The sequence below is a fragment of the Leptospira interrogans genome, from assembly GCF_900156205.1.
Taxonomy (GTDB): Bacteria; Spirochaetota; Leptospiria; order Leptospirales; family Leptospiraceae; genus Leptospira; species Leptospira interrogans.
On sequence record NZ_FTNA01000020.1, the window covers coordinates 1 to 57,671 of the forward strand.

At 34.7% G+C, this 57,671-nt stretch carries 41 protein-coding genes, 1 tRNA gene and 2 pseudogenes (1 of these 44 running past the window's edge); 20 read left to right on the forward strand and 24 right to left on the reverse strand.

Features of this window, described 5'->3' with window-relative positions:
- Positions 1-369: 369 nt before the first annotated feature.
- Positions 370-816 carry a hypothetical protein gene (locus BW942_RS15020; RefSeq protein ID WP_000570492.1) on the reverse strand — a complete coding sequence of 149 codons (447 nt, stop codon included), beginning with the start codon at positions 814-816 and terminating at the stop codon, positions 370-372.
- Positions 817-2,407: 1,591 nt separating this feature from the next.
- Positions 2,408-3,298 (reverse strand): alpha/beta fold hydrolase, encoded by an 891-nt coding sequence (locus tag BW942_RS15030; RefSeq protein ID WP_001289761.1) that lies wholly within the window; start codon positions 3,296-3,298, stop codon positions 2,408-2,410.
- Between BW942_RS15030 and BW942_RS15035 the strand changes: the two genes are divergently transcribed.
- Both BW942_RS15035 and BW942_RS15040 read left to right on the forward strand, forming a co-directional pair.
- A complete protein-coding gene (locus tag BW942_RS15035; protein WP_000856559.1) occupies positions 3,297-3,551 on the forward strand; it encodes a hypothetical protein in 255 nt (84 codons plus the stop codon). The genes BW942_RS15030 and BW942_RS15035 overlap by 2 nt on opposite strands.
- Positions 3,552-4,002: 451 nt before the next feature.
- Positions 4,003-5,346 (forward strand): glycerate kinase type-2 family protein, encoded by a 1,344-nt coding sequence (locus BW942_RS15040; protein WP_001137734.1) that lies wholly within the window; start codon positions 4,003-4,005, stop codon positions 5,344-5,346.
- A gap of 288 nt (positions 5,347-5,634) precedes the next feature.
- Here BW942_RS15040 and BW942_RS15045 read toward each other — a convergent pair whose 3' ends face one another.
- Positions 5,635-6,627, reverse strand: coding sequence for a GGDEF domain-containing response regulator (locus tag BW942_RS15045; protein ID WP_000377275.1), 993 nt, complete (start codon positions 6,625-6,627; stop codon positions 5,635-5,637).
- Between the two features lie 143 nt (positions 6,628-6,770).
- Between BW942_RS15045 and BW942_RS15050 the strand changes: the two genes are divergently transcribed.
- From BW942_RS15050 to BW942_RS15060, 3 genes are read left to right on the forward strand one after another with little or no spacing between them, the layout of a single operon-like run.
- Entirely contained in the window at positions 6,771-7,157 is a 387-nt protein-coding gene (locus BW942_RS15050; RefSeq protein ID WP_000645036.1) for a hypothetical protein, read from the forward strand.
- Positions 7,158-7,209: 52 nt separating this feature from the next.
- On the forward strand, positions 7,210-7,668 hold the full coding sequence (locus tag BW942_RS15055; protein ID WP_000957839.1) for a four-helix bundle copper-binding protein: 459 nt from the start codon (positions 7,210-7,212) through the stop codon (positions 7,666-7,668).
- Between the two features lie 14 nt (positions 7,669-7,682).
- Entirely contained in the window at positions 7,683-8,114 is a 432-nt protein-coding gene (locus BW942_RS15060) for an LIC13259 family plasminogen/vitronectin/complement-binding protein (protein ID WP_000810437.1), read from the forward strand.
- Positions 8,115-9,339: 1,225 nt separating this feature from the next.
- Here BW942_RS15060 and BW942_RS15065 read toward each other — a convergent pair.
- The 3 genes from BW942_RS15065 to BW942_RS15080 all read right to left on the reverse strand — a co-directional run bounded on the left by BW942_RS15065 (position 9,340) and on the right by BW942_RS15080 (position 14,102).
- The gene (locus BW942_RS15065; protein WP_000471762.1) at positions 9,340-10,791 is read right to left on the reverse strand and encodes a sensor histidine kinase; all 1,452 of its coding nucleotides are present in this window, start codon (positions 10,789-10,791) and stop codon (positions 9,340-9,342) included.
- A 22-nt stretch (positions 10,792-10,813) separates the two neighbouring features.
- The gene (locus BW942_RS15070) at positions 10,814-11,845 is read right to left on the reverse strand and encodes a sensor histidine kinase (RefSeq protein WP_000568675.1); all 1,032 of its coding nucleotides are present in this window, start codon (positions 11,843-11,845) and stop codon (positions 10,814-10,816) included.
- 1,798 nt (positions 11,846-13,643) lie between these two features.
- Positions 13,644-14,102, reverse strand: coding sequence for a peptidylprolyl isomerase (locus tag BW942_RS15080; protein ID WP_001141641.1), 459 nt, complete (start codon positions 14,100-14,102; stop codon positions 13,644-13,646).
- Positions 14,103-14,302: 200 nt separating this feature from the next.
- On the opposite strand from BW942_RS15080, the gene BW942_RS15085 reads away from it, so the two are divergent.
- Genes BW942_RS15085 through BW942_RS15095 form a run of 3 tightly spaced genes read left to right on the forward strand, consistent with a single transcriptional unit; the run spans position 14,303 to position 20,400 of the window.
- The gene (locus tag BW942_RS15085) at positions 14,303-17,185 is read left to right on the forward strand and encodes an adenylate/guanylate cyclase domain-containing protein (RefSeq protein WP_000889664.1); all 2,883 of its coding nucleotides are present in this window, start codon (positions 14,303-14,305) and stop codon (positions 17,183-17,185) included.
- Positions 17,169-19,286, forward strand: a complete 2,118-nt coding sequence (locus BW942_RS15090; protein WP_000876417.1) for a FecR family protein — start codon at positions 17,169-17,171, stop codon at positions 19,284-19,286. Before BW942_RS15085 ends, BW942_RS15090 begins: the two co-directional genes overlap by 17 nt.
- Positions 19,276-20,400 carry an LIC11435 family protein gene (locus BW942_RS15095; RefSeq protein WP_000267213.1) on the forward strand — a complete coding sequence of 375 codons (1,125 nt, stop codon included), beginning with the start codon at positions 19,276-19,278 and terminating at the stop codon, positions 20,398-20,400. Before BW942_RS15090 ends, BW942_RS15095 begins: the two co-directional genes overlap by 11 nt.
- Before the next feature lie 644 nt (positions 20,401-21,044).
- Here BW942_RS15095 and BW942_RS15105 read toward each other — a convergent pair.
- The gene (locus BW942_RS15105) at positions 21,045-22,916 is read right to left on the reverse strand and encodes an ABC-F family ATP-binding cassette domain-containing protein (protein ID WP_001049205.1); all 1,872 of its coding nucleotides are present in this window, start codon (positions 22,914-22,916) and stop codon (positions 21,045-21,047) included.
- A 42-nt stretch (positions 22,917-22,958) separates the two neighbouring features.
- Positions 22,959-24,383, reverse strand: coding sequence for a sensor histidine kinase (locus tag BW942_RS15110; RefSeq protein WP_000429218.1), 1,425 nt, complete (start codon positions 24,381-24,383; stop codon positions 22,959-22,961).
- A 249-nt stretch (positions 24,384-24,632) separates the two neighbouring features.
- Between BW942_RS15110 and BW942_RS15115 the strand changes: the two genes are divergently transcribed.
- Positions 24,633-27,686: a response regulator gene (locus BW942_RS15115; RefSeq protein ID WP_000202854.1), complete on the forward strand. Its 3,054-nt coding sequence runs from the start codon at positions 24,633-24,635 to the stop codon at positions 27,684-27,686.
- A gap of 75 nt (positions 27,687-27,761) precedes the next feature.
- Here the strand turns inward: BW942_RS15115 and BW942_RS15120 are convergent, their stop codons facing one another.
- Positions 27,762-28,238 (reverse strand): cyclic nucleotide-binding domain-containing protein, encoded by a 477-nt coding sequence (locus BW942_RS15120; RefSeq protein WP_001164879.1) that lies wholly within the window; start codon positions 28,236-28,238, stop codon positions 27,762-27,764.
- Positions 28,239-28,816: 578 nt separating this feature from the next.
- On the opposite strand from BW942_RS15120, the gene BW942_RS15125 reads away from it, so the two are divergent.
- Positions 28,817-29,806, forward strand: coding sequence for an alpha/beta fold hydrolase (locus BW942_RS15125; RefSeq protein WP_000787928.1), 990 nt, complete (start codon positions 28,817-28,819; stop codon positions 29,804-29,806).
- Between the two features lie 282 nt (positions 29,807-30,088).
- Here the strand turns inward: BW942_RS15125 and pgsW are convergent, their stop codons facing one another.
- The 7 genes and pseudogenes from pgsW to BW942_RS15170 all read right to left on the reverse strand — a co-directional run bounded on the left by pgsW (position 30,089) and on the right by BW942_RS15170 (position 36,184).
- Positions 30,089-31,186: a poly-gamma-glutamate system protein gene (gene pgsW / locus BW942_RS15135; protein WP_001078607.1), complete on the reverse strand. Its 1,098-nt coding sequence runs from the start codon at positions 31,184-31,186 to the stop codon at positions 30,089-30,091.
- Positions 31,183-31,643: pseudogene (gene pgsC, locus BW942_RS15140) on the reverse strand (poly-gamma-glutamate biosynthesis protein PgsC). The gene pgsW and the pseudogene pgsC overlap by 4 nt, the downstream one beginning before the upstream one ends.
- A complete protein-coding gene (pgsB, locus tag BW942_RS15150) occupies positions 31,631-32,854 on the reverse strand; it encodes a poly-gamma-glutamate synthase PgsB (RefSeq protein ID WP_000007606.1) in 1,224 nt (407 codons plus the stop codon). The pseudogene pgsC and the gene pgsB overlap by 13 nt, the downstream one beginning before the upstream one ends.
- 1 nt (position 32,855) lies before the next feature.
- Positions 32,856-34,112 carry a SpoIIE family protein phosphatase gene (locus BW942_RS15155; protein WP_000148087.1) on the reverse strand — a complete coding sequence of 419 codons (1,257 nt, stop codon included), beginning with the start codon at positions 34,110-34,112 and terminating at the stop codon, positions 32,856-32,858.
- 60 nt (positions 34,113-34,172) lie between these two features.
- Positions 34,173-35,294 (reverse strand): sensor histidine kinase, encoded by a 1,122-nt coding sequence (locus tag BW942_RS15160; protein ID WP_001146728.1) that lies wholly within the window; start codon positions 35,292-35,294, stop codon positions 34,173-34,175.
- 108 nt (positions 35,295-35,402) lie between these two features.
- Positions 35,403-35,792, reverse strand: coding sequence for an FKBP-type peptidyl-prolyl cis-trans isomerase (locus BW942_RS15165; protein ID WP_000673420.1), 390 nt, complete (start codon positions 35,790-35,792; stop codon positions 35,403-35,405).
- Complete coding sequence (locus BW942_RS15170) at positions 35,789-36,184, reverse strand: RNA recognition motif domain-containing protein (RefSeq protein WP_001165331.1); 396 nt, start codon at positions 36,182-36,184, stop codon at positions 35,789-35,791. The genes BW942_RS15165 and BW942_RS15170 overlap by 4 nt, the downstream gene beginning before the upstream one ends.
- A gap of 110 nt (positions 36,185-36,294) precedes the next feature.
- Here BW942_RS15170 and BW942_RS15175 point away from each other — a divergent pair, with 110 nt between their 5' ends.
- Positions 36,295-37,341, forward strand: coding sequence for a serine/threonine protein kinase (locus BW942_RS15175; protein WP_000753043.1), 1,047 nt, complete (start codon positions 36,295-36,297; stop codon positions 37,339-37,341).
- Positions 37,342-37,510: 169 nt separating this feature from the next.
- On the opposite strand, the gene BW942_RS22000 is transcribed toward BW942_RS15175, so the two are convergent.
- A complete protein-coding gene (locus BW942_RS22000) occupies positions 37,511-37,645 on the reverse strand; it encodes a hypothetical protein (protein WP_002079266.1) in 135 nt (44 codons plus the stop codon).
- Between BW942_RS22000 and BW942_RS15180 the strand changes: the two genes are divergently transcribed.
- The 3 genes from BW942_RS15180 (at position 37,626) to BW942_RS15190 (ending at position 41,461) form a co-directional block, all read left to right on the forward strand.
- On the forward strand, positions 37,626-39,917 hold the full coding sequence (locus BW942_RS15180; protein WP_000345313.1) for an inorganic phosphate transporter: 2,292 nt from the start codon (positions 37,626-37,628) through the stop codon (positions 39,915-39,917). The two genes, BW942_RS22000 and BW942_RS15180, sit on opposite strands and share 20 nt — an antisense overlap.
- A 483-nt stretch (positions 39,918-40,400) precedes the next feature.
- A complete protein-coding gene (locus tag BW942_RS15185) occupies positions 40,401-40,889 on the forward strand; it encodes a GNAT family N-acetyltransferase (RefSeq protein WP_000393984.1) in 489 nt (162 codons plus the stop codon).
- A 98-nt stretch (positions 40,890-40,987) separates the two neighbouring features.
- Positions 40,988-41,461, forward strand: a complete 474-nt coding sequence (locus BW942_RS15190) for a hypothetical protein (protein WP_001277632.1) — start codon at positions 40,988-40,990, stop codon at positions 41,459-41,461.
- 11 nt (positions 41,462-41,472) lie between these two features.
- On the opposite strand, the gene clpX is transcribed toward BW942_RS15190, so the two are convergent.
- The 5 genes and pseudogenes from clpX to BW942_RS15215 all read right to left on the reverse strand — a co-directional run bounded on the left by clpX (position 41,473) and on the right by BW942_RS15215 (position 45,494).
- Positions 41,473-42,735, reverse strand: a complete 1,263-nt coding sequence (gene clpX / locus BW942_RS15195; protein ID WP_001085747.1) for an ATP-dependent Clp protease ATP-binding subunit ClpX — start codon at positions 42,733-42,735, stop codon at positions 41,473-41,475.
- Between the two features lie 10 nt (positions 42,736-42,745).
- Entirely contained in the window at positions 42,746-43,342 is a 597-nt protein-coding gene (clpP, locus tag BW942_RS15200; protein ID WP_000111455.1) for an ATP-dependent Clp endopeptidase proteolytic subunit ClpP, read from the reverse strand.
- Positions 43,339-44,693, reverse strand: a pseudogene (gene tig, locus BW942_RS15205) (trigger factor). The gene clpP and the pseudogene tig overlap by 4 nt, the downstream one beginning before the upstream one ends.
- Positions 44,694-44,727: 34 nt before the next feature.
- Positions 44,728-44,799, reverse strand: a tRNA-Gly gene (locus BW942_RS15210).
- A gap of 62 nt (positions 44,800-44,861) precedes the next feature.
- Entirely contained in the window at positions 44,862-45,494 is a 633-nt protein-coding gene (locus BW942_RS15215) for an arylesterase (protein ID WP_000458621.1), read from the reverse strand.
- A 61-nt stretch (positions 45,495-45,555) separates the two neighbouring features.
- Here BW942_RS15215 and BW942_RS15220 point away from each other — a divergent pair, with 61 nt between their 5' ends.
- The 3 genes from BW942_RS15220 (at position 45,556) to BW942_RS15230 (ending at position 49,517) form a co-directional block, all read left to right on the forward strand.
- Positions 45,556-47,298, forward strand: coding sequence for a glycoside hydrolase family 3 protein (locus tag BW942_RS15220; protein WP_000621166.1), 1,743 nt, complete (start codon positions 45,556-45,558; stop codon positions 47,296-47,298).
- Positions 47,295-48,461 carry a radical SAM family heme chaperone HemW gene (hemW, locus tag BW942_RS15225; protein WP_000582255.1) on the forward strand — a complete coding sequence of 389 codons (1,167 nt, stop codon included), beginning with the start codon at positions 47,295-47,297 and terminating at the stop codon, positions 48,459-48,461. Before BW942_RS15220 ends, hemW begins: the two co-directional genes overlap by 4 nt.
- 648 nt (positions 48,462-49,109) lie before the next feature.
- On the forward strand, positions 49,110-49,517 hold the full coding sequence (locus BW942_RS15230) for an acyl-CoA thioesterase (RefSeq protein WP_000633512.1): 408 nt from the start codon (positions 49,110-49,112) through the stop codon (positions 49,515-49,517).
- A 1,138-nt stretch (positions 49,518-50,655) separates the two neighbouring features.
- On the opposite strand, the gene ilvN is transcribed toward BW942_RS15230, so the two are convergent.
- Together ilvN and ilvB are read right to left on the reverse strand one after the other, a co-directional pair.
- Positions 50,656-51,141 (reverse strand): acetolactate synthase small subunit, encoded by a 486-nt coding sequence (gene ilvN / locus BW942_RS15235; protein WP_000680555.1) that lies wholly within the window; start codon positions 51,139-51,141, stop codon positions 50,656-50,658.
- On the reverse strand, positions 51,138-52,847 hold the full coding sequence (ilvB, locus tag BW942_RS15240; protein ID WP_001272051.1) for a biosynthetic-type acetolactate synthase large subunit: 1,710 nt from the start codon (positions 52,845-52,847) through the stop codon (positions 51,138-51,140). The genes ilvN and ilvB overlap by 4 nt, the downstream gene beginning before the upstream one ends.
- 429 nt (positions 52,848-53,276) lie before the next feature.
- Here ilvB and BW942_RS15245 point away from each other — a divergent pair, with 429 nt between their 5' ends.
- From BW942_RS15245 to BW942_RS15255, 3 genes are all read left to right on the forward strand, one after another.
- A complete protein-coding gene (locus BW942_RS15245) occupies positions 53,277-54,386 on the forward strand; it encodes a tetratricopeptide repeat protein (RefSeq protein ID WP_000431183.1) in 1,110 nt (369 codons plus the stop codon).
- A 562-nt stretch (positions 54,387-54,948) separates the two neighbouring features.
- Positions 54,949-57,489 carry a methyl-accepting chemotaxis protein gene (locus tag BW942_RS15250; protein ID WP_000999372.1) on the forward strand — a complete coding sequence of 847 codons (2,541 nt, stop codon included), beginning with the start codon at positions 54,949-54,951 and terminating at the stop codon, positions 57,487-57,489.
- Positions 57,490-57,569: 80 nt separating this feature from the next.
- Positions 57,570-57,671, forward strand: the 5' portion of a protein-coding gene (locus BW942_RS15255; protein WP_000454661.1) for a hypothetical protein. It continues 168 nt past the right edge of the window; the window shows 102 of its 270 coding nt (coding positions 1-102); its start codon is at positions 57,570-57,572; the stop codon falls past the right edge of the window.

Consider the following 57,671-nt stretch of genomic DNA (forward strand, 5'->3'; position numbering starts at 1 on the left):
ATTCTATGCCTGAAAATATATTAAATCGAAAATTAACTCAATATGGTCTTATGTAAAAAAAATAACGGGAGGGCTTGACACAAGAAACATAGGAGAGAGTGTTGTGTTGAGTTTTCCCTATTTTTGGGTGGAGACGGTAAGGTTCGGAAAATTTTTCTCTATCAGAAAAACATACTTTTTGCAAGTAAAAAGACTCATTCTTGTCGGAACACTTGAAAAATGTGCCTTTTTGAGCCCAGAACGGCGATCCATAGAAAGCCCGTTCTGTTGAGTTCATTTTGATTCTAAAATCCTATTCAACTTGTGGGGTTGATTATGATTACTTATAGGTCATTCTAATTTTTTAACACGCATTTTATGATTAGGTTGTTATATGAGTTCCCACATTCTAAGATTTTTAGGAAAGTAACTAGGTAAAACTGCCTTTTTTGAAAATTCTAAAAGTTTCCATTCTTTGAGATCTAGCGGAAATTTAGGTAAGAATTTTTTAACTAATCCGATCGCATCAGATTCAAATAAAAGCACGTTATCCGTCATTCTATCTTGAGATCTAGAGCGAACTATTTTCTTTTCCGTGATAGTCCCATGAAGTAGTATCGGATCTTTCCAAAAAGGAATTTTAACTTCCAAAGTGGCTGGTTCCCCTACAGAATCCAAATTAAAACGTTCTAAATTTAGGCTCATGGAAGTACCTTCCCAACCGCCAATTTCCGCGGAATAATTTCCGGTTTTACTATGAACTTCTAAAGGAATGCGAACTGATTTTACGGATTCCTTCACTGAATCTTTGAAATCTTCGATTATTTTTTCGATCATTGTGCACCCACTTTTAAAGAGAAAAGAATAGAATTCTGTCCCATTAAATTTTCTCATATTTTGTTGTGCAATGCAACAACAAAATACTTTGGTAAATTTCGGTTTAACAATGATTCAAACAATTCAATTCTTTGTTTTTTTCAATTCATCCGCGATTTTCAAATTTATAGCCCCTTTCCTTTCTTGAAATAGCTTTTATTTAATGTGAGTTCGGCGTAAGGAAGAATTTTCTAAAAGTATGAGTTCCCGCATTTGTTCGTAAAATCGTGATTTGTGGTAGTTCCCACATTTTAGAAACCAAGGTCACAATTTTTTTTAGAAAAATGAACATGATTCCTACGCCAAACTCACATTATTTTAGAATTAGATAGATTCTTATTTGGCTTGGTTTCAATTAATCTTAGAAAATGTGGGAACTACTACTTTCAAACAAAGAACCGCAATCAATCTTAGAAAATGTAGGAACTACTACTTTCGAACAAAGAACCGCAATCAATCTTAGAAAATGTAGGAACTACTACTTTCGAACAAAGAGTTATCATTAACTTTTACTACATCCTTAGTTACAAAAAAGAAACGACTCAAATTGTTATTCGTAATAAAAAATAATTTAAATTCTATCTTAAAAACCTTACCTCTGTTACTACTCGGACACATGAAAATAATATTATATTCAGATTGTTTCAAAACTTAAAATGTAGGATCTCACACAAAAAAGCCAGCGATTTTAAGTAAGAAATAATTTTTCTAGAATTTCTGTGTCCTTGTAAAATTGCCCATTTATTTTCTGGTACTATTTTTATGCGTCCCTGAGTAGTAAGTGCTCATAAGTGTTGTGATAAAGAATCGATTAACATAAGCTCGGTATAATTTAATGTGAAAGCGAAGGAATTCAGTAGAACGCTCTCTATCATAACCAACCCCACAAATATTTGATCTCAATATAAATCTGTCGGAGTTACGACAAATCCTCTGTAAAACTTAGTTCCCACCCCACAATGCGATTCATAGAGAGTGTTGTGTTGAGTTTTCCCTATTTTTGGGTGGGGGTAGAGGTGATAAGGTTCGGAAAATTTTTCTCTATCAGAAAAACATACTTTTTGCAAGTAAAAAGACTCATTCTTATCGGAACACTTGAAAAATGTGCCTTTTTAAGCCCAGAACGGCGATCCATAGAAAGCCCGTTCTGTTGAGTTCATTTTGATTCTAAAATCCTATTCAACTTGTGGGGTTGGTTATGGCTCTCTATAGATCGCGTTCTATACCGAAACTAAAAACGATTATTGTATAACGTTTCCTGTATACGATTTATTAACCAGACCAGAGAGCCCGGTTCAACAAAATGGGATTCGCTCAAACTTTCTTACGCAAAATTTACGTTATCGAAGTTTAAAGGATTAGGTATTTTATTATATAACTCTGAGTAAAAGAAGAATAGAGTTTTGAAAAATAAATTCTCCATCTTGTTTCTGCCTCATAAAGTAATCGATTGAAGCAATTTTATTAACCGCCTCTATGAATTTTTTTCAACAATTCTAATATACTACAAATAGCTACATAAAAAACATTCATATTAAAAAATATACTAATTTTATAATTTAATAAAACGAAATATTTCTTTTGCAACCCGTTCGGGCGCTTCTAAATGTAAAAAATGTCCCGCCTTGTCAATTACTTGGAAAGAAACCCTAGAATAAAATTCCGATTCAAGACCTTTATATACCGAAGTGGAAATACATTCGTCTTTTTCTCCGGCGAGTATTAAAGTCGGAACTGAAATTTTATGAAATACTAATTCCCTACTCGAATTCCAAAGAGCAAAATTTCCAGGAGTTAATAAACCCCTATAATAACCAAGCGCTGTGATTAAATTTTCGTGAACTTTTAAATTTTCAAAAACTTCTCTAAACCGTTCTTCGGGAATTTTCCAACCAGGACTCCAATCTTCCCAAAGTCTACGTAAAAGATCATTTTTCAACAATGCCGCTTCCGGAATTCCTGCCCTAATTTGAAAAAATAAAATATACCAACTTCGAACGATTTGAGAAGGATAAACGAGTAAATTTTTTAAATACGTAGGAATGGGAGGAACGGAAAGTGCGACTAATGTATCTATTATTCCTGGCGAAAGATTAGAAAACGCATAGGACGCAATTGCTCCCCAATCGTGCCCCAATACAATGGTAGTTTCTGGATTGTACACGGACTTCAAAGATTCCACGATAAATTTTAAATCTCCTGCCAATTCGGCGATACTGACAGTACCAGAAAAAGGAACACTGGAACCGGGAGAATATCCTCTCATAAAAGGAGCGATACACGTAAAATCTTTTTTAGAAAAGATCTGCATTAGTTCTTTCATAGAACCGGCGTCATCCGGAAATCCGTGAAAGAAAAAAATAAGTTTTTTACCATTCCCTAAACTTAGATATTTATATTCTCTTTCTCCGTTTTTTAAAAAAGAGGTTTTGATTTCTGACATGAAAACTCCCGGTTATTTACCGAAAACTTGCATAATAAAATTCCTTAAATTTGAGTGCAAAAATCTTCGCTTAGAAGCGAAATTTCCGACAACTTATTATGCAATTCTCAGTAGTCTGACTTTCAAAAAGCGTTTAGTGAGAAACTACTTTGAAGTTTCAAAATCTATTGTCAAAATAAATTATAAGAATTTCTATAAAATGAATTTTGAATTGGATAAAATTTATGAAACGAGAATTCTATATAAAAATTAGTATTTCATTTTTAAGTTGGATAAATACAATTCACTGTGAGATAAAAACGTTTTTTACTGGTTCCTATATAATACTTAGAACTGAAACATGCAGCAAATTACCCAGGATTTTACGCTAAAACAAGACTTATTATAATAGAATTGTTGAAAAATTCTATAGTGGAGTTTAACAAAACTACTTCAATCGACAGTTTCCATACAACGGAAATCGATGGCGGATTAATTTTTTAACAACCTTAATAAAAATTTACGATACTCAATTTTATAGAATTAGTAATAGAGACAGTACAAACTTTTAAACTATCTCCATTTAGAAGTAGAATTTTAGACACTCTATTAATTAACCGAATAAAATAACTTTCTAAAATCCACGAAACAAGACGTCCAACTTTCATGACGATTTTAACTAAAAACGTTTCTTTTTTAAAAGGATCTTTTGTTTTTGGAATCCAATGCCACGTCTCTCTTTTTTAAACAACGAAAAAGTAGACCTTCATTCTACTCAATCCATCTTATTTCATTTAGGTGGAGTTGCAATTCGAAACTCTTTGCCCGGACCTTCCGTTCGTAAGTTTTTATTAGAACAAAAACCAAAGGGAAGAATTCTACTACTTTCTATCGGAAAAGCAGCAGAAGAAATGGCTAACGCCGCTTATGAAATCCTACAATCTCAGATTTTCGGAGGAATTATTCTCACAAAATACGGATATACTTCGGGAAAAAAATTTCCACCTTTAGAAATTTTAGAAGCGGGACATCCAATCCCAGATACAAACAGCATATTAGGTGGAAAAAAAATCCTAGAACTCTGTTCCAATTTACGAGAAGACGACATTGTTTTAATACTTCTTTCTGGAGGAGGTTCCGCTTTAATGGAAGTACCTGAATCCGGTCTAAATTTGGAAGATCTGATCGTTTGGAATTCTAAACTTATTTCCTGTGGAGCAGACATTCAAGAAATCAATTCGGTAAGAACTCTTTTATCCTCTATCAAAGGTGGTGGATTACTTACAAAAATTCTTCCTTCAAAATCGATCACCTTAATCCTATCGGACGTAATTGGAGACGACCTTTCCAAAGTAGCGTCCGGACCAACGATTCCTTCTAAAATCGAAAAAAATTCTATTTTAAGAATATTCAAACAATATAATCTACCTTTAGATCCTAAAATCGAAACTATACTACACAAAAAAACAGAACAATCCATAAAAATCTCAAATCAGAAAATCAAATCTAAAAACTTTTCAGCAGAATATAAAATCGATCCTAATAAAAATTCCGTCCATTGTATCGGAAACATAACCCAAGCACTTGACGCAGTTCAGAAAGAATGCATAAATTTGAATATTCCAGTTCTATTGCTTACTTCTTCTTTAAATTGCGAAGCAAAAGAAGCTGGCTTCTTTTTAGGAGAAATTGCAAAAGAAAATCTGAAAAATAAAAACTCTCCGCTTTTAATTCTCTGTGGAGGAGAAACCACGGTAACTCACGACGGCTCCGGAAAAGGAGGAAGAAACCAAGAATTAGCACTTGCTTTCTCAAAACGAATTTCTGGTTGTCAAGGAATCACTTTATTCTCACTCGCAACAGACGGAAGCGACGGACCTACGGACGCAGCAGGGGCAATCGTAGATGGAACCACTTGGAAAAAAATTTACAGAAACAAAGACGCAAACTTGGCTCTAAAAACGCATAACTCTTACGAAGTGTTAGCTCAGGTCAATTCCTTGGTTTTTACGGATGCGACAGGAACCAACGTAAACGACATTCAATTTTTATTGATTACTACATTTTAAAAATTTTTTCCTACTCAATCGCAGATCTTTCAATTTATTTGGTTTTTGACTCGAGTTTTTTCAATGACAAAAATTTTCTTTTAAAAACGTTAGTTTAGTATAACCAATGCGAAAGCAATTGTAGCATTATACTACGATTCATAACGAACAAAATTGAGTTTTTTATTCGTCAAAATTTTCTCATGTCGCATTCACATAAAAAAAGAAAATAAGTAATTCTGCATATTTTATTTTTTTAAAGTTTTGAGGCAAACTCTTAACTTGAGGATGAATCTATAACTAAAAAAATCAATCATTTTGAGGATAAAATCGAAGACAGTTTCTACCTTCCTCTTTTGCTAAATAAAGAGCCTTGTCAGCACGTTCGATTAACTCCGTGATGGAATTTTCAGGACTTGGGCTTAAGGTAGCCATACCAATACTGACAGTTACTATCGAATTAGTCTTCGACGCAGAATGTGGTATTCCCAGATTTTCTATATTTTCCAAAATATTTCGACTTACAACAACGGCATTCGACTCGGTCGTTTCAGGTAGTATGATCGCAAATTCTTCTCCACCATATCTCGCCGCCACGTCCCCCGCCCTTCTTGCACAATCTCGAATCGCAGAAGCCACTTGTTTTAAACATTGATCACCACCTTGATGACCATAAGTATCGTTATAAAGTTTAAAATGATCTATATCCAACATAATGAGAGCAATACTAGCTTCAGTTCTCCAGCAACGTTTCCATTCTGTAGATAAAATCTCATCAAAGTATCTACGATTGTAAAGTCCCGTCAGAGAATCCGTCCTTGAAATGGCAACTAGATAGGCGTTGACTTCTTGAAGTTGATCGGTCAGGTTTTCCAACTCCTTTTCTCTTTCCTTTCTTCGAGTCATTTCTTCAAAAAGTCGAAGAGCCGAACGAACTCTTGCCAAAAGTTCGATCGCGTCAAACGGTTTTACTACGTAATCGATTGCACCAGAATCGAAGGCCTTTTGCAAAACATCCGATTCTTTTAGAGCCGTGATCATAATCACAGGAATATCTTTCAATTCCTCCTTTTCACGGATCAATTTCAGGATTTCAAGTCCTGTAATTCCTGGAAGTAAAATATCTAAAAGAATCAAAGAACATTCTTTTTGAGGAGGTTCTTGATTTTTTAAATTCAACCAACCAATGACCTCGTCAGGGGACTGGCTTGTAAAAGTATTCTTGTATCCGGACTTTCTCAGGATGCCCTGCATCAACATACAGTTCTCCTGTGCATCGTCTAAAATAAGAATGGAATCCATTTCAAATTTTCTCCTCGGTTTTTTACAACGGGCGGTGCCAGACTAGAAAGGAATACAAATGTCCCTTTAATAATCCATGAAATCAAACGATTTTTTAAAAACTTCTTGCCTGATCCTTTGATTTCCTAAGTCTAAGAAACAAGATGAAAGCAAAAGTAAAACGTTGCGCAGCTTTTTTAGGTATGGTCGGTTTGACCGCTGCTCTAATTTGTTTTACGGTAATGCTTTCCGGAAACTCCTGTCCCACATTTTATAAGTCTACACAGACAGTTGAAAAAAACTGTCATTCATCCGAAAAAATGGATGATCAAACTTCTTCTACTTGTTCCTCTTGCAATTTACTTTTTTCTGCTGAACATTCTAAAACTCCAGAATTATACAGAAGTTATTTCTCTGTTCTTACAATTTTTCAGAACTATTTTCATTTTGCATCTTTGATTTTTCATTTTCCAAAAACGTGGAAAGATCCAAATTCAAACGCACAAAAGTTTGTCGTTCAATCCATTTCTTCCATCAGACTATTGATCTGATCCCCCTCTTCTTTTAAAATCATTTTACAACTTTAAAATTAAGGAATATTATATGTTAACTAGAAAAGAATTACTCACACAATCCGCAGCTCTACTTGCATTTGCATCCGGAGCAGATTCACTTTTGGCAAAAGGAACAGATCATAAATCCTCAAAAAAAACTGAAAAAAAATCTTACCAAAAGATAGATAAAAAAATTCTAGAGACAGCATCCAAATGCGCGTTAAATTCCGAAATCTGCCTTTCCCATTGCGAAGAAAATCTCTCAACGGGAGATACGATGCTTGCTGACTGTCTCAAAACAGTAAAGGATACTTTGACTCTTTGCAAAGCATTCGTAAGCCTAGGATCTTCTCAGTCTACTTTTGCAAAGGAAATAGCCGCAATTTGTATCAAAGCCTGCGAAGTTTGTGAAAAGGAATGTAGAGTTCACGAATCTCATCATGAAGTCTGCAAAAACTGCGCTGACAGTTGTCAAGAATGTATCTCGGAACTCAAAAAAATAGTATAAACAGGAAAAATAGAATGAAACAGAAAATTATAATATTTTACTTTTTGGGATTTGTTTTAGTAGGCTTGTCGGAGGCAAAATCGATTCTTCCCACAAAACCCGCAATTTTGTCCGAATTAAATCGGATTCACCAATCTTTTTTTAATGGTAAAGAAGTAATCGTGGAACCTCTGATCGCTTCATTACAACAGGAAACGGCGAGAGACTCTTCTCTCTCGCCTGCTCTCAAAGCGGCAGAAAAACTCAAAAATGCATCGGAAGAAAAAACCAAATTAGAAGCCTATTCCGAACTTTCAGAAGCGCTTAAAGACTATATTCAAAAAGATAAATCTACTGGATTTCATGTATTTTATTGTCCTATGGTAAAAAAGAAATGGATCGCTTCCGGGGATAAGATTCAAAATCCTTATGATCCTACTATGAAAAGTTGCGGAAAAAAAATATAAACAAATCGATTTTTAAACAAAATCTAGATCTTAATTTAAACTCGGGATCTAGATTTTGAAACGAACTACCTAGTAAATTTATATAGTAGAATTATCTAATGTTTTGCATTAAAACAAAACTTTGAGATAAAAATCCATAGTGTTCAATTTTATAAAGATTAGGAAATTTCTATAAAAAAGCTTTTTCATTTTTGTAAAGGTCGCAAAACAGCGATTTTATGCAAAAATTGGGGTTGGAAGATTGTCCTTTTTACATTTCCTAGAAATTCATTATTCAGAACTAAATAAAAAACGCGAACAGGGCAAAAGAATTTTCTAAAAGTAATAGTTCCTACATTTTAAAGATTTAACTGTAAAATTTAAGTTTGCAGTAGTTCCCACAGATTACGTCGCATTGGTCCGTATTGAATGAAGTTTAAAACAGATTTTTCATATTAATTTCATGTGGTAGTTCCCACAGATTAAAAATCGATCTGTAAATTTCAAATCTCAACTTTTTTCAGAGAAATAAATTCATTGCCCCAAATTCACGTTAATAAAGAACCCAATTCAATAGTTTACGCTTCAATCCTGTGAATCCAACGAAAGAGAATCGGGGCGAATCCGGCTTTGCCGGACCGCGCTTTCAGCTCCAGTCGATAAATTGTATGAAAAAAACGTAATTCTATAATTCTCCTTTAGTTACAATTTAATCGACTCCGCCTCAATCGCTTTCGCGTTAAATTCCATTGAACTTAGGTAAAACAGTATTTTATAATAAACATTTAGGTGCTCAATTTGATAGAATTCATTAGAACTTGTCCCAAAACCTCAAGATGTGGGAACTCACACAAAAATTTAACAATATTAGAATTGCTTGAAAGTTCGCAAATTACCAAATGTGACGGTTTTTGTAGGAACCATTGTGTTTTATTAAAAATTTCTAAAGAACTATCATGTAAATTCTTTAAGGTTTTGGGACAAGTTCTTAGTAAAATTGCCTCATTTATTAGTCGCATAAAAATGAGACTTACTACTCGGATACATAAAAAGAATACAATTTTGCACTTAGTTTCAAAAGTTAGAATATACAACTCTTTTAAAAACGGCCAACAATACCGGATTAGACGCAATTTTTGAGGACTTCCGTATTTTTGTAAAATCGATAGTTAATTTCGGGTAACATTTTCATGTGTTCAAGCAGTAATAGATCCTAAATTCCTATAATTGATAACTATTTCGAAATTTATAGTTTTCTTTGAACCGTTCCTTTTTGTTCCGGAAATCGGATTTCAAATTTAGTTCCTGGATCCAAAACCTCAAGATGTAACTTACCCTGGATTTGCTTTGTAAGAATATTAACAAGTTGTAATCCAAGGGTTTCATGATTTTTACTTATCATTTCTTTCGGAATTCCTTTTCCATTATCTTCAATGGTTACGATCGTACTTCCCAATTCACAACGAGCGAAAATTTTTAAAAGCCCTTCGTAACCGTCTGGAAACGCGTGTTTGATAGCATTTGTGACTAGCTCACAAACGATGAGCCCAAGTGAAATTGCGATGTTCATGCTTAAGACCAAACCTTGGGCTTCTACCAAATGTTTAATTTTTAAACCTACTCCGTATAAATTCCAAAGATTTTCTAAAAGCATATTCAAATAACTATGAAAATCCACATGAGAAAGATCGTTGGATTTATAAAGTTCATTATGAACCAAGGACATAGAAAAAACCCTGCTTTCAGTATCTTTTAATAAATTATAAAGTTCTTTTGCAGTGAGATTTCTAGACATAGCGTTGTCCGCTTGTAGATTTAAAAGAGAAATCATGATCTGCATGTTGTTTTTGACTCTATGATGAATTTCCTGAATCAAAGCATCTTTTTCTGCAAGAGTAGCAAGAATCGATTCTCTATTTCGAACCATCTCGGTAATATCTGTAACAACCGCTAAATCCAAAATTTGATTTTGATAACGAAACTTATAAACGGTAGTATCCGCGATCAATTTTTCTCCGTTCTTTTTTTTGTGGACAAACGAGGAAGCTTGATTGGCCCCAAACTGAAAAAAAATAATTTCCTGTTTTACTTTATCGAAATCAGACAGTTCAAAAATCTGTAGAATCGATTTACCAATCAAATCCTTCTCTTCATAACCGTATTTTTCAAGAACGGCTCGATTTATTTCTAAAATTTCCAAAGAATCATGTTCAAATAAAAAAGCAGGATGAGGATTGTATTGAAAAAATAAACGATACCTTTCTTCACTTTCTTGTTCAAAAACACTTTTCTTTTCAAGTTCCAAAGCTAAACGATTTCTTTCGTAAGCAAAAACGAGAGAACGACTTAAAGAATAAGAGTCGAACTTACCCTTATAAACGTAATCCTGGGCTCCTATCTGAAGAGCATTTACGGTAATATCTTTGTCTTCCGCTCCACTACAAATGATAACAGGAATTTGAGGGAACTTTCTTTTAATTTCGGATAACGCTTCTAAACCGGTTCGATCTGGAAGAGAAAGATCCAACATCACTAAATCAGGACTTTCATTAGTGATAAAACTAAGCCCGGCAGAAAAATCAGTGCTACGACTGATTTGAAAAGAAGGACTTTGAGATTCACCCAGATATTCCTGAATCAATCTGTAATCCGCATTTGAATCCTCGATCAAAAGAACTGAAAAAGTATCTTTAAACATAAGAATGAAACTCTCTACATATTCATCGTTCTAAAATAAATTCTCTGGGAAAACGTATGATTACACCAAAACCGGAAGTACGATCGGTTTCTATTTCCAGATTTCCTCCGTGAAGTTCCGCAATCTTTTTGCAAAAAAAAAGTCCCGTTCCAGCCCCGGAAAGTTCTTCCGATGAATGAAACGTTCTAAATAAATCTATGAAATAATTTTTTTCCAAAGAATAAACACCTATTCCGTTGTCTATAACATGAATTAGGTGAAACTGAGGTTTTGAGTCGTAAGAAATACAAACTTTACAAGCCACATTTTTATTTCTGAACCGAATAGAATTTGTAATTAGATTTAAAAAAAGTTCTTTGAGGAGAGGTCTACTTCCTAAAATATCTGGAAATTCCCCTTTGACTTCAATATGTATATTGGTATTTATTAGATTTTCATGAAGAAGTGTAATACTTTCTTCTAAAATTTTTTGAAGAGAAACAGTTTTAAATATATTTCTTTCCTTTTCAATTTTTAAAAATAGAAGTAAGCCATTGATCCGCTCCCAAAGACGCTGGGAAGATTGAATACTAAACCGCAAAAACTCTTTACCTTTTTCATTTAGAGAATTTGAATATTTTTCGTATAAAAGATTTAAAAAAGTATTCTGATTTCGTATTGGTTCTTGCAAATCATGGTACATCCTGGAAACAACAGCAGCAATTTCCATTTCCTTTGCTTTAATTTTTAAATCCGAGATTTCTAAAAAAAGAAACTCACTTTCCTCAGATTTTTGTTTAGTCATAGAACCTTGAAAATTTACTTTTTCTTTAAAAGGGTTCAAAAGTTGTTCTTCAAAAAAGATCGTTCGATTGAATTCACAATTCCTAAATCTTTCTAATAAAGATGAATTTTGAAAGGAGAGTATTTGATCTAATCTTTGATTTATTAGCTCTCGAGTTCCAGAAGAAAAGCAAACTTTTACAAAAGAGCAATTGCATTTTATAATACGCAAATTCAAATCTAAAATAGCGACTGGGGTCCTTAAATGAGACAAAACTTGGCATTCAATCATTTCCAATGATCCTCAGTATACCTTGAAAAAGTCTCATATAAGATTCTCAAAAATGAACTCTTTAAATTTCAGTAGAATAATATTTATCTAAATTTTTTAGCTTACTTTTATTATCGTAAAAAAAGTAGTTATCTCAATAAAAATGTCAATTTTGGTTTTATTTTTTTACGAATTTCAGAATATTCTTTTTTTCGAATTTATATTCCTTTAATTTTCCTTATTCCATAGCTCACTTATTTTCCATTTTCAGCAAATGCTTTTGTCCCATTTCAACATTTTGTTCTTAAAAATACTGGTAAGTCATGACAAAACGAGACGTTTGAATTTCAAAAATTCTTACATATCACAATTATCTCTTAGCAACTACTCAGAACTATATAGTAAAATACCCAATCTTTTATATTGAAATAGTGTTTTGTTGAGTTCAGGGAGTAAGACTCTTTAGTTTCACAAAAATGTAGGAACTCATACAGAGACTATAATAATAAAAGAATGTTAAAAAACTGTAAATCACACAATACGCGGTTTCTGTGGGAACTACCACATTGGATTGAAGATTCAAAAGTGATTCATCCAAGTTTTGGGGCAAATTCTTTATAGAGATTAATAATATAACGTGAATTCGACGTAAGAAAATCTGGCGAATCTAGTTTGCCTGTGGCAAACTGGACTGGGCTCTCAGCTCTGGTCAATAAATTGTATACACAAAACATTATACAATCATCGTCTTTAGTTTCAATATAGAACGCGACCTATCTCCGACTCGTCACCCGTCGGGAGCAAGAGTTGAGTTCAGAAAAAGTGTTTTACTGAGTTCAAACGCGCCCTGGAAAACTCAAAGGATCGGTGTTGAGTCTAGGAAGCGAAACCTTGAGTTATTTCGAGCGCCCATAAAGTGAGATTCTAAGTTTGAAAGAGCGTTCTGCAAAGATCCCTCGCATCGATCCTTTCGTGTTATACTGAATCCACATTAATATAAGTTTATTTTAATTTTTTATAAAAAGGGAATTCTTATGTTCTAAAAACTCATGAAAAGAATATCAAAAATGAACGTAAATTTTTACGAAAATACAGAAGTTCTTACAATTTATAGCCCTTCCAGAGTTTATATTTTTTGAAGCCCATTCCTACGTTTAACTTTTGTAATGGTTGCCAAACGGTAATTTCATACAGGAATTGAATTTTATATAGAGTACTATTATTAACTAATCAATTTAGCTTAAGAGTTTGTTCCAAACCTCAAAGGTTTTACACGATAGTTTTTTAAAAATTTTTAATAAAATGCAGTAGTTCCTACAAATTAGATTGTATTTGGCAATTTATAAATTTTCGAGTAGCTCTAATATCGTTAAATTTTCGTAATAGTTCCCACATTGGGCGGTTTTGGGACAAGTTCTAAGTTGAATGGAAGTAATTTTTCATTTTATAAGCCTTATTTTTCCCTGAAAATCAAATGTGGGAACTCCCATTACGAAAAATAAATGTTTAAAAATTCATAATGTAACTTAATTTGTGGGAACGAACATAAATTCAAATTTTACAGATAAATTTTGAACATGTAGGAACTCATACACAATTTTAAAGACAAAAAATCCATTCATGCCTCAAACGACGGAATCTGTGGGAACTACTACTTCTATCGATCTTCCTTTCAATTTTTCTTATCACTGATCCCTATAGAAATAAGTGGTATCATGTATTAGAGACAAATCCAGGTTTTAGAAACAAAATTCTAAGACATTCTGTTCTAAACAACACTCTAAGATCCTTCAAAGAAAAATTAAGTGGAGATCTAAGTTCAAGGAGAAACCGTAATTGTTTCTATAATCACTGATTTTGTAGGTTTGTCTTGAAATCCTGTTTCCGTTTCCGAAATCGTTTCTACTATATCCATTCCTTCCGTAACCCTTCCAAAGACAGCGTGTCTATTATCTAAGTAAAAATTATCTCTTACATTGATAAAAAATTGAGATCCGCCCGTGTTCGGTCCTGCATTTGCCATCGAAAGGGTAAATTTTTCGTTCTTCAGATCCTTATGAAACTCATCTTGGATTTTATAACCAGGCCCACCCGTTCCATTTCCAACAGGACAACCTCCCTGAATCATAAAATTTTTGATAACTCGATGGAATGTAAGTCCATTGTAAAATCCATCTTTAGCCAATTTGATAAAATTACCCGCGGTAATGGGAGCCTTTTCCTCATCCAAATAAACCGAAAAGTTTCCAAAATTTGTTTTAAATATCGCAGTCGGCATTCTCTCCTCTTTAACTCCTCTATTTTAAGAATTTATTTCCATTTTCCGATACTAGAGTACGATAGAAAGCGATTTCTTACAAAAAACGAACAAAAACGCTGGAATTAAGTAATTATACTATTTTAAAGGAATTCCGAAAACAAAATAGAATATTCCACTTGAAGTAAATATTTTTTTTTGGATTTTAAGAGTCTTCATTTATGCTAGAAATTCATCGTCGTTATCTTCCCTTCGGAACTTCTGGAGCCCTCATTTTCATTTCCGACTCCTATACGAACTTTTCAAACGATCTTTCCGAAGAAATTTCCAAAAAAGAAATCGGAACGGTTTGTTTTGTTTCTAGCAAGATCGATTCCAATGCGCCCGATTCGATTCCTACTTCTGTAAACGTTCTTTCGCTACTCATACCTCCTGGTCCAGAAACAAATGATTCTGTTTACAGTTCCTTTTTACAGATTCAAAAATTCTTAAAAAGAGGAAATATATTATTTTTAATTGCATCCGATTGTGAAACTAGATTTCCTTTACTTCTTTCTAAACTTTTATTAGCTAGTTCCCCTTCTCTAAGTGACTCAGAATTACAAAATCAAATTTCTCATTTGGGTTATTCTTATTCAGAACCAGACCAAGCCTCATTTCGAAAATACATTTCTAGACACAAATCTCTTCATTCTATTCCAGAAATTCCACCTGGTGAATTTTCTGTATCAATTCATATCGCTCGGGAAAGTAAACGTCCTTCCACTCTGAAATATAAAATTAAATACGAACCAGGAGCAGAAAACCTGACTCAAATCAAAGCGGTTCCATATTCAGAAGAAGAAAACAAAAAGTCCCCCTCATCTTTTCAATCTTTTCCTATCGACGCAATCGAAATCGATCATTTAGAAGATACTCAAAAACTAAAAGAGTTTTCAGTTTCCGGAGAATCAGAAGAACCAACAACTACCCCTTCTTCAGAATCGAATCATGTATCTTTATCTTCCGAATCTAAATTAGAACTTTCTACTACAGAAACAGAAATTCTTTCTACAAACTCACAAACTTCTGAAAACATTTTAACGCCCCAGATTGAATCGATTCAAACTGAAAACAAACCAGCACAAGAAATTCAATTAAAACCACAAACGGAATCGATTTCAAATACAGAGCCTATTTCTACTTCTTCTAAAATAGATAAAAACACGTTAGACGAAACAAAAACGAATTCACCTTCGTCTGCAACTACTCAAGAGCTTTCTACTTCCCAAGTAAAATCAAAGTTTCCGCTTCAAATCAAATTGATGGCGGTTATTTCCATTTTGATGACGTTTACGGTTTCCACGATCATTTTCTTTGCGTCTTCTGCATTTCGGGACGATTCCGAAGTCAGAGTTCTTCAAAACAATTTAAATTTAGTGAATATTCTAGGATTAAAAATTAAAACCGACATCAAAGAAATTCTCACTAATGGCAAACAAATGGTAGGCGCTTTAGTTCAAGGAAAACAGGGAATTTCATTTGCAGATATTTTCTTTCAAAATGATCCTGACTTTATCTATGCGGGTCTTTTCCAAATGGAAGGAAACATTCCGACCATGGTCAATGAGTTCTTCAACGAACCTTATTTAAGCGAACTCAAGGTTTCTTCGAAAGAAATTTCAGATCTCGTGAGAAATAGACCGGGACTGATTCAAAAATCCGTTCTTACCGGCGGAAGAATGGAAAATCTAAGTGCTGAGTTTAAAGAACCGATCCTTGCCATCGCAATTCCCTCTTCCGGTTCCAATTCTAAGATTTTAGTTTTGATTCTTCGATTGGAAAAATTTCTAAACGCATTCCAAAAACAAGATATTTCCGAGATCTTTCTAGTCAACGGAGAAGGAGATTTGATCGCTCATTCAGACCCTAAACTTCTACAATCGAATACAAATTTTATGAATCTTCCGATCGTAGAATCCATGGTCAAAAGTTCTGAGAATACCAAACAAATCGAATACAAAGATAAGGATGGTAACGCCTGGTTTGGTTCTTATCAAAAATTAGGTTTTGGGGGAGCTGCGGTAGTTTCTATCGTTCCAGAAAACAAAGCTTTTGAAGCAGTCTATAAGATTCAAAAAACGAATCTTCTGATCATGGGAATCGCTCTGTGTTTAGCACTTATCATAGTTTTCTTTTTTGCAAAAACAATCACCAAACCGGTGTTAAATTTATTACGAGCTACAACTGAAATCGCACAAGGTAATTTCAAAATTAAAATTAGTTCCATCACAAACGATGAAGTAGGTCTTCTTACAGATTACTTTGTGGACATGAGTAAAGGTTTGGAAGAAAGGGAAAAAGTAAAAGACGCTTTAGGAAGATTTGTGAACAAAGAAATTGCCGAAATGGTCTTAAAACACGAACTCACTCTCGGAGGGGAAAGAAAGATGTGCGCCATTTTCTTTTCCGATATTCGAAGTTTTACTTCCATTTCCGAAAAACTACAACCGGAAGAAGTTGTGGAATTTTTAAACGAGTACATGACCGAAATGGTCCACTGCGTCAACGAAACTCACGGGATCGTCGACAAATTTATCGGAGACGCAATCATGGCTACTTGGGGAGCTGCTAAAACTTCAGATAGAGACGCCGAAAACGCAGTCAATGGAGCCTTGATGATGAGAGAAGCGCTCATAAAATTCAACCAGGGCAGAGGTGGTGAAAAAAAACCAATTATCCAAATCGGTTGTGGTCTTAATTTCGGTCCGGTCATCGCCGGGCAAATCGGCTCCGAACAAAGATTGGAGTATACAGTGATTGGAGACGCTGTAAATCTCGCGTCCAGAGTAGAAGCTCTAAACAAACCTTTTGGGACAGACATTTTGATCACACAAGACCTCTTGGATCACGTCTCAGAAATCTTCAACGTAGAAAAGATGCAATCGATCAAAGTAAAAGGAAAAGAAGAACCGCAAGTAATCTATGCGGTTTTGGGCAGAAAAGACGATCCGAACTGTCCTAAAAGTTTAGAAGAACTGAGAGAAAGAGTAGGAATCGTTTGGGAACCACCTAAAAAAGGTTCCGATTCCGAAAAAGAAGTTAAGTATGAAATACTTGACTGAAGAAAAATACGTAGTCACTGTTCTTACGGGACTTATTTTATTTTTTAGTATATTATTATACTTTCATATAACTTCCGGACATAAAAAAGGTAGTAATCCAGAAATCGGAAAAATCATTTTCAAAAACAGAAAAGCTCAGAGAAAATACGACTCTGAAGTTCTTTGGGAAGAGATCGAAACCGAGATGAAAGTCAGAAACAGGGATACCGTCCGAACGGACGACGGAGCCGAAGCCGTTTTGGTTCTAAACGACGGAACTGAAATTAAACTCGATCAAAAAAGTATGATTTTCTTAGACTTTTCGGATAAAAATCTATCGATCGATTTTGCATACGGTTCCGTCTCGGCGAATAAAGAGAGTGGCACTGAACTTCAGATTAAAAGCGGCGAAACTACCGTGGAAGTTGGAAAAGGAGATCTGAAACTTTCCAAAACAGAGGATCAGGCACTCAATCTTGAAGTTTCTAAAGGAAACGCAAAAGTCAAATCCGGAAATCAAGAATCAAACGTAAGCAACAACCAAGCAATCGAACTTAAAAATGGTAAGTCCGAAATTCGTTCTTTATCAATTTCTCTAAATTCCCCCACAGAAAGAAAATTTTTTCAAACTTCTTCTAACTCGTTTCCGATTTCGTTTAGTTGGAACAAAGCAGAAAGCGCAAAGGAATATACATTAGAAATTTCGAATCATCCTAGCTTTTCCAAAAATGTGATCCGTACTAAATCAAACGGAACCTCTTTAAATAGATCTTTGGAAAAAGGAACACACTATTGGAGAGTTACCGCAATCAATCCAGGAACCGGAACTCCGGAATTCAGTGAAACCCGTTCTCTTATTGTATTAGGAGAATTGAAATCTTCTCTTTTTACTCCGGCAAAATCGGAGGAATTTAAATTCACATCCAACGTTCCAAGTATAGTTTTTCAATGGACGCCAGTAGATTTTACGAACAATTATACTTTTGAATTAGCCAAAGATAAGGAATTTAAGGAAATTCTAATCAATCAAGAAGTTCAAGGGACTCTTTATCGCTGGGACAAGACAAAGGAAGGAAAGTATTTCGCGAGAGTAACTCCAAAACCTTCCTTGAACGATTTAAAAGCAATTCCATCCGATCCAGTTTCGTTTAACGTAAGAAAGTTGGAAAAACCGGAGCCTCCCGTTTTGAAAAAACCTTCTGACCAAGAAGAAATTTCTCTTCGAAAATTTTCGAAAGAAGGAAACTTGTTCGTATGGTCAGGTTCGGCGGACTTTTCCGAATACACCCTTGAAATCGCAAACGACTCAGAATTTAAAAATATTCTATTTAACAAAAAAACCAACTCGTCTTCTTTGATTTCTTCTCCAATCTCAAACGCGGGAACATATTTCTGGAGAGTCAAAGGAACACTCAAAGAAGGAGACCCTATTTTTACAACCGTAAGACAATTTAAAGTTCAATCTTTAGAAAATTTAGAACTTTTATTTCCCGCAAACGAACAAGAATTAGGACATCCCGCCAACCATAAATTAACATTCCGCTGGCAGAGACCAGAACCTTCAGGGGTATATAAGTTAGAGGTTTCTAAAAATTCAGAATTTTCGGGAGAAGTGATTCGTGAAAATTTTCGCTCTTCTTTCGGAACCGTTTCTATTCCTTCCGCAGGAGAATATTTTTGGAAGGTGTCTCTTTTAGGTTCCAATGGCGAAAATTTAATATCGAGTAAAACTCAAAAGTTCAAAACTTCTGACAGTACTCCTTTCTTAAGTCAAAGTAGTCCTGCAACCGAAGAAACTATCGATATTTCCAATCGAGAAAGTATCGATTTTCGCTGGGAAACAGAAGGAAATACGGAATCGGTAATCTTGGAAATTTTAGAAAAAAAAGCGGGAAAAAATAAATCGATTTTTAAAAAAGAAATCAAAGGGGACTCTTACTCGTTTAAAGATTTTGGAATATTAGAAGAAGGTAAATTTACTTGGAGACTTTCCGCCAAATACAAAGACAAAACAGGAATTCAAAAATTTACGATTCCAGTTTCTAGAAATTTCGAAATTAAATTGAACAAAACGATTCGACCTCCGGAAGTTCTTTCGCCAAAGGAAATTTATGTGGAATAAAATTCTTTTATCTTTTATACTATTTTTAATTTCTTCTTTTTCTATTTTTGGAGAAGACTATTTAGAATGGAAACCAGTTCCTGAAGCAGGAGGTTACTTGGTTGAAATCAAGGATTCCGGCGGAAGAATCACCAGAGAAAAAACAAAGTCTACTCGTTTCGAAGTAAATTTACCTCCTGGAGTTTATGAACATAGGATAGGCGTTCTCAATAAATTTGGAAGGGTTTCCGTGTTTACCGATTGGATTTCCTTTGAAGTAATCCTTTCTAGAGCACCGTTTATCAATCCGGATTCTAGTGCTAAACTTTTAAAAGAAAAACTAGGATCTCACTTAACCGTCAAAGGAGATAACTTCACGGAAGCGATGAATGTTACTCTCCTTTTACCTTCGGGTGAAACAATCAAACCGGATTTCGAGTTTGTTAATTCTAAAGAAATCAAACTCAAAATCGAAAATCTAAATCTCAAAAACGGAAGTTATACACTTTCTCTGGAAAATCCTAGAAATAAAAAAACCGCTAAAAAAGGTTTTTTAATTCTTGCTGATTCCGAGGAAGAACTCGCACAAATTACGAAACGAAGTGAACAGGAAAATCAAGTTACATCTTCGGGAATTCAATGGGGTCCTGCAATTCAATCTTCTGTTTTGCCCGGTTGGGGACAATACAACCAAGATAAGAAATACAAACGTTGGATTTTTCCAATTTTAATTTTAGGAGCGATCGCTTTTTCCGCAGAACGTTTTTCGGCATACAATTCTAGTTTATCCGCCCTAAATCAGAGTAAAACCTTAAACCAAACTTTCTTTTTGATGAACGACCCTGCTCTTACCTCGTTTGCGGCCTATAACTATATACAGGGCCAATCCGATTATTCAAATTCATCTTCACTTTACAACCAGCTCAATCTTTCTTTAGAAATTATAGCGGTATTGTATCTGCTAAATATAATCGATGCCGCTTTAGTCGGATCTGCAAATTCCGAGACGTCTACTTCCGAAGGAAAAGTAATTCCATTTTTTAAAACAAGAAAATTAGAATCCATCCAAGCGGAACGTCCTTCGGGGAACTTTTTTCCAAATTCATTTGAATTCGGTATAAAAATTTTTCTATAATTTCAGTAAAACAAAATATTCTAATCTAATGTGGATAAATCAAAAGGAATCGATGCGGGGAAATCAGCAGAACACTCTTTCAAACTCAACGTACCACTCTCTGAATACCAATCTTAGAAAGGCATTCGCTGAGTTTTCTAAGTCACTTTTTAGGCGCTCGAAGTAACTCAGCGTCGGGCGCTCGACAGATCGTGTTCTATATTAACATAAATTCGGTGTAAGAAAATTTTTCTAAAAATAGTAGTTCCTACATTCATTTATGGAAATGATTGATCCTAATTTTTAAAGGCTACAAACATTAGATTTCCCATATTTCAAAGTTTTATTGTAAAATATAGATTTGTGAGAGTTCCCACAGATTAAGTCGCATAATAAATTTTTAAACATTCATTTTTTGTGATTCGAGCCAGGGAGTTCCACATTTATTTTTTACGGAAAAATCAGGTTTTTATAAAACGAATCCTTACATTAAAAGCTTGTCCCAAAACCGTCCAAGTGGGAACTATTACGAAAATTGAACGAGATTAGAACCGCTCGAAAGTTCACAAATTGCCAAATTCGGCCTAATTGTAGGAACTACTGCATTTTATTAAAAATTTCTAAAGAATTATCGCATAAAATTCTTTGAGGTTTTGGAACAAACCCTACATAAGATTTTGAAGTTCTTCCCAACGATCTAACTTCAAAGATAGTGCAGAATGAATTTCAGTTAGACGATTTCCGACATTGGCTAACTCTTCCGGTTTTGTCGCTCCAGATTGCAGAATATCCGTAAGACTACGTTCTTCTTTTTCCAACAATGAAATTTCGGACTCCAAAACTTCTAGTTCTTTTTTCTGTTGAAAACTCATTCCTTTTTTATTTTTAGAAGAATCTGCTTCCTTGGGTTTAATTTCCGATTCTTTTTTTTCTTTTTGTTTATTTAGATAATTAGTATATTCTAAATATTCGGAATAGTTTCCTGGAAATTTTTCTACAATTCCTTCTCCTTGAAAAGTAAAAAGATAATCTACTGTCCGGTCCATAAAATATCGATCATGAGAAACCACAAGAACACAACCGTCAAACTCGGCTAAAAATTCTTCTAAAACGGAAAGTGTTCTAATGTCCAAATCGTTTGTCGGTTCGTCCAAAATCAAAAAGTTAGGATTGGTCATCAAAATTGAAACGAGATAGAGTCTTCTTTTTTCTCCACCGGATAAATTTTTGATATAACCGCCTTGTAATCTAGTATCAAAAAGGAATAGTTCCAACATATCCGCAGCGCTTAAAACTCGATCGTCGTTCATTTTGATCGACATCCCGCATTCCTTTTTGATATATTCGATCACCCTCATATCACCCGAAAGTTCCTTGGAAACTTGATCGAAATAACCAAAATTCGTATTCATTCCCACACTTACGTCTCCGGAATCAGGTTTTTCCCGTCCTACGATCATATCCAGAAGTGTTGACTTTCCAGCTCCATTCGGTCCTACAATTCCAATTCGTTCCCCATTTTTAAACGTATAAGAAAAACCATATATAATCGGTTTATGATACGATTTACGAACATTTTTCAGTTCCAAAATCTTTTTTCCGAGCCTTTTACCAGAAACGGAAAAATCCAAAACAATTTCTTTTCCTGACTTTTTACGATTTAACACTTCGAGAGCGCGGTCGGTTCTGCCTTTTTGTTTGGTTCCTCTCGCCTTCGGTTGTCTACGAAGCCATTCTAATTCCTTTTTAAGAAACTGTTTTTCTTTCTGTTCCGTTTTTTCACGGATTACTTCAGCCTCTGCTTTTTTTTCTAAATAAAATCCAAAATTTCCCGGAAACGAATTTAAATTTCCACTTTCCAACTCCAAGATACGATCCGTTACTTCTTCCAAAAAATAACGATCATGAGTAACCAGTAGAATCGCTTTTTTAGTTTCAACTAGATAATCTTGAAGCCAAAGAATCGTTTCCACGTCCAAATGATTGGTTGGTTCGTCTAACACAAGAAGATTGGATTCTTCAATGAGCGTTTGAACCAAAACAACTTTTTTAAGCATTCCACCAGACAAAGAGCCCATCTTTACGTTAAGATCTAGAATCTCTAATTCTTTTAAAATAGACCGAAACCAAGACTCTAGTTCCCATGCTCCAAGTCTGTCCATTTCCTGCATCAAACGATTGTATTCTTTTTCAACTTCAGAATCGCCTGAACCTAAACGTTCACAAATTGACTCGTAAGAACGAATCGTTTTTAAAATAGGACTTTGACCGGAAAAAATATGTTCTAAGATAGTATGATTCGAATCGAAGGAAGGTGACTGAGACAAAACTGCAATCTTTAAAATTTTATTTCTTAAGATCTGTCCGTTATCAGGAACTTCTATCCCTGCAAGCATTTTCAAAAGGGTAGTCTTACCGGAACCGTTAATTCCTAAAATTCCTATTTTTTCCCCTTCGTTGATTCCAAAACTGATTTGATTAAGCAAAACCTTAGAACCGATTTCTTTGGAAATCTTATCGACGGAAATTAAATTCATAAGATGGATAATTCAAGTTTCAAAGTATAAGGACAAGTGTTTTTAACTTTTGAATATAACTTGAAATTTAGTTCCTTTTTCTTTTCCAGAAGGAAGAAGAATGAACTTACCTCTCAATTGTCTTGCAAGAATTCCTACAAGTTTCAAACCCAAAGATTCTGATTTATCCAAATCGAATTCTTCCGGCATACCGATTCCGTTGTCTTCAACTTCCAATATTGATTCCAACACGTCCAATCTAAGATGTACCGAAATCATTCCGTCCTTTCCGTTAGAAAAAGCGTATTTTAAAGAATTGGTAGCAAGTTCATTGACAATCAATCCCAATGGAATCGCTGTTTCGATAGAAACAAAATTTGGTTTGGAAGAAATTTTAAACTCTACTTTTTTTTCTTTTCCAAAAGAATGAAGAAGGCTTACTAACAAAGTATTTAGATAATCATAAAAATCGATTTTTGTAATATTCTCGGATTGATACAATTCTTTATGGATCAAAGCCATAGATTGAATTCTACGTCCACATTCCTTAAGAATATGAGAAATTCTTTCGTTCCCGTAGTGTTCCGATTGTAAACTCAAAAGACTAGTCACCACTTGTAGATTGTTCTTTACCCTGTGATGAATCTCTTTTAACATCACTTCTTTTTCTTCTAAAGTTTTTTTCAGTTTTTCTTCGCCGTGTTTTCTTTCCGTAATATCCCGAATGATCTGAGTCGCACCAATCAGATTATGAGAAGAATCTCGAATAGAACTATAACTAATTTCGAATATAGCCGAATCTTGCACTAAACCTTGCATGGTTCTTTCGGTAGTATATACTTCTCCTCGAAGTGCGCGACTCCAGTTTTCGATAACCACACTCCGTTCCACAGGATCCAAAATGAGTTCTGGAAGTAAATTTCCTTCCTCTATTTTTTTACCATAGAGTTTCCAAAAACTAAGTTCAAAGGAAGAATTAAAAGCGATCACTCTAAAATGAATATCAACGGCACAGATAGCGTCCTTGGTACCTTCAATTACCCCAAGAAGTCTTTCCTGAGTAATTTTGAGTTTAGAACGAAGCCTTTCTAGCTCTAGTTCCATTCGTTTTCTAAAATTGATATTTTTGACTACTACTTGAAAATACTGAACTTCGTTTTCAAAAAAAGCAGTGGCGGTCACTTCTACAAATAAAGTAGAGCCGTCCTTTCGAATGAATTCTTCTTCAATGGCCCCGACTACCATGCCCTCTTGGCTCATTTTCTGAATTCTTTCTTTTACAACACTTTGAGATCTTGGATGAACAAATTGAAGAACAGGTTTTCCGATCACTTCTTCGATAGAATCATAACCAAGCATCCGAATCAATGTATCGTTTGCTCTTAAAATTTTTCCTTCAGAATGAATCGCTAAACCATCCTGAGAAAGATCAAAAAAGAACTGATAATGTTTGATTGAAATCGGCTCCATAGAACCCAAGTTTTCCATCCTACAATTGGGCATGCTTAGAAATTTGGAAGGAAAGTCAATCAAAGCCGATAAACGTCCGAAATTATCAAAAGATTAAGATTTTATGTCAAAATTAATCTCTCAAGAAATAAAGGGTTTTTCAAGATTGAAAAATTCTATTTTGATTAGCATTCGATCATTTGAGAATATTCCTTTTATTTGAAACATTTTTGCTATTATTTTGCTTGTTTCCGATTTTAAAACAGAAATAATTTTCGATAATAAAAAATGACTTCTTTGCGATCTGACTCCAATTTTCTAATTCTAAATTCCTCCGGAGAAGTAATCACATGGAATTTTTACAAACCACTTCAAGAATTTGGATCAAATTTAGAGAAGGAAATCCATCCCTCCCAATGGAATTGGGCAATTTCAGATTCTTGGGCATCGGTTTGGAAAAAAGTTAAATCTCCTAGAAAAAAAACTTCATTTTTAAAGGTAGGTTATATCACTCAAAAAAAAGAACCCTTAGATTTGGAAGTTAAGATTGTATCTTTAGAGAATGATCATATTCTGCTTTTATTTTTTACGAATTTCGAATCCTATTTTTCGGAAACCCCAAGTATATTTTTACAGGATTCAGAGCTTCGTTCTACGATTTTTCAAAAATCAGCAAATGCGATCCTACTTTTAGACCCGGATAAAGATTTGATTCTTGAAATCAATCAAACCGCAAGTAGGTATTTTGAAATCCAAAATCAATCCGAAATTTTAAACCTTCCTTTTTCAAATCTGCTAGCTCAGGATTTTACTCATTTCGAATACACATCTAGAAAAAAGAAAATTTTGTCTGGAGAAACTCCTTCCTGGGATTTGGAATTTAAAACGTTTCGAGGTAAGAAGTTTTGGGGAAACACCTCTTGTAGGATGATTTCCACTCATCTCAATAAAATCATTTTAGTTCAAATCAAAGACATTACAGAGAAAGTTAATACTCGAAAATCTCTTTTAGAACAAGCGGGAACCATCGCAGAACACGAAGCAAATCTAAACGCAATCATCGAAAATTCGGAAGCAATGATATGGTCTATAGATAAAAATTATAAATTACTTATATTCAATTCTCAATTCCAAAACGTGATGCAGAATTTTTATCACTCAGAAATTTCTACCGGCTTTAACTTATTTCAAAAAGAACTTCCCCCGGAAATCGCAAAATATTGGAAAGAGTTTTATGACAGAGCATTATCCGGTGAAAAAGTAAGCGTAGCCAGAAAAAGACCAAATCAAGACGGAACCTTCATTTTTAGTGAACTTTCTTTTCAACCTATACGAAATACAGAATATGAAATTACAGGAGTGAGCGCTATTTCCGTGGATATTACGGATAAAAAATTAGCGGAAGAAAAATTCAGACTCTTGTTTGAACGTTCAAGCGAACCTCACGTCTTATATGATGATTTTGGAATTTTGGAATGTAACCCCGCAACCCTGAAGATGCTTCGATGTTCGGATAAAAAACTAGTTTTAGGAAAACATCCAATTCACTTTTCGGTAGAAACGGAAAAAGAAAAAACGAATGAACTAGAATCTATCGCTCTTGAAAAAGGTTCTTATACATTCGAATGGGTCTACAAACGTTTTAACGACGAAGAATTTTCGGTGGAAGTAACCTTGATCCCTATCATCATCCACCAAAAAAGGGTTTTTCTTTCGGTTTGGCACGAAATTACGGAACGAAAAGTATATGAAGATTCTCTAAAACGAGCCAAAGAAATAGCCGAAGCCGCTTCCAAAGCAAAAACAGACTTTTTAGCCATGATGAGTCACGAAATTAGAACACCTCTCAACGGAGTTATCGGAACCGTAAGTCTTTTAGAAGGAACTTTTTTAAATACAGAACAAAAGGAATACTTAGATATTATCAAATCAAGTGGACAGAATCTACTCATTTTGTTAAACGACATCCTAGATCTTTCTAGAATTGAATCCGGACAACTCAAACTAGAGATACAACCAGTATCCCCTGAAAAACTTACAAATGAAGTGGTAAATTTATTCCGTCCTATGGCTGAAGAGAAAGGTCTTGTGGTCGAATCTGAGGTTTCGTTCAACGTTCCTAATTGGATCATCTCCGATCCGTATAGACTGAGACAAGTACTTACCAATCTTATCGGAAACTCTATTAAGTTTACTGAAAAAGGGAAAATTCATCTGAGTGTAGAAGCAGAGAAATTTCCGAATGATAAACTCAGACTTATCTTTCATGTAAAAGATACCGGAATCGGTATTGCGGAAGAAAAGTTAGAACTTCTTTTCAGAGCTTTTAGCCAGGTAGATTCCTCCACAACTCGAAAATATGGAGGTTCTGGATTGGGTCTCACCATTAGTAAAAAATTAGCGGAATTGATGAAAGGAGAAATTACCGTAAAAAGCCAAGTAAATTCAGGTTCTGAATTTTCACTTTCCATTTTAACAGAAAAACTGGAATACGAAATTCCTGCAGGAGTTCAAGAACTACATTCTAAAAACTTAGCCACTAGCGCGGTCATTTCCATTCAAGAATTCCAATTTAAAGAACAGATCAAAAAATTCTGCGAACGAAACGGTTTTTTGGTTAAGATGGCGAGAACCGCCAAAGAAACGATCCGAATCATCGGTGAAGAAGAAAGGATCGGTGTTTTTCTTACCGATTTAAACTTTCCAGATATGAATTTATCCGAAATGTTAAACGAACTTAAAAAACAAAATCCTTCTCTAAAACTTACAGTCATTCTTTTTATGGAAAAGGAACTGAAAGACTCTTACTATCTAGTCACCAACAGTTTATTCAACCGACCTGGGTTTCAAATTTTTATGATGTTCAAACCGATTCTTTTAGAAGAACTCAGTAAAAATTTCGAAAAAGCTTTTCCAATCAAAGTTCTTAAAAAAGAAAAACAAAATGAAAATAAAAAACTTCTCTCTGAAAAAATTCCTCTTCAAATTCTTTTAGTGGAAGACAACGTAATCAATCAAAAGATCGCTCTTAGACTTCTTACAAAGTTAGGATATAACGCAGACAGCGCGTTAAATGGTTTGGAAGGAATCGAAAAGCTAAAAACAAAAAATTACGATTTGATCTTTATGGATATTCAGATGCCGGAAATAGATGGATATGAGACTACGTTTCAAATCAGAAAAGATTTTGGAAAATCGAAACCGGTGATCGTAGCAATGACAGCTAATGCTATGGAAGGAGATAGAGAAAAATGTTTAGAGGCCGGTATGAACGCATACATCTCTAAACCGATTCAGATCCAAGACATAGAATCTACAATCGTTCTTTTATTTCAGTCTTAAAAAAAATAAATTTAGGAGTTTGAATTTATATCCATCCAAACTCCTTTAAATTTTAGAAATACGGTTTTTAAAAAATCAAATCGTATATCTTTTTCTGAGTTCTCGTGCGTAGGCTAAATCATGAGTTAACATTCTCAAACGTTTCGCTAAAAAATGAGAAATCGCCTGGTAAAATTTTAAGGAAGCATTAGAATCCTTTTCAAAAACCGCTTTTAAATGATCGTAAGGAATTCTTAAAAGTTCAGATCTTTCCATCGCTTCTACAGATGCAGAACGTTTTCCAGGATCTAAAAACGGTAATTCACCAAAATGATCTCCAGTCGCAATCGTAGTTACGTTGACATCGTCCCCTTTTTCAGTAGAAGTAAGTACCTTTAGAGTTCCGTAAATCACTACAAAAAAGGCTTTCGCTTCATTTCCTTCGTGAAAAATCGAATCGCCTTGTTCGTAAACTTTATATTCCGTTTTCTCCGCAATAGAGTTTAATTCGTCTTCCGTAAAATTGGAGAAAAGATAAATCTGTTTTAAAATTTCTTCTTTCGTATGTTGCATAATATTCTCGAAATGTGAGTGTAAATCTCAGTTTAAATAAATGCAAGCAGGTTAGATGTATAGATATACAAAAATGTCCTCTGATTTTTAGACAAACCGCCCTTTCGTATTTAAATTTAAACACACCTCAATTGACTTTTATATAAATTTTGTTACCGAAGATTTGTCCAAAAACTAGAATTCTTGCTCAGAAAATAAAACCACTTTTGCTTCTAACAAGTAGAATTCAAAAATCCCTTTACTTAAATCCAAAAAATTCAATCCAAGTCGTTTAATCACTCAAATCCGTTAGGCGAAATATAAACGTATTCGATCGTATTACTTACAAAAACTTTGAAAACTAATTACAATTTTTTGCAAAAATATATAGATCACATTCATTTGAAAGTTTATGACTTTTTTGAAATAGATCTTACATTTTAAACTCTTGGATAAATTCAAAGTTCATTTTCACAAAAAAAACAAACTTATAGTTAAGAATATTATAATACAGAATGGATTTTCATTTCTTTACAATTCAATCAGGTCTAAGATAAAAAATCGTAGACACATTTCAGTTAGACCCGATATACAAAAGAATGAAAAATTTTCGTTCTGCTTCAAGTCCAAAACCAATTCAAATTCCAATCGGAAATTCTCAAGTTCTAACTGCGGAAATTTTTGGAAAATTTCCTGTTTCTAAAAACTCCCCTTCTCCAGTAATTTGCATTCACGGCCTTACTGGAAATCTTAAAAATTTCACTCCTCTTGCAAGAGATTTAGTAAAACAAGGTCTTACAATAATCACATATGACCTGAGAGGTAGAGGTCAATCTTCTAAACCACAGATTCAATATTCCCAGGATCTACATGCAAAAGATTTAAAATACTTATTAGATTTTCTAAAAATTGAAAAAGCTAATTTACTTGCGCATTCTTTGGGTTGCTGGATTTCTCTTGCGTTCGGAAAGAACTTTCCCGAAAGAACAGATAAAATTTGTTTGATAGATGGAGGAGGACAACTTTCCTTCAAAAGAAAACTTTCCAGTTTATTCATGATCCAAGAATCTCTTCAACGTTTAGGGAAATCGTTTCCATCCAGAGAAACGTATATAGAACTTGCTAAAAAATCTTCAATTTTCAGTTCTTGGAACAAAAACATAGAGAATTTTCTAAATTATGAATTGGAAGAAATTTATGAGAATGACTCCGTCCAATACAGATGTAATATCCCTATTTACGTGATTGATTCTGAATTAAAAAGTATGGGAGGAGCATTCAAACCTTGGCATATTCCACTCCAAATTTTACGCAACCCAATTAAAAATTTTAGAATATTCAATAAAAATAAAATACTTCCTTATTCTCAAATCCATTCCCCAGTTCTCGTAATCCAGGCCGGAAAATATAATTTTCAAAAAGGAGACGAACTACTTCCAGATGCTGCGATTAACATTTTTAAAAAAAAACTAAAAAAAGTAGTGTTTCTTACCTTACCAGATAAAAATCACTACGAAACAATCCTTCTTTCCGATTTAAAAAGGGACGAAACCATCTCTTGGTTTTTTCAAAGTTTCGATCCTCTTTGATTGGTTTTTAAAAATTAGAAATACATTATTTCTAATTTTAAAACTCATCTATAGGATAAAATCTCTTCTTTTTGTTTTTATTCTAAGTTGATTTATAATGTTATGGCAAATCTGGTAATTCGTTTTTTTTAATAATGATATCTAGTTTACGAAAGTATAAAAGTTTAGATTCGACAAATTTTCAGGAAAATTCAATTAGATCGGTCTTTTATAAAATTCGATCGATTCATTTTTCTCATAAACTTACGCTTGTCTATTTCCAAATTGTAATCGATCTCTATTTTACAATAAAATTGTATCTTCCTTTGTATGATCCGAAAGCGAAATCCAAGTTGATAATATCCAAATTAAACTAGATAATAAAACGAAAAAAAATCCAGCAAGCCAACGATTATATTTTTTAGGAAAGATCAGATCCGAAGTTCCAGGTTCCGAAATTTTTCCGAGTGAATATTTCATATTCGACTCTTTAGAGATCATTTCAACGCCACTTACGTGAAGCACTGGAATTTTTAAACCGAGATAAGTTTTTAAAATTGAATCAGGCAATTCTATAGATTCCACTTCCGACAAAACAACTCCTTTAGGGATTTGTTTTTTACTCAAGCTGGTTCCGGAAGACACGGTCCCTCCTCCTATATTGACATATAAAGCGACTGGGTAACTATTATATACGTCCATTCTTTTCAAAAGTGAATCTTCAAAAGAATCCGAAGATAAATATTTATAACCGTTTTTGCGAATGGAAGTCCAAATCAATTCCCTACCTTTTTTCCCAAGACCAATCCCCGAGTCGGAGATTCCCCCGGTAGACATAAAAACAGATTTCTGGAATATAATTTTCTCTTTATATAATAGATTTTCTATATCTGGCCACAATAGCTCAGGATCATTAGCTCCATATTGGGATGAAGTCGCACTTGAAATTGAAATCACCTTCAATTCCATAATGTCCGCGGCAACCCAAAACGCTACGTTCAATGCGGGAAAAGAGCCGGAAATTCCGGCGGCAATCGTGTCTCCTTTTTTTAATCCAGTCTTTTGGAAACGATCCACAAACCAAGCTGCAAAATCAGGATGTATAGAAGCCTGTTTAGCCGAAAGTTTTCCAGCAGAACTAGTAACAGGTGAAATTTCTAAACCAATCAAACCGGATAAATACGAATCTAATTTAGGATCGATCTGAATTTTTTTGGAGAGTTTCAATTCTTTGATTTTTAAAAATGCTTTGTACGTTTTTTGGCTTGCCTCGTATTTTTCTTTTAAATTTGTAACTGGCAGTATAAGCGGAAAAAATTCCAAAATCGCAATAAATCCTACGCTTACAATATTCAGAAAAAGAAGTACAAACCAAGTTTTGTTTTTAAAAAACCTATTCATAAAACGGAAACAACTTCACCAAATAAAAAGATCAAAAACAAACGAACTAAAACTGAACAGATAAAAATCGCTGATAAGGTTTTAGGAACACCTTGTCTTTCGGCAGAAAGAGCGATCAGTCCTGGAACGATATATCCTATCGTCTTAGATTCAAAATCACTTTTAGATTCTAAAAATAATTCTGTAATAAAATGAACACACTCCGAAATTAGAATAGAAAGAACTAAAATGAAAACGATCTTTCTCTGACCAAAACTCAAAAACCAAAATTCAGAAATCCTATAAATATAAAGTGTAAGAACAGAACTCAAAACCAAAACCACAAGCAACCAAGGATCCGATAAAAAAAAGCAATGTAACCCGGAACTACCCAACCTCCAGGTTGAAGTCCAGTTTTTTCCCAAAGGAAAAAACCAAATAAAACGCCAACTCCGATCGATAACGTTAAGATTTCCAACCTTTCCCCTCTATCACGTTTAGATCTGCCGCCAACTTCTCCAACCAAACTCTTCCAAAACCTTGATAGTTTCCGGCTCCTATCCATAGATTGGACTTAGAAAAAATTTCTTTAAAATTGAATATAATATTTTTCTTATAAAAGGTTAAATCTGCATTTCCTTCATATACGGATCGAAATAATTTTTGCCAAGAACCAAAAAAATAAATTTTTGAAAGGCCAGAAAAATCCGTTAAAAATTTACCAAACTCAATGGTTCTAAACGGCCTTTCTTGCTTGGAATTAAAAACTAAAATGATAGAATCGAATTCACTCCATTTTTTTTGATCGGATTTTAAAATTTTTTCAAAGGAAACTACGTCGTTGGCAGCAAACGCAAATACAAACCTTTGGCGCTTACCTTTGACTTCTTTTTCCAAAATTTTAAGCGCTCCCGGATCGGAGACAGTGTTTGTAATTCCTCGTAAAATGGATTTAGAAGATACGCCTAATGTTTCACAAACACGAACAGCGATTTCCACGTTTTCATAATGTTCCGGATAACGTATATATCCGAATGCAGTTTCAATTTGATTTTTAGAAAGTTCGGGTTCCGCAAGAATCAATTTTGTATTTTTTAAAGAAGCAGCTTCCAAAAGACTTAAATTTAGTTTCGATTTTTGACTTGGATTCCAATTTGGTTTTAAACTCTCAGCTATATAATTTTTTCCATATATTAGAATTCCATTATTAGGAATTGTTTTTTTAAAACCTTCTAAGATTTTTTCTTCCGTATCCGTCCATTCCCAATGGTCTGGACGAATATTCGTAATTACGCCATGAGTGGCACAGATCAATAACTCTTCCGAATCTCTCTGATATTGGGGTTGAACTGCCATACACTCCAAAACGATCGCTTGCGCGTCATTGTTCACAGCAAAACGAAGAAAAGATTTTTGTTCTTCGATAGAAATTTTATTTCTAAATATAAAACTTTCACTTCGATTTGGAAATAAAAGACTGGCGGTAGACCCGGTAGTTTTTGCAAAAACCTTCCAGCCCTCCTCTACCAAAATGGAATGAATCAACCGAGTTACAGAAGATTTTCCTCTGGTTCCGTTGACGTGAATTCGAATTGGAATTCGTTTTAATATTTGGTCATGACTTTTTTTCTCTAAAAAAAGAAAGGCACAAAAAACTAAAAATAGAAAACTTAAAATAAAAAAAGACATCTTAAAGATGGGGAAAATCTAAAGCGATTAAAATCGCAGTTATATCGTCTTGTATTTTTTGCTGACCTAAATGATCGATCAGTTTCTGTAATATCGCCGGAATCGTTTCCTCCATAGGTTCCGAAAATTTTTTCGCCAAAATTTCTTGAACCGCAAATTCGCCAAATTGCTGTTTGTCGGAATTGAATTCCTCATAAATTCCATCCGTAAATAAAAATAAACGATCTCCATATTGATAACTCAGTTTAAAAATGTCGTATTGATTGTTCAGATCTAAACCGAGTAAAGACCCAGTTCGATCTAAGCCCAAAACCAAATCCTCAGAAAGAAAAAATTGAGGAGGATGACCTCCGGAAGAATACACGATCTTTTTAGAAACGGTATCTATGTCAGCGAGAAAACAGGAAAAGAACATTCCTATATTTCCGAAATTCTTGCAATATTGGTAATTAAATTCTGTGAGAATACTTCCGGGATCCGTATCTTTTTTTTTAATCGATTCTAAAATTCCTTTGAGTGTCATTGTAAGAAGTGCAGCTTGTATACCGTGTCCTGTAGCATCCGCAATAAATACGCGTAACACTCCTGGACGGATTTCAAATAAATCATAAAGGTCTCCCCCTACTTCCATCATTGGAAGATATGTGGAATGAATTCTAATTCCGGCAAAAGAAGGAATGTCCGGCAAAATTTCGGTCTGTAATTTTTTTGCAAGATTCAGTTCTTCCTTCATTCCTTTATAATAATTTGCAAGTAATCTGGACCTCTGCCTGACTTTCTCTTCAAGTTTTTCTAGAAGTTCCTCTTTTTCACGGTCCATCTTTTTTAAAGACTCATTAGCGCGTTTTAACTCCATTAGAATTCTATGTTTTTCTGATATGTTTCGAATGACTATATGATAACGATAGTCTTCTACAGGTCCAGTAGCGGAAACGGAAATCTCAGAAATTAAAGTTTTACCGTCTTTTCGAATCAAACGGATCGGCCCAAAAGGTTTTTGCCTTTTTTTATCAGGAAGTTTAGCTACACTATTTAGAATTTTATAAAATCGATTTCGAATGGGAAAAGGAAGCAGACATTCAACTAAACTTCCGACCAATTCGGAAGTGGGAAATCCAAACGTCTTTTCAGTAGCTGGGTTTGCTAAAATGACTCTAAATTCTCTGTCCAAAGAAACGATCGAGTCTATCGCAGATTGAAACAGAATAGAATAACGGGGCTCGTAACTTTTCTGTTCTGATCGCCTGGAACCGGTCATAGAGTGGTTTAAAAGGAGTCTATTAGAATGTGATCGTCCTCCTAAAAAGTCAAGGATCTTTCAAATCGATTCTGGAAGATCCAGATAAAAGCGAGTCACTCCGTTCCCACTTTCGAAAGAAAGTTCTCCACCCATTTCACGAGTTAAGTTATACGAAACCGTAAGTCCTAAACCGGTTCCTTTTCCGATATCCTTTGTAGTGTAAAAAGGATCAAAAAGTTTATGTCTGTTTTCTTCTGGAATGCCTATTCCAGTATCTTCTATGATGGTACGTATAAAATCCTTATTTTCTTTTTTCAATTTTTCCCAAGAAACACTCAAAACTCTTTTTTGATTTGGATCGGTATTACTTTCGATCGCATCTTTTGCATTTGTGAGTAAATTAAAATATATCTTTCTCAGTTTTCCGGCGGAACAAGCCACAAAAATGGGAGTTTCCGGATCAGATACAACCGTTTCAATTTTTGATTTATCGATACAGGTTTTAATCACTCCAAAGGCGGATTCGAAAATAGATTTAATATTATGAATTTTGATCTCTTCTTTTTCGATCCGAGTAAATGTAAGCATATCTTTTACGATTTCTGAAATTCTATTTCCTTCCCGTAAGATAATTCCTGCATATTTACGAAGAGGATTTCCGTTTTCGATACCGTTGACCATCATTTCTGCGTAGTTGATCACTCCCATTAGAGGATTGTTAATTTCATGCGCAACCCCGGCGGAAAGAGTTCCGATCGCGTCTAATTTCTCTTTTTGAACCCAAGCCACGTCTGGTTTTTCCCAATCCTTTTCTGTTGCAGAAGATTTTAGAGAATCAAATTTTACGACTGGTTTATTTAGAACCTGTGGAATTTCCAAATAGGCGAAGATCCTCAATTCTTCACGATCAAAGGCAAAAGCAACGGAACATTCTTTTTTAGTCCCATCCTTTGTATAAAGTAAGATAGAATGAGAAGGATTTTCGCTAGGTAGATTTGTACAAGGCCAAAGAGGTGGATCTGCAAAATGGAATTTTGTATCTTTAAATTCACAAATTTGGTCCCAATTTAGAATTCCTTCTAGCTCTTCTTTTGAATAACCTATGGTTTTACAAAATGCAAAATTTACTTTTTGTATCAAAAGAGACGGTTCTAAAATACAGGCCGGTAAGGGGAAATTTTCAAAAAAATTATAAGGCATCCAATTCTAAGCTATCTAAGGCTTCTCCTTTCTGAGATAGATTAGAACTGGAAAGAGGACCGAATCCTATGTCAAAATTCGGTAAAATTTACTACAAAAGAAAAAAACTCAGTACACTTTCAACAATTCAACTTCAAAAATGAGAGTAGAATTAGGAGGAATCGCAGCTCCGGCCCCTCTGGAACCATAACCTAATTCTGGAGGAATTGTAAGTTTACGAATCCCACCTTCTTTCATCCCTCGAACCCCTCTGTCCCAACCTTTGATTACCTCTCCCGCTCCCAAATTGAAGGTAAAAGGGTTTTTTCTGTCTCTGGAACTATCGAACTTCTTGCCGTTCGTTAATGTGCCTACATAATGAACCGTAACATTCGAACCCGAAAAAGCTTCTTTTCCAGTTCCAATACGAATTTCTTTGATAACTAAATCTTCTGCAAATGTAGGAGCTACTACGGCACAAAGAATAGCTAAGACAAATATTAAACGTGTAAATTTCATTTTCCTCTTCCTCCGGTTCTTCTAACCCCAGCCCCGGAAAAACCTCCAGTCTTTGATTGATTTCCGTGAATCTTACCGGATGATCCTCCATTCTTTAGGGATTGTTTTCTTTCGAATTCTTTTTTTAATTCCTCAGAATCTACCACGGCAATTTGTTTTCCTTGGATTTCTTTTTTATTCAATCCCGCAATTGCTTTTGCTCCGGCGGAATCTTCCATTTCAATGGATCCATAAGATAAAGAACGGCCTGTGGTTTTATCTTTTTTAATATGTACTTCCTCGACGGTTCCGAATTCCGAAAAAATCTTTTTTAGTTCGTCTTCGGTCAACTCCTGAGGCAGATTTCCTACTGATATCTTCATGATTTTTCCTTCTCGAGAATCAATTTGCAAAATCTAATTCTATTGAAAACCAAATTCCATCTATATTGGAACAAAACACTCAAGTTCTATGTTCTTTATAAAAAAATTTCCAAGAAAACTGGAAACAAGAACATGGAGTTGTGGCAGATTTTTTTCAACTCAACCCAGGAGAAATTCTTACTCTGGCCGAAAAGGCAGGTTATGAACCTTCCGGTCATTGTATGGCTCTCAATAGTTTAGAAAACAGAGTTTTTGATCTCAGACTAGAAGATGGCTCCCATATTATTTCTAAATTCTATCGCCCAGGCAGGTGGAATCGGACACAAATCCTAGAAGAACATAAATTCCTGCAAGATCTGAAAGAAGAAGAAATTCCGGTTTGTTCCCCTATCTTATTTCAGGACGGAAATAGTTTATCTTTGTTTCAGGAAAAAATATTTTATTCCTTTTGGCCCCGTGTAGGTGGAAGATCCCCAGACGAACTCAGTCCTGAAAATCTAAAAATTATAGGAAGACTTCTTGCTAGAATTCATAATGTAGGTCAGTCCCAATCCTTCAAACATAGGATCACATTAAATTCTAAAACCTATGGAACCGACCCACTGGAAAATTTACTTCAAGGAGAATGGATTCCTTCTAGTTGCAAAAAAGAATATTTGGAAACCACAAATCAGATTTTAGATTTATTCCAAGAAAATATGAAATCAGTCCCATTCCATAGAATTCACGGAGATTGCCATAAAGGAAATCTACTCTTTGGAAAAGAAGGTTGGTTTTTTGTAGACTTTGACGACTGTCTACAAGGTCCAGCGATTCAAGACTTTTGGATGTTACTTTCCAAAGGAAAAGAAGGAATCGAAGAAAGAGAATACATTCTTTCCGGTTACAGAGAATTTAGAGATTTTGACGATCGTTGGTTTGATCTAGTAGAAATTCTGAGAGCGATGAGATTTGTTCATTATTCTGCTTGGATCGCCAACCGATTTCATTCCGATCCTTCATTTCCGACTGCGTTTCCTCATTTTTCAGGAACAGACTATTGGGAAAAAGAAACCTTAGAGCTGAAAGAACAATACAATCTAATTCGAAATTTATCTGGAAAGAAAAGTTTCTTTTCTGTTACAGAATCGGTTTCAGAAGATAAAGAACTTACCAATCGGGATTTTTTTTGGGATTTAGAAGACTAACCGATTGATTTTGTAACTGAAAAGTAATAATCCAGTATTGGTTCCAGACAAAATTTCAGTTGTCCGGTTTCCTGGATTCAAAAGACTCAAGAAGAACTCTAAACGAACTTTAAGATTCAGTTTCAAAACCTTTTCGAAACCTAACTCGTGTCGCACTTTTTGCTTAACTTTATGTTGTATTCAGACAGAATGCAAAAATCGCACTTGTTATGGAACGAATCTTACGTTCTAAAAGAGTCAAAGCGAAAATTGTAGATTCTACAAAACAATAAACGGAAGCGTTCATGGACTTTTTTTTAATCATAGTTGTTCTCATGGCGATCCTCGGTGTAGGCGACCTTTTAGTAGGTGTCTCAAACGACGCGGTAAATTTTACCAACTCCGCCGTAGGTTCCAAAGCATCTTCAAAAAGAATCATTCTGGTAGTCGCTGGAATTGGAATCGTTCTGGGAGCCCTTTCTTCCAGTGGTATGATGGAAGTTGCTAGAAAAGGAATTTTTCACCCGAGCGGATTTGCATTACAAGATCTGATGTTCTTATTCTTAGCGGTTATGCTTACCGACATAGTACTTCTAGATCTTTACAATACTCTTGGACTTCCAACTTCCACTACGGTCTCCTTAGTATTCGAACTTTTAGGGGCGGCGCTTGCAATCGCACTTTTAAAAACGGGTACTTTACAAGGGGCATTTCAAATTATCAATTCTGAAAGCGCTCTTAAAATCATATTTGGAATTATTACGAGTGTGATCGTAGCATTTTTTTCCGGAATCATTTTGCAATTTGTGTTCCGATTCATCTTTTCATTCAATTTAAAGAATTCGATGAAATACTTCGGAGGACTTTTCGGAGGACTTTCCCTTACTACCGTGGTTTTCTTCACACTTTTATCCGCGATGAAAGGCTCCACATTCATCCCTAAAGAAATCATAGATTATTTAAATAAAAACTTTACGAATATTCTTTTAATCAGTTTCGCAGGATTTTCCATTTTATTTCAAATCCTAGTATTACTAGAATGGAATATTCTAAAATTCTTAGTTTTAGTCGGAACTGGCTCTCTTGCAATGGCTTTTGCTAGTAACGACTTGGTCAATTTTATAGGAGTTCCTTTAGCAAGTTTTACTACTTGGACTCTGATCCAACAGGCGGGAGGAGATGCTAGCGTTTTAGCGACCGGACTTGCAGAAAATGTTCAGACTCCAAATTTTATACTTTTAGGTGCAGCCTGTGTAATGCTCTTTTCACTTTGGTTTTCCAAAAAAGCTGAATCTGTCACACAAACCGAAGTCACCTTAGGTTCCCAAGGTGAAACATTAGAAAGTTTTAATACTAGTTTAGTAGCCCGCGTTTTTGTTCAAATTGCACTCGGAATTTATACTCCGATCAAGGCAATTCTTCCCGCAAAACTACGCAGTTTTATCGGAAAACGTTTTGAACAGAAAAATTCTTTCGAAATCGTCAGAATGCATGAAACCGAAGCATTTGATTTACTAAGAGCTTCCGTAAACATTCAAATTTCAAGCGCTCTGATTTTGGTCGGAACCCTCTACAAACTTCCCTTATCCACTACATTCGTTACTTTTATGGTAGCGATGGGTACATCTCTTACAGACGGCGCATGGAATAAAGAAAACTCAGTAAACAGAGTCAGCGGGGTTCTTACCGTTGTGGGAGGTTGGTTTTTTACGGCGATCATCGCTTCCGCAACTGCTGGTTTAATTGGTTCCATTTTATATATTTTCGGATTTTCTTCTGTGATCGTCTTAGTCTTAGTTGCAGCACTTTTAATATTCCTTTTTGGAAGAATTCATAAAAAACGCCAAGAAGCTTACGACGAAAATTTAGAAAAACTAATCACCCTTAGAAAACATCCAGAAAGAGCTCTTTCCAGAACCATTTCGTCTATGCTTGCAAGTTTGAACGTCGCTCGAAAAGCTTTGAATAACGTCTGTGCAGGTTATATCAACGGTAAAAAGAAAAATTTCAAACAAACTCAAAAACTTCTAAAAGACTTGAAAAAGATGAGAGAAAATTCTCTTTCCAGTTTTTTATCGATCGCAAATAAATATTTGGAAGAAGAAGACCTTTCCTCAATTCACCCGATTACAGAATCAATCAATCATCTGGATAGAATTACAGAAAGTATTTGGAATATTCTTAGAACTTCTTCAAACGGTATCAGTTCTTTTCACGAAATTTCCAAAGATGAAAAAGAAGAAGTAAAAGAACTTAGAAAGTCCGCTACCAATCTGATGGAACTGATCGCAGACTCCGACAAGTTTCCAGACCTTTTAGAAAAAGCCAGATCGGAAAAGAAAACCAAAAACTTAGAAAAGATCAAACAGAACATCTACAAAAGTCAAATGAAACGGATTAAAAAAGGAGATAGCAAACTAAAATCCAGCGTTTCCTATTTTGTAATCATAGACGAACTGATAGACATCAACGATAATCTTCTTTCTCTCGCGGAAGAGTTGAGTGTAGCGATCCCTTGGACCGAAAGAAAAAAGATAGAGTTACAAAGCAAGTCGCTATTAGCTTTCAAAACGGAAGAAAAGAAAAAGAAGAAATAAGGTCTTTTGTTCTGCCGTGGTTTGTAAATATGAATCACGGCAAGATATAATCTTTTATAAAAATAAACCGGAACAAAATTGAAATGATTCTGTTACGGATAAAAAAATTATTTCTATAAAAATAAAAAGACTGCCTCGTTCTAAAAGTATGAGTTCCTACATTTTGAAAATTTTACTACAAAATTTAAGTTTGCAGTAGTTCTTACAAATTAAATCGCATTGATTCATATTGAAGTTTAAAACAGATTTTCCCTACTATTCATAACTATATAATAAAGTACCTAACATTTTGTATGGAATCAGCGTTTTGTGATAAAATTAATGGTACTCAATTTTATAGAGATCAGAAATGTCCATGTGGTAGTTTCCACATTTTAAAAATCAATCCGTAAAGTTCAAATCCCAACTTTTTTCAGAAAAACGAATTCATTACGCCGAATTCACGTTAGACTAAAAAATCTTAGAAAGGGAAAGATATTAAACATGGAATTTGAAATTCAACTCTATAATAAGGATCAAATCGAATACGATCGAGAAATCGAAAGTATATTAAAAAAATCATATATTGAGGCAGGATTTACCGATCCGGAAATAGCCGAAAAAATTTTTGTGATCCATGAAATTAAAAAACGCGGAAAAATTCTGGTTGCACTTGCAAATAATACAGCGATCGGATTGATTATAGTCGGAACTTATACAAATCCCTACCGACAAATTGCAGAAATCGACGAAGCGGAAATGCAATTAATAGCTACCTTACCAAAGTTTCGACAACAGGGAGTCGCTTCCAGTCTTTGTAGAACTTTCGAAGTGGAAGCCAAAATACTTGGGTTTCGGAAAGTAGTTCTTTCCACTCAATCCACAATGAAAGCTGCTCACAAACTTTATGAAAAGTTAGGATATTTAAGAAATCCTTCCAGAGATTGGATCCGAAATAATAGACAGTTTTGGGTTTATGAAAAAAACATATAAACCATGATAATTGCCTATTCTTTAAATATTACAGATAACGATAGTTATATGTATGGCTCTCTCGATTATTTGAAATATTACCGAAATTGCATGTTTGTTTGTCTTGTGGTTATAGAAAATCCTTAAACTGGGATAATCCTTTTTTTGAACTTAAAAAACCATTTTTTGACTTTTCATACACTTATGACGGAATTTGTATCGTTTCTCAAAGAGTAATCGATTTTATGTTCAGATTTCAATATGAGAATGATGTTGAATGGGTTAGATTGAAAAATTTTCCGAACTTCTATACCTTTCTATCGCATCGATCGGTCGCATTCGACTCGGATCGAAGACAAACCCGATTCGAAAAACAATGTAAAATTTGCGGTTTTTACGAATCCGTAACAGGGGCTACGCCAGTATTCTTAAAAGGAATCTCAAGTCGGTTAGATCGCGGCTTTTATAGAACCGATTTACAATTTGGCTCCGGCAACGAAAAAAGTCCCATCTTGATTGTGGGACCTAAAACGAAAGAAGAATTGATTTCTAAAAAATTTACCGGAATCACCTTTCAAGAAGTGAACTCTTAAAAAGTAACGAATTAAGCAATCTTAGATTCTTTTTTGAGAATCAAAGTAGGAGCCACTCTGTTTGCAATTACTTCTGCAGTGATGATTACTTCTTCTATATCCTTGCGAGAAGGAATATCAAACATCAAATCCAACATGATATTTTCCACAATGGCGCGCAATCCTCTAGCACCAGATTCCCTTTTGATCGCGAGTTCTGCAATCTTATCGATCGCTTCGTCATGGAAAGTAAGCTTTACGTTTTCGAGTTCTAAAAGACGAGTATATTGTTTGAGAACTGAATTTTTAGGCTCTCGGAAAATTTGTCTCAGCATATCCACATTCAGCTCTTGCAAAGTAGCAACGATTGGAAGTCTTCCAATAAATTCAGGAATTAGACCAAACTTGATTAAATCTTCTGGAATCACTTGTTCCATCAATACGTCTTTGTTTTCCGATTGAATTCTTTGTTCTTCGGAACCAAAACCGATCGTTTTAATTCCCGTTCTGGACTTGATAATATTGGGGAGATCTACAAAAGCGCCGCCTAAAATAAAAAGTATATTTTTGGTATCCACTTGTAAATATTCTTGATGAGGATGTTTTCTTCCACCTTGAGGAGGAACGTTAGCCACAGTTCCCTCGATGATTTTTAAAAGCGCTTGTTGTACACCTTCTCCACTCACGTCTCTCGTAATAGACGCACTATCCGATTTACGCGCTATCTTATCTACTTCGTCTATGTATATAATACCGACTTCTGCTTTTTTAATATCGTTGTCCGCGTTTTGAATCAACTTGAGAATGATGTTTTCTACGTCCTCTCCTACGTAACCTGCTTCCGTAAGTGCAGTCGCGTCCACGATCGCAAACGGAACCTTGATAATTCTTGCAAGAGTTTGAGCCAAAAGAGTTTTACCACTTCCAGTCGGTCCAATCAATAGAATATTCGATTTTTCGATTTCTACGTCTGATTTCTTTTCTTTGAGATTCACTCTTTTGTAATGGTTGTAAACTGCTACAGAAAGTGCCTTTTTTGCGTGATCTTGTCCAATTACATATTGATCCAAAATGGACTTGATGTCGGCTGGACTTGGAACCTCACTAAAAACTTCAGACTTTTCGTGAGAATGTTCATGGTCTTCTGCAATAATTTCGTTACAAAGAGAAATACACTCGTCGCAGATATAAACACCCGGTCCAGCGACTAAACGTTTTACCGCGTCCTGTTCCTTTCCGCAAAAAGAGCAGAATAGTTTTTGTTTACCGTTGTTTCCCGGTGTTTTCTTAGCCAAGTGAAACTCCTTATTCAGTTTGTTTACGATCGATCTGAATTACAGTATCAATGATTCCGTAATTTTTCGCTTCATCTGCTGTCATGTAAAAATTTCTTTCTGTATCTTTTTGAATTTGTTCCACAGTTTTACCTGTGTGTTTATGATAGATAGAATTAAGAATTTCTTTCAGCTTGAGTACCTCTCTCGCCTGAATCTCAATATCACTCGCCTGACCAGTAGCTCCACCCATAGGCTGATGCATCATGATTCTTGCATTTGGCAATGCAGAACGTTTTCCAGCCGCCCCTCCCGCAAGAAGTAACGCCGCCATAGAAGAAGCCTGACCTAAACAAAGAGTTCTTACATCCGGTTTAATATACTGCATCGTGTCATAAATTGCAAGACCAGAAGAAACATATCCGCCCGGAGAATTAAGATAAAGATAAATATCTCTTTCTGGATTTTCGGCTTCTAAAAACAACAATTGAGCTGTAATGACATTTGCATAATCGTCGTTGATTGCATTCCCTAAAAATATGATTCTATCTTTTAAAAGTCGGGAAAATATATCATACGATCTTTCCCCTCTACTCGTTTGTTCGATCACATACGGGATTACGCTCATGCTTTCACTTCTTCCTTTTGGTTGAGATAATCTTTTATCTGCCCAATGTTCAATTTGTCAGTATATTTCTTTTCTACAAGATCAAAGAGTATATTATCTATCTTTTTTGCGAAAAAATTCTCCCGATATTGTTCCATGAGTTTTCCTTTTTCCAGTTCTTTTTTAAGATCGGACAGAGAAATTTGATAACTTGACGCAAGTTTTTCTAAATCCGCATCAAAATCTTGCTCAGAATAAGAAATATTCTCTATCTCTGCAATTTTTTGACGTGTAAAATAATGTTTGAGACGAGTTTCGGCCAATTTTTGAAAGGATTCTTGGACTTCCTTTAAATCCTTTTGAACCATATTAGCATATTTTTCCATCGTCATATGAGGAAGTTTGAATTCATGGATCATATTGTGAAATACGTGTTCTGATTCTTCCCTAAGATAAGATTCGGGAAAAACATATTTGGAATCGTCTATAATTTCTTTATAAATCTCGTCTAACTTTTTGTTTTTAACTCTGTCTTCAAAACCTTCTTTTAAATTTTTACGAATTTTATCTTTAAGAACATTTAAAGATTCAGAACCGTCAAATTCAGATGCAAGATCATCATCCACGGCTGGAAGTATATTCGCATAAAGAGCTTTAATCGTAACGGAATATTCAAACGTCTTCCCTGCAACTTCGTTTTGAGAATAATCTTCTGGAAACGTATGGACAAAATCCTTTTTCTCTCCAGATTTCATTCCATAAAGATTTTCATCAAAACCTTTCAAATTGTTTTCGTGACCTAAGTGATAGTCGTTAGATGTATTCCCAGAATTTTTAGATTCCTGACCTTTTTCGCAAACCGTATATTCCATATCGATAATATCTCCGGCGACGGCAGCCTGGCCTTCTTCCTTCAACTGTTTACGAGCGAGATTTTTACGAACCTTTTCGACCTCTTCAGAAACGTCCAAATCAGAAACGGAAACTTCCGGAAGTTTGATTTTTATTTTTTTGTATTTTCCCAAAGTAATTTCTGGATTAGTTTCATAAATCGCGGTAGCGATCAGATTTTTGCCTGGTTGATAATCTTGAATTTCAAATTTAGGAAATCGAATCATTGGATGTTCCAACTTCGAAAGAATGGAAGTCATTCCATCTACGATCAAAGTATTGATCGCATCACTGGCTACACTATCGCCTAAATGACGTTTGACCATGTTAAGAGGAGCCTTTCCTGGACGAAAGCCTGGAATTTTTACATTTTTTTGTTTTTCCTCATACGTTTTATCAAAAGCTTTTTCTATGTCAGAAGCTTCGAATGTAAGTTTAATATCAACGGTAGCGTTAGAATTTTTTTTGTTTTATAATCCATGAATCGACCTGGGGAAGGGTGATATAAAAGAAAAAGCGGGAAACGGGATTCGAACCCGCGACCCCCTCCTTGGCAAGGAGGTGCTCTACCACTGAGCTATTCCCGCGATCATTTAGGTAGATCCATCATTTCTAGGAAAAGTAAGGTGTAAACACACTTTTTGGAGAATCATTTACTCTTCAAAATTTTTTGAAAAAATGGAATTAGATTTTTAGCAAGAATACGATGTCCTTCTGCAGTCGGATGAATTCCATCTTTCTGATTTAAATTTTTGATTCCTGCAACCCCATCTAAAAAGAAAGGAACTAAAATTAAATTTTCTTCTTTTGCAATTTTAGGAAACACGGCTTCGAATTTTTTTCTATATTCTTTTCCTAAATTTGGAAATGTCTTCATACCCAAAAGAAGAATCTTTGCTTTCGAATTTTTCTTTCTCACTTTAGAGATGATCTCTTTTAAATTTTTTTCGGTTTGATCGGGAGAAATTCCTCTCATGGAATCGTTGGCCCCTAACTCCAAAACAAACAGATCAAAATCGGATGACATCGCCCAGTTCAAACGAGCAAGTCCTCCAGAACTTGTATCCCCGCTTACACCCGCGTTGATCGTTTGAGAAACAATTCCTTTTTTAGAAAGTTCTTTTTCTAAAAGTGCAGGAAATGCCTCCTCGGGAGAATTAAGACCAAAACCTGCAGTGAGACTATCTCCGAAAAATAGAATTCGAACCGTTTTAGAATCTGAATGAATGGAAGTAAAAAAGAAACAACTGAAAATAAAAATCATTATCTTGAAACAAAACATAACACCTCTACTCCCGGAATTTGTTTTTACAGAATTTCCGGTTTTCTTATTCTGTCAAACTATGATCCGACGTTTTCTTTTCGTGTCCTTACTTCTTTTGGGTTTTCTAACCATACTCTATTACGTAAGCTCTTATCAACAAGATCTACAAGCAAACAGCTTGGACGGTTATTTAGAATTCCAAGCCAAAGAAATCGTAAACAAGATGAGCCCGGAAGAATTGTCGGGACAAGTAATTCATGTGTCGATTCCTGGCAAAACCTTAGATCAAACCGCAGAGAAAGAAATCGAAGAGATTCTACCTGGGGGAATTATTCTTTTTGGAATCAATTTAGGCACAAAAGAAGAAATCTCAAATCTGAATTTAGAATTACAAAAAAAGAGTATAGAATTTTCTAAATTGCCTCTTTTGATTTCAGTAGATCAAGAAGGAGGAAGAGTTTTACGTGTGAGAGACGGAGTCACTCAGTTTCCAGGTGCGATGGCTCTTGGCCAAACCAAAAACTCTGACTACGCGTATAAAGTAGGTTTTGTAACTTCTTATCAACTTAGAAAACTTGGACTGAATTTTGTTTTTGCTCCAGACTTAGATATCAACAACAATCCAGATAATCCAGTGATTAACACTCGTTCTATGGGGAGTACTCCTGAAATGGTTTCTATCGCAGGAATTGGATACGAAAAAGGAGCAAGAATCGGCGGAGCCATTCCTACAATCAAACATTTCCCAGGTCACGGAGACACAAACGTAGACAGTCATTTAGGACTTCCAAAAATTGATAAGACCTTAGAAGAATTGGAAAAAATGGAACTGATTCCATTTCAGGAATCGATCCAACAAGGTGCAGAAGTTGTTATGAGCGCTCATATCGTATATCCTAAGTTAGATCCTGATTTTCCTGCTACACTTTCCTCTAAAATTCTCAAAGGTATTTTAAGGGAAAGAATGGGATTCAAAGGTGTGGTCATCACAGACGCAATGGAAATGGATGCAATTGATAAACATTATAAAGATAAGAATCCCGGGGTACTCGCTATATTAGCAGGAGCTGATATACTACTCATGACTAGTTGGGGAAAAACCACCAGAGATATGAAAAATCAAATTTTGACTGCATACAAAAATGGAATTTTTCAAAAAGGAGAAAGAGATCTTTTAAAAGAAGCGGTATACAGACAAATTTTATTAAAACTCAAACACGGAATTATATATGAATTTTCTTCTAAAAAATCAGAATCAAAGGAAAAACTATCCGATTTAGAAATCAAAGAAATCGACTTCTTTCAAAATCAAATTGCACAAAGAGAAAAAAAATTTTTAGAAATATTTTCCTCTAATTTAAACGCAGAAATTTCCAGAGCTTCGATCGTTTCTTTTCCTTCTCTATTTGATCCGAATTCTGTCAAAACAGAAGAGACGATATTTTCAGTGCGCGGAAAAGAATTTGAAACTGCTTTAGAAGAAAAGAATATTCCAAATGTAAATTACTCAAAAATTCCTGTACTTGTAAAACAAAATAAGTTCAAACGAATTGTAGCGGTTACGTTCAGCCAGCTGGAATTGGATCTCGTAGCAAAACTTGCAAAACGTCATTCCAACTTGGAAGTAGTTGCACTTCATTACGGAAGTCCGTTTCTAAAATTGAATACTCTTCCCAACCTTAAAATTTTATTTTCTTTTTCCCCTACGTTAGAATCTAAAAAAGCTCTTTTGTATTCTGTATTAGAAAGAAAATCTACAATTCCGGTTGTAGATCTGATTTTAAAAGGTGAAAACGAAAAAACCGCGTCCCAACAGCCATGATACACTATTCCGGAAATCCGATTTCTAAGGTCGGACGCCCCGGAATTTACATACACTATCCTTATTGCATTCAAAAATGTGAATATTGTGATTTTTATTCTGTAGGAAACGGTAAAAATCAGATCCCGGACGAAACCGGACTTTTTCAAAGATACAAAGAAGAAATCGCGACAAGAATTTCGGATAATCCTTTCATTTCTGACTTAGAATTTGATACCATTTTTTTTGGAGGGGGCACACCTTCCAGAGCAGAAGTTTCTAAAATTTCAGATTTAATCTTTTTTTTGCGAAATAACATTAAATTTTCAAAATATTCAGAAATAACTATGGAATGTAATCCGGAAGATATTACTCCAGATTTTTTAAAGTCTATCGAACAAGCTGGAATCAACCGTATATCTGTGGGAATTCAAAGTTTTCACCCGGAAAAACTTCAATTTTTAGGAAGATACTACGATCCGGATCGTTATGAAAACGTTTTAGAAACTGTGAAAAACTCGGGGATTTCCAATTTTTCTGCAGACTTAATCTATGGAATTCCGGGTCAAACAGTTCAGGAAATCTTACAAGACATTCAAAAGGTTTTGTCCGCGGGAGGAAAACATATCAGCCTCTACGCACTCACGGTGGAAAAAGGAACAGAATATTCCAGAAAGGTAATAGATAAAATCTCTCCAAGTCCAGAAGAAGAAATTCAAGAAAAAATTTTAAAACTTTTACCTGACTTACTTTCACCCTATGAATTATTTCAGTACGAAGTCAGTAATTTTTCTAAACCTGGTTTTTTTTCCAAACACAACCTCAAATACTGGACGATGGAATATTATCTGGGAATCGGACCGGGAGCACATGGGTTTCTTCCTTCGGGAAGATATTCCAATCCTAGAAACGTGGATACTTATAAAAGAAAGAACTTTTCTAAAGAATATACAAAGCCAAATTTCTATGAAGAGTTAATTTTATCTTTATTTCGTTTATTCCAACCGATTTTGATGGAAAGTTTTTATGAGCTAATTCCAGATCAAAGTCAAACTTTAGATCTGCAGTTAAAAAAATTTCAAGAATCAGGGCTCTGTGAGTTTTCAAATGGAATCTTTCAATGGAAACCAGAAGCAGTTTTATTTTTAGATTCTAAAATTTTAGAATTAACTTCTTTTGATTAAATCTATTTTATAATTTCTTGTGAGTATTTTTCATTTAACGTGAGTTCGGCGTTAGGAATCCATAGTTCATTTTTCTAAAAAAGTTTGATCTCAATTCCTAAAATGTGGGAACTACTGCAAATCACGATTTTACGAACAAATTCTAAAAATATAGGAACTATTGCTTTTAGAAAATTCTTTCTCGTTTTCTTACGTCGAGTTTACGTTATTTAGTCCAAGAAACTAAATCTCTATTTTTATCCTTTGAATTGCAAAATGTAAGTTTTCAGTGATTTTACACACAGACCTTGTAAAAACAGTTTAAAAAAGTTACGGCATAAACAACAGATGCTGTATTTTTAGATAAAATTCTATTAAAATAAACTGGTTCAAACAATAAAATTTACCAATAAAAGTAAATTTGACCTATTTTCAATCTTTAAGCATATCTGAGTAATATTCAAAAATAATTGTATACAATTTTCAATATATATCAGATTCATAATTAAACTTGTATAACGCATAGGAAAATGGATTTCACATCATTTTGTATCCAAACTATCTATATTCGACCCAAACTCTCCGAAAAAAACCCATTGAGCAATTTTAGAAGCAAATTTACGACGCTATTCTTTTTATTCCAACAGTTAGAGAAAAAGGGAAATAAGGATGATAACAACGAATACAAAAATACATTACTTTGAAATTTGCGTTGAAAACTATCATTGTGACGAGTACAAAAACCTAAATTTAGAAAATGTACAACTCTTTTTGAACGAAGCCAGAAAACAAGCTCTCAGAGAAATCGAATTGAATTCTCAAAACTTAGACCTCACTCATATAGAACCAATTGTACTTTGGTCGGAAAGTGATTACAGAGGTCAGATCCATTTTCCGGATTCAATTTTAGTCCAAACCGAATTTAGGACCATTACAAACGCTCGTTACAAAATCATTCAGAAACTGATCCGAAAATCGGACAGTAGAGTTGTTTGTAATTCAAACTCATTTTGTATTCTTTTTGATTCCAATCGAAATAGACCTTGGAAACAATCCGTTTCTTTAAGAGCGGTTTAAAATTCATTCCAAGATTTTAAGATCAATCCGATTTACTGATAAAACAAGATCTTTTTGAAAATGTAGGAACTACTACATTTCTTAGAGAGAACACTTTATAAATCGTAATCGGACAACAGACTACCACATGAACGTCTACGCAGGTTTTAAAACAACGTGAATTTAGCGTTAGAGAATGAGTAAAAATTTTCTAAAAGTATGAGTTCCACATAATTTTACAGACAAACCTAGGTTTTGTGGTAGTTCCCACATTGAAATCAATCTATAAAGTTCAGATTCCAACCTTTTTCAGAATCGTGGATTCCTTACGTCGAACTCACATTTTGTCATTATAACGTGAGTTGAACTGACGTAAGAAAATTTGGGTGAATAAAAACTTAAGTACACGACTCACTAAACTCAATAAAACGCTTTCTATGGATCGCGTTTTGGGCCATCGTAGTAACTCGCGAATTTCATAGCTAAAGATAGTGACTGCGCGCTTACTCTAATTCCTTCGGAATTTCCGCTTCAATCGCTTTCGAATTACCAAACTTATATTATTATAATTTCTGTATGAGTTCCCACATTTTTGTGAAATTAAAGCGATTTACTTCTATTACCTCTCAAAGTAACTAAAGCATCTCGCGCCTCTACATCACCAACCCCACAAGTTGAATAGGATTTTAGAATCAAAATGAACTCAACAGAACGGGCTTTCTATGGATCGCCGTTCTGGGCTCAAAAAGGCACATTTTTCAAGTGTTCCGACAAGAATGAATCTTTTTACTTGCAAAAAGTATGTTTTTCTGATAAAGAAAACCCTTCCACCTCCTCCCCACCCAAAAATAGGAAAAACTCAACACAACGCTTTCCTATGGGTCGCGTTGGAAAACTCAACACAACGCTTTCCTATGGGTCGCGTTGGAAAACTCAACACAACGCTTTCCTATGGGTCGCGTTGTGGGGCAGGAACTAAGTTTTACAGAAGATTTTGTCGTAATTCCGACGATAGATCTTGAGATCCAATTATTTGTGGGGTTGGTTATGGCGCTATGGTCGCTCGACAGGATTTAAGACAGACTCTTGATCTGATACTTTAAAGCCATATCAAATATATTTTCTAATTTCTAGATTTGATATGGCTTACAACTTTAATTTAAGATCCAACACTTCTGTATCGAATCGCGATTTGTCCTGTACGAACAATTTCTTCGATCCCATATTTGGACATAATTTCTACGATCGCATTCACTTTGCGGGAATTTCCCGAATATTCTATCGTTAAAGAAGAATGTGTTAAGTCCGCTATTTTTGCTTCAAAGACCTCACATACAGAAAGAATTTCCGCTCTAGTCGTCTCGGTTAATTTTACTACAAGTAAAACTAATTCTCTACTTACACAATCGTGATACGCAAGATCTTCCACTTCTAAAACATCTGGAAGTTTCAAAAGCTGTCTTTTGACTTGATCCACCGTAGCTTCGTCTCCTTTAACTACGATCACCATACTTGAAATCTCTGGATTTACGGTAACACCTACCGCAATCGAATCTATATTATAACTTCTGCGAGTAAATAGTCCGGATACATGACTCATAACTCCAGGATGATTGTTTACCAGAATTTTTAGAATATGTTTCATACTTTTTTTAATCCGGCCAAATCCTTAAATTCGATCATTTCCTTTTGAGACTTTCCCGCCGGTATCATCGGAAATACTTTTTCTTCCGCCGGTATCATTACTTCTAAAAATGCAGCTCCATCGTCTTTTGTAAAAAATTCAATCGCTTTATCTATTTCCGACTTATTTGAAATTTTCATCGCTGGAATAGAATACGCTTCCGCGAGTTTCACAAAATCAGGATTAAAATTCCACTCGGACTCTGAAAACCTTTCCTCATAAAATAATTCCTGCCACTGACGAACCATTCCTAAAAAGTTATTATTGAATACTAAAATTTTTACTCCCAATTTGTTCGCTACAATAGTTGCTAATTCTTGAATATTCATCTGAATCGATCCGTCACCCGAAATACAGATGGTAGTTTTATCTGGTCTTCCAAATTTCGCTCCAATCGCTGCGGGAAGTCCGTAACCCATTGTTCCTAATCCTCCGGAAGTAAGCCAATTATTTGGTTCATCCATAAGATAATATTGAGCAGCCCACATCTGATGTTGTCCTACATCCGTGGAAACAATCGCTTTGCCTTGTGTTTTTTTATAAAGACGTTCTAAAAAGTCCTGCGGTTTAATTTCATTTCCAGAATTGTCAAAATCTAAAGGATGTTCTTTTTTCAAATTTTGAAGATGAGTCAACCATTCCTTACGTTCTTGTTTTTTTACAAACGGTAAAATGGCACTTAACGCGTCTTTTAAATCTCCGTGTAAAAGATAATCCACCTGAATTCGCTTATTAAACTCCGCCGTGTCTATATCAATATGTGCTCGAACCGCTCCTTCCGCAAATTCTCCTATTTTTGCAACCCGGTCGTCAAATCTAGCTCCTAAATTAAGTATATAATCACATTCTAATACTGCTTTATTTGCAGTGGCGGTTCCGTGCATTCCCAACATTCCAATACTCAAAGGATGAGTTCCTGGAAAAGCCCCAAGCCCCATCAGAGTTGTTGTAACCGGAATTCCTCCTTTCGTAGCTAATTCTAAAATTTCTTTGGAAGCGCCTGCGTTAATTGCACCCCCACCTACATATAAAAGAGGTTTTTGAGATCGATTGATCGCTTCCGCAAATTCTTCTAAATTTCCACTAACCGCTGGTTTTTTATAATGATGAGGAGCAATTTTTAATCGGGAAGACTTTCTGACATTAGTCAGCTCCGTTTGTACGTCCTTAGGAAAATCCAATAAAACCGGTCCAGGACGACCGCCTAACGCAATTAAGGTGGCCTCTTCAAAATGTCTTGCTATATCGTCTGCCGATTTTATCAGAGCATTGTATTTTGTGATCGGTATGGTAATTCCGAAAATATCCGCTTCTTGAAAAGCGTCTGTCCCTATCGCATTCGTAGCGACCTGTCCCGTAATGGCTAAAATCGGAACCGAATCCATTTTTGCGTCAGTAATTCCGGTAACTAGATTAGTTGCTCCCGGTCCAGACGTTGCAATACAAACTCCCAATTTTCCAGTCGCTCTTGCATATCCTTCGGCCATATGAACCGCACCTTGTTCGTGTCTTACCAAGATATGTTTAATTTTTTTACTCTTATAAATTTCATCATAAAAGGGAAGAATGGCTCCGCCGGGGTATCCAAAAACGACGTCCACTCCGTATTCTTCCAGAAGTTCCACCATCAATCTGGCACCGGTTACTCTTCTTGATTCTGCGGACATGATGATTCTCCCCCTTAACGTCCATAAAGATAGCAGAAAGGCTACTGTCAAGAGGAACCGTATTTTCAAATCCTCAGCCCTTTTTCAGAAAAATGTGGTTTTAGATCGTTTTAAAAACTTTAAAAATGAATGAATCTTTTAAAATCAAATTCATACAAAACGTCGTTTGTAGAATGAACTTTACTCTTCATCTATTGAATCAAAAAACTTTTATGAAAACGGAAGTAGAAATTTTTTTCCAAAATCCAATAGACAAAATGGACTAGTTCTCGATTGAAATCACTTTTTATTTTGAGAGTAGAACCATACGTTCTTATTTTCTTTACAGAATATTTAAGCTCAAAAGAATATTCAATCAATCTAGTGCGTCAAAAATAATAATGCGAATTCTAAATTTGGAAGAAAACAAACTTTAAAAGAGAGAATCAAATGGAAAATCCTAACGTGGAAAAAGAAGAAGAGGATAAACAATTTGCCGTTATCAAAGGACTCGCTAAAGAAGCGTACAAACTTTTAGACTCACACCAGTTTCCAAAAGCAGAAGCGAAGTTGAAAGAACTTCTAGAAAAAGATCCACACAATACTTATGGCTTAGTAGGAATGGGCGATCTGTTTTTTAAGAAAAAAGACTATAAGAATGCGATAGAATATTATCATAAATGTATCCAAGAAGATCCTTCTAATAAATTTTCTCTCATGGGATTAATGAACTGTTATCGCGAAATGAATCTTCTTTCCAGAGTAATCGAAGTAGCAGAAGAATACAGACATATCACCATCACAGACGCTTCGATTTTAAGTCGAGTTGCAGACGCACATAGAAAATTAAAGAATTTTAAAGAATCAGAAATTTATTATATGCAAGCTTTACAGATCAATCCTAAAGATCAGTATGTGATCGTAGGTTTAGGACATCTCTATTTTGCCTGCCAGAAATATAAAGACGCAATTCATTGGTGGGAAAAATTACTTCTGATTCAACCAGACAACATTAAAATTCTTACTGAGATAGGAAATTCGTATCGTAAAATCAAAGACTACGACGAAGCAATCCAGTATTACCATAGGGCTGCGGAATTAGATCGAAAAAACTTTTTCGCGTTATACGGTCTTGCAGAAAGTTATCGAGGTAAAAAAGATTTCCACAAGGCAAATCAATATTGGGAAAGAATTCTAGAATTTGATCCAGATAACAAACTCATTATTAACCGTTATGCGGATAGCTTAAGGGGTATGGGCGAGTTCGATAAAGCGCTGGAATGTTTTAACAAGATTTTAGCAGAAGGAGAAGATTATTTTGCACTTCTTGGAAAAGCTTCTTCTCTCAAATTAATTGGTAAAAAAGATAAAGCAGAAGAAATTTATTTAGACCTACATAAAAAATTTCCTATGGATCCAAGACCCCTTTTAGAACTTTCGGATCTACACGTTGAAATGGGTAAACCTACGGAAGCAATTCGACTATTAGAAGATTTTCAGAAAAAACAACCTCTGAACGAAGAAATCAAACATAAACTTGAAAACATTCGAGGTGAATAACATTCCTTTCTTTTAAAAAGTATAGGAACTAAAAATATCTTTTTAGAATTTTTGCCTATTCTAAGACCATTATTCTTAATTCTACAAAACAAAACTCATATCACTTGTGGGTTTTGAAAATTAAAATCGAATTTTAATTTCCATATCCATTGTCTTAAATTGCCAATACCATTTATTATCTTTTTTGCAAATACCACACCACTCAAGCAATCCATAAACAGAGGATTAAAAACGAAAATTAATTCTACTACATTAGAGTTGTTAAAAAAATAAATACTCCGTCTATTTCTGTTTTATGAAAACGGTCTATGGAAGCAGTTTTGTTAAACTGAACTTTCAAAAATCCTATTCTACTTTTCATATATAACTATTACCTAATTCTTTTTTAAGAAATTTAAAATCAGAAAAGCATTCCTCATATTCTATCCCTCAAGAAATATTTTCTATAAACGACAACTAACGTTCATTTTATCTAATATTTTTCGCTTTGTCCTTGTATTAATTAAAGTAAATCTATAAACTTATACAACACACATAACGTATACTTTTCGGAACAAAAATCATGAACGACAACATTACAAATTCGATTCGTAAATTCATTCTTCATTTTATTTTAGTAACCGAAGTAGTTGGATTTACTCTTACGATAGGTATAGCCATTGTATTTTTTACTACATTTTTAGAAATGGATTCAGATCAACTTAAGATTGCAATTCGTATCACTTTGACCACTGCAGTTTTTACTCTAATGTTCGCAATTTTTTCGGATACTTGTAGATTAAGGCCCATCCATAAATATCTTTTTATGTTAGAAAAAGGAATCACAGATAAACAGATCTCACTCAATGCACAGAAATCGATATTTCGGATTCCTTTTTTTCATTCCATAGACATTGGCCTTAGGATATTAGTCACCGCTTTCGTAGTGATTTATCTACTCAGCCAATTTATAATTTTAGAAACGGCGGATTACTACAATCTGGGATCTCTTACTCTCATTATGTGCCTTCTTGTAGGGGTATATACTTTTTTTGCTTCAGAACAACTAACTTTCAATCTAATCAAATCGGGGGTGTTCGACCACATTAATATTTCCTCTTTGACTAAGGTTCGCCTAACCCGCTCTCTTACGATAACCTTTATTTTTATTGTTTTCGTTCTTGCGATCACTGTTTCGGGTCTAGTTTTTAAACTCAACTATTCCGGAATCAGAAAATCTTATTTCAATCAAATGAACAATATGAACGAAACCCTCAGCATTTTCACAGAATCCATTTTCGAAGAGGTTCGGTCAGACTCTGAAAAACTTAAAAGTGATCCTTTTTTTATTTCTTTAATTAAAAATTATAAAAAAGACGAAATTCAGAATTTTTTGAAAACACTTTTAGAACGTTCTCCAAAATATGAATCCATTTCGCTTATCAAACCGGAAAACCAATCTTGGAAAATTATAGCGGGAACCGAAACTCTAAGTCAAAATACAGATTTTATTTTAAAGGACTTTCAACTTCCTTCGGAAAACGTAGTTTTAGAAACAATTTCTAAACATAAAACTTTCTTTATCAAACCCACCTCTTCCCCTATTTCTGAAACCCCAGTTCTTTTAATTTTGGAAACAATTTTTGAAAACTCGAACCTTTTCATTGTGTATTCTCTTAAAATAACAGACCTTACCCAAAAAATCATCGGTTCGATTCAAATCGGGAAATCTGGTCATATAGGTTTTATGGATCGTGAAGAAACAGTAATTAATCATATTAATTCTTCATTATATTTAAAAAAATTAAAAAACATTCCTTTTTACGAACAAATTAAAAATTATAATTATGACGTTCCAATTCGGTTTCTTTCTGACGGAAAATATAGATATATGATTTTCCATAAAAATAAAAAATATGATTTTATTACGTTTACTTCGATCGAAAACGAAGAGATCGCAGGAGAAGCGATCATTTGTGTTTACGTTATGACCGGAATTTCTTTTTTCGGTCTTTCTTTTATTGGAATTCTGATCTATCTGATTCTTAGAAAAAGGATTCGCCCTTTGGAAGAAAGTAGGAAAGTTTTAGAATCTATGACGGGAGGAGATCTCACCAAAGGACTCCAAGTTTTTTCAATGGATGAAATCGGAGAGATGAGTGTTTCGATCAATCTATTCAATAAAAAAATAAAAAAGATCTTAAACAAAATTATTACCGCATCCGAAAATCTTGCAGGGTCTTCGGATGAGATGTCTAGGGCTCTAAATTTTATCTCTGCAAACACTCAGAACCAAGCGGCCTCTTCGGAAGAAATTTCCTCTTCGATCGAAGAAATAGTCGCCGGTATGAACGGAGTAGAAATCCAAACCAACGAGCAAGTCTCCTTGTTGAATCAACTCGCTTCTGATATGAATCAATTTTCAGATTCGATTCATAAAATTTCGCATAACATGGAAAAGACGATGTCCGAAGTGGAAAGAATTACGGAAGAAGCAAAAAAAGGAGGAAATTCTTTGGAACTGACCAATCATTCGATCACCAAGATCAGTAATAGTTCTGAGGATATTTCAGGGGTTATAGAAATCATCAATACGATTTCGGAACAGATTCATCTTCTGGCGTTGAATGCAGCGATTGAAGCCGCAAGAGCTGGCAACGCGGGTAGAGGTTTTGCTGTCGTGGCCGATGAAATTTCTAAACTAGCAGATAAGACCACAAACAGTATTAAAGATATTGAACGTATTATTAAAAATAATGAAACTGAAATTGGAGCCGGGATTCAAAATATCACGGATACGGTCAACGTTATTACTGGTATCATAGAAGGGATTTCCGAAATCAATCACCAGATGAAGGTAGTAAATCAATTTATGGAAAATCAACTTTCCAAAAACGATCAGATGAATCTCACCACAAAAGAAGTCAAAGATAGGGCTGACGTAATTCAAATTTCGGTTCAAGAACAGAAAAACGCGATTGAAGAAATTTCGAAAACGACCGCTACAATCAACGAACTCAATCAATCCTCCGCAGCCTCTTCCGAGGAACTTAGCTCCAATTCGATAGGTTTAGCAAAATTAGCCGAAGATTTAAAACACGAAGTAGTATTTTTTAAACTTTAGTTCTAAGGATGGTTAACTTAAAGTATTTAAAAAGCACAAGAAACCCTTGATTTTTCCGCCCTCCGTTTTACTCTGCGCTTATGGAATGGGAAAAAGTACTCAGGGACTCAGTAAAAGACAATAAGATCAAGGAGCTACATCTTAGAAAAGTCCCCACTCTCAAAACCTGCGACGATTGGAGT

Coding starts and splice junctions, on each gene's coding strand:
- ilvB (WP_001272051.1), bottom strand. CDS start 52,847: ATGTCCGCAGAATCAAGAAGAGTAACCGGTGCCAGATTGATGGTGGAA.
- BW942_RS15035 (WP_000856559.1), top strand. CDS start 3,297: ATGAAAACTCCCGGTTATTTACCGAAAACTTGCATAATAAAATTCCTT.
- BW942_RS15185 (WP_000393984.1), top strand. CDS start 40,401: ATGGAATTTGAAATTCAACTCTATAATAAGGATCAAATCGAATACGAT.
- BW942_RS15105 (WP_001049205.1), bottom strand. CDS start 22,916: ATGAATTTAATTTCCGTCGATAAGATTTCCAAAGAAATCGGTTCTAAG.
- BW942_RS15030 (WP_001289761.1), bottom strand. CDS start 3,298: ATGTCAGAAATCAAAACCTCTTTTTTAAAAAACGGAGAAAGAGAATAT.
- BW942_RS15230 (WP_000633512.1), top strand. CDS start 49,110: ATGATAACAACGAATACAAAAATACATTACTTTGAAATTTGCGTTGAA.
- hemW (WP_000582255.1), top strand. CDS start 47,295: ATGATACACTATTCCGGAAATCCGATTTCTAAGGTCGGACGCCCCGGA.
- BW942_RS15125 (WP_000787928.1), top strand. CDS start 28,817: ATGAAAAATTTTCGTTCTGCTTCAAGTCCAAAACCAATTCAAATTCCA.
- BW942_RS15065 (WP_000471762.1), bottom strand. CDS start 10,791: ATGTTTAAAGATACTTTTTCAGTTCTTTTGATCGAGGATTCAAATGCG.
- ilvN (WP_000680555.1), bottom strand. CDS start 51,141: ATGAAACATATTCTAAAAATTCTGGTAAACAATCATCCTGGAGTTATG.
- BW942_RS15085 (WP_000889664.1), top strand. CDS start 14,303: ATGCTAGAAATTCATCGTCGTTATCTTCCCTTCGGAACTTCTGGAGCC.
- BW942_RS15155 (WP_000148087.1), bottom strand. CDS start 34,112: ATGACCGGTTCCAGGCGATCAGAACAGAAAAGTTACGAGCCCCGTTAT.
- BW942_RS22000 (WP_002079266.1), bottom strand. CDS start 37,645: ATGATTAAAAAAAAGTCCATGAACGCTTCCGTTTATTGTTTTGTAGAA.
- BW942_RS15060 (WP_000810437.1), top strand. CDS start 7,683: ATGAAACAGAAAATTATAATATTTTACTTTTTGGGATTTGTTTTAGTA.
- BW942_RS15095 (WP_000267213.1), top strand. CDS start 19,276: ATGTGGAATAAAATTCTTTTATCTTTTATACTATTTTTAATTTCTTCT.
- pgsW (WP_001078607.1), bottom strand. CDS start 31,186: ATGAATAGGTTTTTTAAAAACAAAACTTGGTTTGTACTTCTTTTTCTG.
- BW942_RS15115 (WP_000202854.1), top strand. CDS start 24,633: ATGACTTCTTTGCGATCTGACTCCAATTTTCTAATTCTAAATTCCTCC.
- BW942_RS15070 (WP_000568675.1), bottom strand. CDS start 11,845: ATGATTGAATGCCAAGTTTTGTCTCATTTAAGGACCCCAGTCGCTATT.
- BW942_RS15215 (WP_000458621.1), bottom strand. CDS start 45,494: ATGTTTTGTTTCAAGATAATGATTTTTATTTTCAGTTGTTTCTTTTTT.
- BW942_RS15250 (WP_000999372.1), top strand. CDS start 54,949: ATGAACGACAACATTACAAATTCGATTCGTAAATTCATTCTTCATTTT.
- pgsB (WP_000007606.1), bottom strand. CDS start 32,854: ATGTCTTTTTTTATTTTAAGTTTTCTATTTTTAGTTTTTTGTGCCTTT.
- BW942_RS15180 (WP_000345313.1), top strand. CDS start 37,626: ATGGACTTTTTTTTAATCATAGTTGTTCTCATGGCGATCCTCGGTGTA.
- BW942_RS15245 (WP_000431183.1), top strand. CDS start 53,277: ATGGAAAATCCTAACGTGGAAAAAGAAGAAGAGGATAAACAATTTGCC.
- BW942_RS15090 (WP_000876417.1), top strand. CDS start 17,169: ATGAAATACTTGACTGAAGAAAAATACGTAGTCACTGTTCTTACGGGA.
- BW942_RS15165 (WP_000673420.1), bottom strand. CDS start 35,792: ATGAAATTTACACGTTTAATATTTGTCTTAGCTATTCTTTGTGCCGTA.
- BW942_RS15040 (WP_001137734.1), top strand. CDS start 4,003: ATGCCACGTCTCTCTTTTTTAAACAACGAAAAAGTAGACCTTCATTCT.
- BW942_RS15055 (WP_000957839.1), top strand. CDS start 7,210: ATGTTAACTAGAAAAGAATTACTCACACAATCCGCAGCTCTACTTGCA.
- BW942_RS15050 (WP_000645036.1), top strand. CDS start 6,771: ATGAAAGCAAAAGTAAAACGTTGCGCAGCTTTTTTAGGTATGGTCGGT.
- BW942_RS15160 (WP_001146728.1), bottom strand. CDS start 35,294: ATGCCTTATAATTTTTTTGAAAATTTCCCCTTACCGGCCTGTATTTTA.
- BW942_RS15220 (WP_000621166.1), top strand. CDS start 45,556: ATGATCCGACGTTTTCTTTTCGTGTCCTTACTTCTTTTGGGTTTTCTA.
- BW942_RS15020 (WP_000570492.1), bottom strand. CDS start 816: ATGATCGAAAAAATAATCGAAGATTTCAAAGATTCAGTGAAGGAATCC.
- BW942_RS15110 (WP_000429218.1), bottom strand. CDS start 24,383: ATGGAAAACTTGGGTTCTATGGAGCCGATTTCAATCAAACATTATCAG.
- BW942_RS15045 (WP_000377275.1), bottom strand. CDS start 6,627: ATGGATTCCATTCTTATTTTAGACGATGCACAGGAGAACTGTATGTTG.
- BW942_RS15080 (WP_001141641.1), bottom strand. CDS start 14,102: ATGCCGACTGCGATATTTAAAACAAATTTTGGAAACTTTTCGGTTTAT.
- BW942_RS15120 (WP_001164879.1), bottom strand. CDS start 28,238: ATGCAACATACGAAAGAAGAAATTTTAAAACAGATTTATCTTTTCTCC.
- clpP (WP_000111455.1), bottom strand. CDS start 43,342: ATGAGCGTAATCCCGTATGTGATCGAACAAACGAGTAGAGGGGAAAGA.